At 59.9% G+C, this 56954-nt stretch carries 50 protein-coding genes, 1 tRNA gene and 4 pseudogenes (1 of these 55 running past the window's edge); 24 read left to right on the plus strand and 31 right to left on the minus strand.

What is annotated here, in order from left to right; translation table 11 throughout:
* Positions 1 to 193 precede the first annotated feature (193 nt).
* Together RAE09_RS07420 and RAE09_RS07425 are read right to left on the minus strand one after the other, a co-directional pair.
* Positions 194 to 397 carry a hypothetical protein gene (locus RAE09_RS07420; protein WP_005326240.1) on the minus strand — a complete coding sequence of 68 codons (204 nt, stop codon included), beginning with the start codon at positions 395 to 397 and terminating at the stop codon, positions 194 to 196.
* Between the two features lie 133 nt (positions 398 to 530).
* Positions 531 to 1271, minus strand: a complete 741-nt coding sequence (locus RAE09_RS07425; RefSeq protein ID WP_316981347.1) for a hypothetical protein — start codon at positions 1269 to 1271, stop codon at positions 531 to 533.
* A gap of 283 nt (positions 1272 to 1554) precedes the next feature.
* Here RAE09_RS07425 and RAE09_RS07430 point away from each other — a divergent pair, with 283 nt between their 5' ends.
* Positions 1555 to 2487, plus strand: a complete 933-nt coding sequence (locus RAE09_RS07430; RefSeq protein WP_316981348.1) for a methylenetetrahydrofolate reductase — start codon at positions 1555 to 1557, stop codon at positions 2485 to 2487.
* The gene (gene metE, locus RAE09_RS07435) at positions 2474 to 4744 is read left to right on the plus strand and encodes a 5-methyltetrahydropteroyltriglutamate--homocysteine S-methyltransferase (protein ID WP_316981349.1); all 2271 of its coding nucleotides are present in this window, start codon (positions 2474 to 2476) and stop codon (positions 4742 to 4744) included. The genes RAE09_RS07430 and metE overlap by 14 nt, the downstream gene beginning before the upstream one ends.
* A 48-nt stretch (positions 4745 to 4792) precedes the next feature.
* Here the strand turns inward: metE and RAE09_RS07440 are convergent, their stop codons facing one another.
* The gene (locus RAE09_RS07440) at positions 4793 to 5431 is read right to left on the minus strand and encodes a DedA family protein (protein WP_316981350.1); all 639 of its coding nucleotides are present in this window, start codon (positions 5429 to 5431) and stop codon (positions 4793 to 4795) included.
* A gap of 142 nt (positions 5432 to 5573) precedes the next feature.
* On the opposite strand from RAE09_RS07440, the gene RAE09_RS07445 reads away from it, so the two are divergent.
* Positions 5574 to 7211 carry a dihydroxyacetone kinase family protein gene (locus tag RAE09_RS07445; RefSeq protein ID WP_316981351.1) on the plus strand — a complete coding sequence of 546 codons (1638 nt, stop codon included), beginning with the start codon at positions 5574 to 5576 and terminating at the stop codon, positions 7209 to 7211.
* Here RAE09_RS07445 and RAE09_RS07450 read toward each other — a convergent pair.
* A complete protein-coding gene (locus tag RAE09_RS07450; protein WP_316981352.1) occupies positions 7171 to 7830 on the minus strand; it encodes an HAD family hydrolase in 660 nt (219 codons plus the stop codon). The two genes, RAE09_RS07445 and RAE09_RS07450, sit on opposite strands and share 41 nt — an antisense overlap.
* Positions 7831 to 7899: 69 nt before the next feature.
* Between RAE09_RS07450 and RAE09_RS07455 the strand changes: the two genes are divergently transcribed.
* From RAE09_RS07455 to RAE09_RS07465, 3 genes are all read left to right on the plus strand, one after another.
* Complete coding sequence (locus tag RAE09_RS07455) at positions 7900 to 8430, plus strand: peptidylprolyl isomerase (RefSeq protein ID WP_005326254.1); 531 nt, start codon at positions 7900 to 7902, stop codon at positions 8428 to 8430.
* A gap of 109 nt (positions 8431 to 8539) precedes the next feature.
* The gene (locus tag RAE09_RS07460) at positions 8540 to 9193 is read left to right on the plus strand and encodes a rhomboid family intramembrane serine protease (RefSeq protein ID WP_316981353.1); all 654 of its coding nucleotides are present in this window, start codon (positions 8540 to 8542) and stop codon (positions 9191 to 9193) included.
* A 306-nt stretch (positions 9194 to 9499) separates the two neighbouring features.
* The gene (locus RAE09_RS07465; RefSeq protein WP_316981354.1) at positions 9500 to 10936 is read left to right on the plus strand and encodes a phytoene desaturase family protein; all 1437 of its coding nucleotides are present in this window, start codon (positions 9500 to 9502) and stop codon (positions 10934 to 10936) included.
* Here RAE09_RS07465 and RAE09_RS07470 read toward each other — a convergent pair.
* From RAE09_RS07470 to RAE09_RS07510, 9 genes are all read right to left on the minus strand, one after another.
* Positions 10905 to 11471, minus strand: coding sequence for a hypothetical protein (locus RAE09_RS07470; RefSeq protein WP_316981355.1), 567 nt, complete (start codon positions 11469 to 11471; stop codon positions 10905 to 10907). The two genes, RAE09_RS07465 and RAE09_RS07470, sit on opposite strands and share 32 nt — an antisense overlap.
* 74 nt (positions 11472 to 11545) lie before the next feature.
* Positions 11546 to 11815 (minus strand): cell division protein CrgA, encoded by a 270-nt coding sequence (gene crgA, locus RAE09_RS07475; protein WP_316981356.1) that lies wholly within the window; start codon positions 11813 to 11815, stop codon positions 11546 to 11548.
* Positions 11816 to 11879: 64 nt separating this feature from the next.
* Entirely contained in the window at positions 11880 to 13838 is a 1959-nt protein-coding gene (pknB, locus tag RAE09_RS07480) for a Stk1 family PASTA domain-containing Ser/Thr kinase (RefSeq protein WP_250411858.1), read from the minus strand.
* A 3-nt stretch (positions 13839 to 13841) separates the two neighbouring features.
* Complete coding sequence (locus tag RAE09_RS07485; RefSeq protein ID WP_316981357.1) at positions 13842 to 15287, minus strand: serine/threonine-protein kinase; 1446 nt, start codon at positions 15285 to 15287, stop codon at positions 13842 to 13844.
* Entirely contained in the window at positions 15287 to 16717 is a 1431-nt protein-coding gene (locus RAE09_RS07490; protein ID WP_316981358.1) for a penicillin-binding protein 2, read from the minus strand. The genes RAE09_RS07485 and RAE09_RS07490 overlap by 1 nt, the downstream gene beginning before the upstream one ends.
* Positions 16714 to 18066, minus strand: coding sequence for an FtsW/RodA/SpoVE family cell cycle protein (locus tag RAE09_RS07495; protein WP_316981359.1), 1353 nt, complete (start codon positions 18064 to 18066; stop codon positions 16714 to 16716). Before RAE09_RS07495 ends, RAE09_RS07490 begins: the two co-directional genes overlap by 4 nt.
* A 3-nt stretch (positions 18067 to 18069) precedes the next feature.
* A complete protein-coding gene (locus tag RAE09_RS07500; protein WP_316981360.1) occupies positions 18070 to 19434 on the minus strand; it encodes a PP2C family protein-serine/threonine phosphatase in 1365 nt (454 codons plus the stop codon).
* Positions 19431 to 19883 carry an FHA domain-containing protein FhaB/FipA gene (locus tag RAE09_RS07505; RefSeq protein ID WP_005329668.1) on the minus strand — a complete coding sequence of 151 codons (453 nt, stop codon included), beginning with the start codon at positions 19881 to 19883 and terminating at the stop codon, positions 19431 to 19433. Before RAE09_RS07505 ends, RAE09_RS07500 begins: the two co-directional genes overlap by 4 nt.
* Before the next feature lie 25 nt (positions 19884 to 19908).
* Positions 19909 to 20742, minus strand: a complete 834-nt coding sequence (locus RAE09_RS07510) for a DUF3662 and FHA domain-containing protein (RefSeq protein ID WP_150851627.1) — start codon at positions 20740 to 20742, stop codon at positions 19909 to 19911.
* 199 nt (positions 20743 to 20941) lie between these two features.
* On the opposite strand from RAE09_RS07510, the gene RAE09_RS07515 reads away from it, so the two are divergent.
* Positions 20942 to 21029 (plus strand) — tRNA-Leu (locus tag RAE09_RS07515).
* Between the two features lie 241 nt (positions 21030 to 21270).
* Here the strand turns inward: RAE09_RS07515 and RAE09_RS07520 are convergent.
* The 3 genes and pseudogenes from RAE09_RS07520 to RAE09_RS11945 form a co-directional block, all read right to left on the minus strand.
* Positions 21271 to 21688, minus strand: a pseudogene (locus tag RAE09_RS07520) (transposase family protein); the annotation flags it as partial.
* Positions 21689 to 21852: 164 nt separating this feature from the next.
* The gene (gene erm / locus RAE09_RS07525) at positions 21853 to 22707 is read right to left on the minus strand and encodes a 23S ribosomal RNA methyltransferase Erm (RefSeq protein WP_016459102.1); all 855 of its coding nucleotides are present in this window, start codon (positions 22705 to 22707) and stop codon (positions 21853 to 21855) included.
* 99 nt (positions 22708 to 22806) lie between these two features.
* Positions 22807 to 22872: an erythromycin resistance leader peptide gene (locus tag RAE09_RS11945; protein WP_071569110.1), complete on the minus strand. Its 66-nt coding sequence runs from the start codon at positions 22870 to 22872 to the stop codon at positions 22807 to 22809.
* Positions 22873 to 22940: 68 nt separating this feature from the next.
* On the opposite strand from RAE09_RS11945, the gene RAE09_RS07530 reads away from it, so the two are divergent.
* A complete protein-coding gene (locus RAE09_RS07530; protein WP_316981396.1) occupies positions 22941 to 23276 on the plus strand; it encodes a hypothetical protein in 336 nt (111 codons plus the stop codon).
* A 130-nt stretch (positions 23277 to 23406) separates the two neighbouring features.
* Here the strand turns inward: RAE09_RS07530 and RAE09_RS07535 are convergent, their stop codons facing one another.
* From RAE09_RS07535 to RAE09_RS07560, 6 genes and pseudogenes are all read right to left on the minus strand, one after another.
* Positions 23407 to 23979, minus strand: coding sequence for a recombinase family protein (locus RAE09_RS07535; protein WP_023016435.1), 573 nt, complete (start codon positions 23977 to 23979; stop codon positions 23407 to 23409).
* A 2-nt stretch (positions 23980 to 23981) separates the two neighbouring features.
* Positions 23982 to 27176 (minus strand): type I restriction endonuclease subunit R, encoded by a 3195-nt coding sequence (locus RAE09_RS07540; RefSeq protein ID WP_316981361.1) that lies wholly within the window; start codon positions 27174 to 27176, stop codon positions 23982 to 23984.
* Positions 27177 to 27185: 9 nt separating this feature from the next.
* Positions 27186 to 28343 carry a restriction endonuclease subunit S gene (locus RAE09_RS07545; protein ID WP_034666953.1) on the minus strand — a complete coding sequence of 386 codons (1158 nt, stop codon included), beginning with the start codon at positions 28341 to 28343 and terminating at the stop codon, positions 27186 to 27188.
* Positions 28336 to 30884 (minus strand): annotated as a pseudogene (locus tag RAE09_RS07550) (type I restriction-modification system subunit M). The gene RAE09_RS07545 and the pseudogene RAE09_RS07550 overlap by 8 nt, the downstream one beginning before the upstream one ends.
* Before the next feature lie 642 nt (positions 30885 to 31526).
* A complete protein-coding gene (locus RAE09_RS07555) occupies positions 31527 to 32675 on the minus strand; it encodes a hypothetical protein (protein WP_018121658.1) in 1149 nt (382 codons plus the stop codon).
* Between the two features lie 81 nt (positions 32676 to 32756).
* Positions 32757 to 33089: pseudogene (locus tag RAE09_RS07560) on the minus strand (transposase); the annotation flags it as partial.
* A gap of 933 nt (positions 33090 to 34022) precedes the next feature.
* On the opposite strand from RAE09_RS07560, the gene RAE09_RS07565 reads away from it, so the two are divergent.
* The 3 genes from RAE09_RS07565 to RAE09_RS07575 all read left to right on the plus strand — a co-directional run bounded on the left by RAE09_RS07565 (position 34023) and on the right by RAE09_RS07575 (position 37516).
* A complete protein-coding gene (locus tag RAE09_RS07565; protein ID WP_023028058.1) occupies positions 34023 to 34937 on the plus strand; it encodes a hypothetical protein in 915 nt (304 codons plus the stop codon).
* On the plus strand, positions 34934 to 36700 hold the full coding sequence (locus RAE09_RS07570) for a hypothetical protein (RefSeq protein ID WP_023028059.1): 1767 nt from the start codon (positions 34934 to 34936) through the stop codon (positions 36698 to 36700). Before RAE09_RS07565 ends, RAE09_RS07570 begins: the two co-directional genes overlap by 4 nt.
* 648 nt (positions 36701 to 37348) lie before the next feature.
* Positions 37349 to 37516 (plus strand): exonuclease domain-containing protein, encoded by a 168-nt coding sequence (locus RAE09_RS07575; protein ID WP_316981362.1) that lies wholly within the window; start codon positions 37349 to 37351, stop codon positions 37514 to 37516.
* Positions 37517 to 37604: 88 nt separating this feature from the next.
* Here the strand turns inward: RAE09_RS07575 and RAE09_RS07580 are convergent, their stop codons facing one another.
* Both RAE09_RS07580 and RAE09_RS07585 read right to left on the minus strand, forming a co-directional pair.
* Entirely contained in the window at positions 37605 to 39086 is a 1482-nt protein-coding gene (locus RAE09_RS07580; RefSeq protein ID WP_316981363.1) for a multicopper oxidase family protein, read from the minus strand.
* 71 nt (positions 39087 to 39157) lie between these two features.
* On the minus strand, positions 39158 to 39733 hold the full coding sequence (locus tag RAE09_RS07585) for a CueP family metal-binding protein (RefSeq protein ID WP_316981364.1): 576 nt from the start codon (positions 39731 to 39733) through the stop codon (positions 39158 to 39160).
* Between the two features lie 405 nt (positions 39734 to 40138).
* On the opposite strand from RAE09_RS07585, the gene RAE09_RS07590 reads away from it, so the two are divergent.
* From RAE09_RS07590 to RAE09_RS07610, 5 genes and pseudogenes are all read left to right on the plus strand, one after another.
* On the plus strand, positions 40139 to 40861 hold the full coding sequence (locus tag RAE09_RS07590) for a response regulator transcription factor (protein ID WP_316981365.1): 723 nt from the start codon (positions 40139 to 40141) through the stop codon (positions 40859 to 40861).
* Positions 40858 to 41985: a sensor histidine kinase gene (locus RAE09_RS07595; RefSeq protein WP_316981366.1), complete on the plus strand. Its 1128-nt coding sequence runs from the start codon at positions 40858 to 40860 to the stop codon at positions 41983 to 41985. Before RAE09_RS07590 ends, RAE09_RS07595 begins: the two co-directional genes overlap by 4 nt.
* A 165-nt stretch (positions 41986 to 42150) precedes the next feature.
* Positions 42151 to 42447: a heavy-metal-associated domain-containing protein gene (locus tag RAE09_RS07600; RefSeq protein WP_316981367.1), complete on the plus strand. Its 297-nt coding sequence runs from the start codon at positions 42151 to 42153 to the stop codon at positions 42445 to 42447.
* A 51-nt stretch (positions 42448 to 42498) separates the two neighbouring features.
* Positions 42499 to 44733, plus strand: coding sequence for a copper-translocating P-type ATPase (locus RAE09_RS07605; protein ID WP_316981368.1), 2235 nt, complete (start codon positions 42499 to 42501; stop codon positions 44731 to 44733).
* Positions 44734 to 44826: 93 nt separating this feature from the next.
* A pseudogene (locus RAE09_RS07610) lies at positions 44827 to 45506 on the plus strand (IS6 family transposase).
* Positions 45507 to 45595: 89 nt separating this feature from the next.
* Here RAE09_RS07610 and RAE09_RS07615 read toward each other — a convergent pair.
* From RAE09_RS07615 to RAE09_RS07630, 4 genes are all read right to left on the minus strand, one after another.
* On the minus strand, positions 45596 to 46174 hold the full coding sequence (locus RAE09_RS07615) for an LURP-one-related/scramblase family protein (protein WP_316981369.1): 579 nt from the start codon (positions 46172 to 46174) through the stop codon (positions 45596 to 45598).
* A 28-nt stretch (positions 46175 to 46202) separates the two neighbouring features.
* A complete protein-coding gene (locus RAE09_RS07620) occupies positions 46203 to 47399 on the minus strand; it encodes an HNH endonuclease signature motif containing protein (protein ID WP_316981370.1) in 1197 nt (398 codons plus the stop codon).
* Positions 47400 to 47494: 95 nt separating this feature from the next.
* A complete protein-coding gene (locus RAE09_RS07625; protein ID WP_316981371.1) occupies positions 47495 to 48295 on the minus strand; it encodes a PrsW family intramembrane metalloprotease in 801 nt (266 codons plus the stop codon).
* A complete protein-coding gene (locus RAE09_RS07630; RefSeq protein ID WP_179387217.1) occupies positions 48292 to 48726 on the minus strand; it encodes a hypothetical protein in 435 nt (144 codons plus the stop codon). Before RAE09_RS07630 ends, RAE09_RS07625 begins: the two co-directional genes overlap by 4 nt.
* A gap of 118 nt (positions 48727 to 48844) precedes the next feature.
* Here RAE09_RS07630 and RAE09_RS07635 point away from each other — a divergent pair, with 118 nt between their 5' ends.
* From RAE09_RS07635 to RAE09_RS07645, 3 genes are read left to right on the plus strand one after another with little or no spacing between them, the layout of a single operon-like run.
* Positions 48845 to 49210, plus strand: a complete 366-nt coding sequence (locus RAE09_RS07635; protein ID WP_316981372.1) for a heme transporter — start codon at positions 48845 to 48847, stop codon at positions 49208 to 49210.
* Positions 49210 to 50049, plus strand: a complete 840-nt coding sequence (locus RAE09_RS07640) for a hypothetical protein (RefSeq protein WP_316981373.1) — start codon at positions 49210 to 49212, stop codon at positions 50047 to 50049. The genes RAE09_RS07635 and RAE09_RS07640 overlap by 1 nt, the downstream gene beginning before the upstream one ends.
* Entirely contained in the window at positions 50027 to 50332 is a 306-nt protein-coding gene (locus RAE09_RS07645) for a CHY zinc finger protein (protein WP_005326308.1), read from the plus strand. Before RAE09_RS07640 ends, RAE09_RS07645 begins: the two co-directional genes overlap by 23 nt.
* 22 nt (positions 50333 to 50354) lie before the next feature.
* On the opposite strand, the gene RAE09_RS07650 is transcribed toward RAE09_RS07645, so the two are convergent.
* Positions 50355 to 50927: a hypothetical protein gene (locus tag RAE09_RS07650; RefSeq protein WP_316981374.1), complete on the minus strand. Its 573-nt coding sequence runs from the start codon at positions 50925 to 50927 to the stop codon at positions 50355 to 50357.
* Positions 50928 to 50949: 22 nt separating this feature from the next.
* Positions 50950 to 52260: a M20/M25/M40 family metallo-hydrolase gene (locus RAE09_RS07655; RefSeq protein WP_316981375.1), complete on the minus strand. Its 1311-nt coding sequence runs from the start codon at positions 52258 to 52260 to the stop codon at positions 50950 to 50952.
* 78 nt (positions 52261 to 52338) lie between these two features.
* Here RAE09_RS07655 and bioB point away from each other — a divergent pair, with 78 nt between their 5' ends.
* Genes bioB through RAE09_RS07670 form a run of 3 tightly spaced genes read left to right on the plus strand, consistent with a single transcriptional unit; the run spans position 52339 to position 54525 of the window.
* Positions 52339 to 53319 (plus strand): biotin synthase BioB, encoded by a 981-nt coding sequence (gene bioB / locus RAE09_RS07660; RefSeq protein ID WP_005326317.1) that lies wholly within the window; start codon positions 52339 to 52341, stop codon positions 53317 to 53319.
* Entirely contained in the window at positions 53319 to 53591 is a 273-nt protein-coding gene (bsaP, locus tag RAE09_RS07665; RefSeq protein WP_150850254.1) for a biotin synthase auxiliary protein BsaP, read from the plus strand. The genes bioB and bsaP overlap by 1 nt, the downstream gene beginning before the upstream one ends.
* A 10-nt stretch (positions 53592 to 53601) precedes the next feature.
* Positions 53602 to 54525, plus strand: coding sequence for a Sir2 family NAD-dependent protein deacetylase (locus tag RAE09_RS07670; RefSeq protein ID WP_316981376.1), 924 nt, complete (start codon positions 53602 to 53604; stop codon positions 54523 to 54525).
* On the opposite strand, the gene RAE09_RS07675 is transcribed toward RAE09_RS07670, so the two are convergent.
* On the minus strand, positions 54526 to 55515 hold the full coding sequence (locus RAE09_RS07675) for a lipase family alpha/beta hydrolase (RefSeq protein WP_200436189.1): 990 nt from the start codon (positions 55513 to 55515) through the stop codon (positions 54526 to 54528).
* A 535-nt stretch (positions 55516 to 56050) separates the two neighbouring features.
* Between RAE09_RS07675 and kdpF the strand changes: the two genes are divergently transcribed.
* Together kdpF and kdpA are read left to right on the plus strand one after the other, a co-directional pair.
* On the plus strand, positions 56051 to 56146 hold the full coding sequence (kdpF, locus tag RAE09_RS07680) for a K(+)-transporting ATPase subunit F (RefSeq protein WP_005328272.1): 96 nt from the start codon (positions 56051 to 56053) through the stop codon (positions 56144 to 56146).
* Positions 56143 to 56954 carry the beginning of a potassium-transporting ATPase subunit KdpA gene (gene kdpA, locus RAE09_RS07685; RefSeq protein ID WP_316981377.1) on the plus strand. It continues 904 nt past the right edge of the window, so only the first 812 of its 1716 coding nucleotides appear in the window; the start codon lies at positions 56143 to 56145; the stop codon falls past the right edge of the window. Before kdpF ends, kdpA begins: the two co-directional genes overlap by 4 nt.

Consider the following 56954-nt stretch of genomic DNA (forward strand, 5'->3'; position numbering starts at 1 on the left):
CAAACCACGCAAAGCACTCAACTGGCGCACCCCAGCCGAAGTCATGACCAACGCCCTCACACAAACCGGTAGCATCAAACCAAACTAACCATCATCGTTGCAACGACCCCTAGAATCCGCCGCGTGGGGTGGGCATGCGAAAATCCCCTCCGTACAGGCTGGTGACCTGCGGGGAGAGGATTGTGCTAACGGCCTAGGCTAGGTGGTAATTGCGGACGTCGTGACCGTTGAACTCGCGCTCGATGCCGGCCTCATCCACGGAGTGGAAGGTGGTTCCGTTATCGATGGCGAAGCGCAGGTTATCCACGCGAGAGGAAGGGTCTTTGGACACCGCGCCCGCCGGGAAGTAGTACGTTGAGCCGTCTTTGAGCTTGACGGTGAGGGACTCAAAGCTCATTGTTCATCTCCTTGTAGAAAGATCCCTAATGTGGGAATTCAATCAAGAGATTTTTGTTTAGGCAAAGCAATGAGATCTAGACAACGCTATTCATACCCCCACGGCGGGGTGGTAAGCGTATTTATTCCTCGGTTTACAGGCGGTGCTTGCCCTCGTTTTGGTGGTCATCGGTAACGCGGGTGGTATCAGCCGGCTGAGCTGCTTCTTCCTCGCGGTGCTTGGCCAGCTGCTCATCGATGGAACCGAGCAGCTCCTCATCGCGTACGGCACCTTCTTCAACGAGGTCAGACTGGGTGTCATTCTCGCTGGTGGAGGTGTAGACCAAGGTGGACTCCGGAGCGGTGTGGGAATCGGCCTGGAAGTCATCCACGCGCGGCGGGGTCTGGGACGGCTTGTCGTTGGAGCGCAGCCAGTAGTAGGCACCGCCGGCTGCAGCGGACAGCAGGGCGATGATGCCGGCGAAGATCCAGCCCTTAGAGGACTTCTTATTCTTCTTCTGCTTCTTGGCTACCTTGGCGGACTTCTTCTTGAGGTTCTTCTGGGCCTTCTGAGAATCCTTCTTGGCCTGCTTGCGGGCCTTCTTAGCCTTCTTGGTGGCCTCTTCCTTGGCGTCGTTCAGGCGCTCGGTGGCGTCTTCGCGGTAGTCGTTGAACTCCTCCAGGGCGCGCTCGAGGCGGGAGTGTGCGGCGCGGGTAACGGCGCCTGCTTGGCGGCGCGGCTCGGCGAAGGTGCCGTTATCGCGCTCGTCCATCTTCTGTGCGGCTTCTTCCAGGGCGGTGTAGGCCTCGCGGGACTTTTCCTCGCGGTAGTTATTGAACTGGCTCCACAGGTTCGATGCGGTCTTAAAGGCCACGTTCAGCGTGGTGGGGTTCATGGGGTGGAACACTCCTTAACTCAGATTTATCAATTCGCTTTCACCCAGCATAGTGACGTGTTGGGTGGTGTACCACCGTTGGCGTCATGGCGTGCAGCGGGAACGCGCTAGAAATAGACCGCTTGGTTCAGAATTCACGATTATTATTCACCTGATTTTTCGCCAACCTCGCAGTTTGTAGGCTTGCAAAGGTATTACCATTGCAAAATCGCTTCCGCGCAAACTGAACAGCTTGGTACGTTTTTTCTCAACACACCAACGACGACCAGCAAAGGAGGTGACCATGAGCCCGCGACTTTCGGCTTCTGCGCCCTTGGATTATGAAAGTGAAGAGGAAGCACATGCGCCCGAGCGCCTGGCCCTTTCCTTTGAGGTAATCCCGCCGCGCCACGATGCCGATGCCGCCAAGATCGACCGCTTACTGGAAGTCCTGGAAAGCTATCACCCCGATTACATCGCGGTGACCAGTTCCCAGCGTTCCGGTTGGTTGGAGGGAACCGCGGCCTTCATTGAGAAGATTTCGCAGAACACCTCTATGCGCCCCCTGGCGCACCTAGCCTGCACGGCCGGGACGCGCGACGAGCTCATCGGGTGGATTAATCGCTTGGTGGATGCCGGCGTGCGCGGCCTGCTGGCCCTGCGCGGCGATCTCCCCGAAGGGGGCATGCCCGAGCACTACCTGCAACATGCCGATGAGCTGGTTCGCCTCATCCGTCAGCTGGAAAGCCATCAGGCTGCCCGCTTCGCCGCCGGCCGCCTCGCGGTGAGCGTGGCGTGCTATCCCAGCGGCCATGCCGAATCCAAGAACGAGGACGAAGACTTCGATGTTCTGCTCAATAAGCAGCGCCTCGGCGCGGACTTTGCCATCACCCAGCTCTTCTTTGACGCGGAGGACTTCCTCCGCTTCGCCCAAAGGGCGAAATTGGCCGGGGTAAAAATCCCCCTCATTCCGGGGATTATGCCCATGACCAGCCTGCGCCGGTTGGAGCGAATGGGCCAGCTGTCCGGGCTGACCGTACCCGAAAGGGTGCGTACTCGGCTCGCGGTAGCGACAACCCCAGAAGAGGAATACGAAATCGGCATGGAGCTTACCGCCCAATTGGCCCGCACCATCGTGGCCGGCGGCGCGGACGGCCTCCATATCTATACCCACAACAATCCGGACATTACACAATTCCTGTTATCTCGAATCGGAGTAAACAATGACGAACACTAATTTCCCCAAGGCGACGATTGAGGGCTACCCTCGCGTCGGCGCTAACCGCGAACTCAAGCGCGCGCTGGAATCCTACTGGGCCGGCCGCATCGATGCGGAAACCTTCGAGTCCGCCGCACATTCCCTGCGCCTGGACACCTATAATCGTTTGCGCGACCTGGGCCTGAACGAGGACTACGCCATTCCTGCCGACGTCGCCTACTACGACCAGGTGCTCGAGACCGCACTGACCGTAGGCGCCGTAGCCGGCGAAACCCTGGATGATGAGTTCACCTTGGCCCGCGGCAACAAGGACACCGCGCCGCTGGAGATGACCAAGTGGTTCGATACCAACTACCACTACATCGTCCCAGAAATCTCCGATGACCAGGACTTTAAGGCGCGCCCACAACGCGTTATCAAGCTGGTGGAAGAGGCCCGTGCAGCAGGCCATACCGTGCGCCCGTACCTCGTCGGCCCGGTTACTCTGCTGGCCCTGTCTAAGCAGGCCGAGGGTGCTACCAAGTCTCCGCTCGACCGCCTGGATGATGCCGTCAAGGCATACCAGGAGGTCCTAGCCGAGCTGAATAAATCCGGCGTGAAGTGGGTACAGCTCGCCGAGCCTGCCCTGGTAGCGGACCTGACCGTTGCCACCGATGAGGAGCTTGCCGCCCACACCAAGCGCGCTTATGAGGCCATTTTGGGAGCGGATAACCGCCCGCAGGTATACCTCACTACCCCGTACGGTTCTGCGCGCAAGGGCCTCGACGTTCTGGCGGAGCTCAAGCCAGAGGCCGTCCAGGTGGACCTTTCCGTGGGCACCTTGGCGCTCGATGAGGGCTACCTCGAGCGCGTGAAGAACCTGAATTCCCACGTAGTTGCCGGCCTTATCGACGGCCGCAATGTCTGGGCCGCCAACCTGCGCGACCTGCGCTCCAAGTACGAAGACCTGGAGGGCAGCCTCGACTCCCTTTCCGTATCGACCTCTGTATCCCTGCAGCACGTGCCACACACCGTGGAGGCGGAAACCAAGCTGCCGGCCGACGTCGCTACCTGGTTCTCCTTCGCCAACGAGAAGGTCAAGGAAGTCGTCGCCCTTTCCCAGGGCCCGCTGGAGGCACCGGAGGCTTATAGCATCAGTGACCGCGCGGTGCGCACCCGTGCCGAATCCGAGCGCATCCACAACGCGGCGGTGAAGGCGCGCATCGAAAAGCTGCCGGCCGGCGAGGTTAAGCGCGAGCCTGCCTTTGCCGAGCGCAACGAGGCACAGAAGGAACTCGGCCTGCCGCAGCTGCCAACCACCACCATCGGCTCCTTCCCCCAGACCAAGGAGATCCGCCAGGCGCGTGCGGCGCACCGCAAGGGCGAGCTTTCCGACGCCGACTACAATGCCGCCCTCAAGGACGAGGTCAAGTCCGTCATTGAGCTGCAGGAGCGCCTCGGCCTCGACGTCCTCGTCCACGGCGAGCCGGAGCGCAATGACATGGTGCAGTACTTTGCCGAGCTGCTCGATGGCTTCGTAACCACCGAAAACGGCTGGGTCCAGTCTTATGGCTCCCGCTGCACCCGTCCGCCAATCGTGGTTGGTGACATCTCCCGCCCGGCTGCGATGACCACCGAGTGGTCCAAGTACGCCCAGTCGCTTTCGGAGCACCACGTCAAGGGCATGCTCACCGGTCCGGTGACCATCCTGGCCTGGTCCTTCGTGCGAGATGACGTACACCAGTCCGTCTCCGCGGATCAGCTCGGCGTCGCGCTGGCGGATGAGGTGCACGACCTGGAAGAGGCCGGCATCGACATCATCCAGATCGACGAGCCCGCCCTGCGCGAGCTGCTGCCGCTGCGCGAGGAAGACCGCAAGGCCTACCTGGACTGGGCCGTGCGTTCCTTCCGCTTGGTAGCTCTCGAGGCCAAGCCGACCACTCAGATCCACACCCACCTGTGCTACTCGGAGTTCGGCCAGATCATAGATGCCGTTGCTGGTCTGGATGCCGATGTCACCTCCATCGAGGCGGCCCGCTCCCGCATGGAGCTGCTGGAGGATATCGACGAGACCTTCCACTCCGAAATCGGCCCGGGCATCTACGATATTCACTCCCCGCGCGTGCCTTCCGTCGCGGAGATGGCCGAGCTCATCCGCGCCGCGCTCAAGCACGTGCCGGTCGAGCGCCTGTGGGTCAACCCTGACTGCGGCCTGAAGACTCGCGGCTACGAGGAGACCGAAGCCTCTCTGCGCAATATGGTTCTGGCCCGCGATGAGGTACGTGATTCCCTCTAAGTCCTCTTAACCTCACAGAATCCCGGCTGGGAAATGGGCAAAAAGTCCCTACCTGGCCGGGATTTCGCGCTTTGCCTTGCGGCGCTTATTGATCCAGCCGATGATCATCGGCAGCACGGAAATTGCCACCACGATGAGCATGATGATGTCGATGGAGTGAGCTATGCCCGGGATGCCGCCCAGCAGGACACCGACGAGCAGCATGGAACCTACCCAGCCTATGCCGCCAAGGATATTCCAGCGCAGGAACGAGGAGTAGCCCATCTCTGCGGTACCCGCGGCGAAGGGGACGAAGGTGCGCACAATCGGCACGAAGCGGCCCAATACCAGGGCCACCGGGCCGTGGCGCTGGAAGAAATCCTCCGCGCTATCGAGGTGTTCGGTGCGCAGGACGCGGGCATCGTCCTTGAAGAGCTTGCGGCCAAAGCGGCGGCCTAAATAGAAGCCCACCTGGTCGCCGGCAAAGGCGGCCACCGCGGCCACGACAAAGAGCAGCCAGGCGTTGATGTCGAGCTCGTGGCGCAGGATGGCCGCGGTCACGAGCAGTGAATCACCCGGGAGGAATGGGAAAAGCACGCCGGACTCGATGAAGATGACGACGGCGACGCCGAGCAGGATATAAGGTCCAAAGCTTTGGAGCAGCGAGCCTGCGTCCATGAGGTTGTGGAGGGAGGACAAGAAATCCATGTGCGGATCCTTTCTTAGTGGTTCTTTTAGTATCCTCCGCAAACTGCAAAGTAGCTGCGAATCCACTGGGTGTCCGAATGGAACCGATATGTTTCTTTTCTCCTCCTAGCTTCCGGGTAAGAAACATCACTAGCCTGGGAGTATGAACCACTCCGCATTCCGCAATAGCCAAGACACCTTCCTTTCTGATGCCCTTGCCGGGCTCATCGCCAACCACCCCGATGCCTGCTGGCACGACGTCGGATTCGTCGGCCGCACCACATTGCTGCGCACCGAAGACGGTGATCCAGCAGTGGCGGTGATTTCCGGTGGCGGTTCCGGTCATGAACCGATGCACGCCGGCTTCATAGGCCAAGGCATGCTCGCTGCGGCCTGTCCGGGACTGCTGTTTACCTCCCCCAACGCGGTGCAAGTCAGCGAGGCCACCCAGTGGGCTGACCAAGGCAGGGGAGTAGTCCACGTGGTGAAAAACTACACCGGAGACGTCATGAATTTCACCGTCGCCCGCAATGCTGCCGAGGCGGTAACCACGCGCACGGTGTTGGTAGCCGATGATCTTGCCACTGATGGCCACGAGGATGGCCCCGGCCGTCGCGGCACGGGGGCAACCATCCTGGTGGAAAAGGTCGCAGGCGCTGCTGCCTACCGCGGCGATGACGTGGACACAGTTGCTGAGTTGGGTAAGCGTGCCGCGGAGAATTCCCGCAGCATGTCCGTGGCGCTGGGCGCCGGCTTCATGCCGACCACCGGCCGCGAAACCTTCGATCTGGATGCCGGCCAGATGGAGGTGGGTGTGGGCATTCACGGCGAGCCGGGCACGCACACCGAGCAGGTGGGTAGCGCGAGCGCCATTGTGAACCAGGTCCTGGACAAGCTCCTGCCAGCCCTTGACCTGGGCCACGGCGATGAGGTGGTGTGTCTGGTCAACGGCCTCGGCGGCACCACCCCGCTGGAGCTGAGCCTTCTCTTTGGCGAGGCCTCCGCGCAGCTGGCCCAGCGCGGCGTCACCGTCGCCCGGTCTCTGGTGGGCTCCTACGTCACCGCGGTTAATATGCACGGCGCTTCTTTTACGCTGCTCAAGGCGGATGAGGAGCTGCTCGAGCTTATCGACGCCCCCACGTCCGCCCCCGCCTGGCCCCGTACCCTAGGCGGTGCGAAGGCGGTGGAACCGGCCACCATCACCTTCCAGGATGAGCTGCCCACCGAGGGTGAGGAGAATCAGTGGCTCACCGCCTTTGTTGAACGCCTCCAAGCCTCTTTCGAGGCGCTTACTGAGCTGGACCGCAAGGCCGGCGACGGCGACTTTGGCCAGAACATGGAGGCGGCCTTCGGCGGCATTGAGCTCCCCCTGCGCGGCACGGATACCGAGATCTTCACCGGGCTGGCCAAGCGCCTGCTCGTCCTCGCCGGTGGTACCTCCGGCGCTGTATTCGGCACGCTCTTTAATGAATTGGCTCGGGCGGAGTCGCTGGCGGACGGGCTCAATGCAGCGGCTGAATTAATCCACGAGCTCGGCGGCGCCCAGCGCGGTGATCGCACCATGCTCGATGCCCTCATCCCGGCTGCAGAAAAAGCCCGCGAGCTAGGTGCGAAGGATCCGGACGCGGAGACCTTGCAGGAGCTTTTCGACGCCGCCCATGCCGGCGCCCTCGACACCGAGGACCTTGCTGCAAAGAAGGGCCGCGCCTCCTACCTGGGAGATCGCAGCAAGGGCGTTATCGATCCGGGCGCCATCGTGGTCAGCTGGCTCTTTGGGGGAGAACCTCTCTCAGCGCACTAAGCGAGCGCAGATCTCCATCACCCGCACGGTCGAGGTGGAGCGCATGCAGCCCTGCCTTGCGCGCCCCCTGCACATCGTTGGTGAGGGAATCGCCCACCATGAGCGTGTCTGCAGCATCCACTCCGAGCTGGCGGCAAGCAGCGAGGTAGGCCGCGCGCTGCGGTTTGGGGCAGCCGAGGTCGACGGTGGGGATGAGGAGGACGTCGGCAAGCGCAAGGCCCGTGGCCTCCAGCTTCGCCTGCTGCATTTCGCGCTCGCCGTTGGTGAGTATGCCGACCTGAAAGCCGGATTCGAGGGCCCAGGTGAGGGTGGGCAGGGCGTCGGCAAAAGCGCGCCATTGTTCCTGGTAGGCGGAAAGATAGCCGTCGTAGGCGGCCAGCGCCTCGGCATCGCTCATCTCCCGGCCGAGGAATTCGCGGCAGCGCGCCGCCCGCTGGCCATGGTGGGAGACCTCGCCGCGTTCATAGGCTTGAAACCACTTTCGTTCAATGGCCGCGAACCGCGCATGCTGGCCCTCGGGCAGGCCGAGTTCGCGGCACCACTGATCCACTGCGTCCCGGGCCGCGCCGGTGTGGTCGAGCAAGGTGTCATCCAGATCAAAAAGTAGCGCGCGAATCATGCTTTCAGGCTAGCGCGATCGCTGACAGCGTTATGTCATGCGCGGCAGGCGCGCGTTAAATTCTTTACAATGGCTGGCATGACTCAGAAGACCGCAACTGCAACGATGCATACCAACTACGGTGACATTGTTATCGATCTCTTCGGTAACCACGCACCGGTAACCGTTGAAAACTTCATCGGCCTGGCCAAGGGCGAGAAGGACTACTCCACCCAGAACGCAAAGGGCGAGCAGTCCGGCCCGTTCTATGACGGCGCAATCTTTCACCGCATCATCGATAACTTCATGATCCAGGGCGGCGACCCGACCGGCACCGGCCGCGGTGGCCCGGGATACCAGTTCCAGGACGAGTTCCACCCGGAGCTGCAGTTTGACCGCCCATTCCTGCTGGCCATGGCCAATGCCGGCCCAGGCACCAACGGCTCCCAGTTCTTCATCACCGTGGCGCCGACCCCGCACCTGAACAACCACCACACCATCTTTGGTGAGGTTACCGATGCTGCCTCCCAGGAGGTTGTGTCCAAGATCGCCAAGGTTGATACCGACCGCATGGACCGTCCGCACGAGGACGTTGTTATCGAGTCCATCGATATCGCGTAATCGCCTTTTCCCTCGGGCCCGTCACCGCATTATCCATGCGGCGGCGGGCTCGTCGCAGTTTTACCCCGAGCCATCCACCACTAGACCTGCCTCAAGGACTGACAACTTCATGACCATGGTGAGAAACTATGTCCGCACCACCCCGGCGACCGCGCTCATCGCCGCCGTCTGCATTATTGCCTGGCTCATTACCGCCGTGCAGGCCCGGACGCTGGGCGCTACCTTCTATGAATCCGACCTCGCGGTGGACTGGGGCCTGTGGGGCCCGCAATACCCGATTGCGCCGCAGACGGCGCTGTCCTCCGCGTTCATGCACCTGGATGCGGGCCATTTGGCGGTGAATATGGTCATGCTCTTGCTCATAGGCAGGGAAGTGGAGCGGGCGCTTGGCACTGCGCTGTACCTCGCCGCCTACCTCATTTCTTGCCTCGGCGCGTCCGCCATGATCCTGACATTCGACTTTGAGACCCCCACCGTCGGCGCCTCGGGTGCGCTCTTCGCGCTCATGGCCATGCTGGTGGGTGCTTACCGCCAGCGCGGGCTCGATCTCCGCGCGCCCATCGCCCTCGTTCTGGCGAATGTGGCCTATACCTTTCTAGCCGATGGCGTATCCCTGTGGGGACACCTTGGCGGGTTGTGCACAGGCATCGTGTTGAGCCTTTTCCTCTATCGAAAAAGCCCCACCCTCCGCTGGGGCGGCGTTGCTGCGGTGGCCGCGGTAGTCCTCGCACTATTAGCCCACCAAGCTGGGGTTTGGGGATAACTGTGGAATTTGATCACCGGAAAGCGTGTGCGAAAGAATTCCACAATGGTTATCCACATTGTGGATAACTACATTTTTGTAATTTACCGAACGCCTTTCCGGAGTTTTCCCTGATCACGCTGGTCTGGGCCGTGTGAAAGCGCGAAAATCAGCTTGTGGAAGCCCGTGAAAACAGTTATCCACAGGGTGTTAATAATTGTGTGAAATTCACATTTCACAGGCTTTCTCCACAGCCTGTGGATAACTTTCTACCCATTGTGTTAACAAGACTGATAAATTTGGGCATTGACCTGCATAAGGAGCATTGTGGATTATCAACCTCGCGCTGTGATCGTCGGCGCAGGCCCGAATGGACTCACGGCCGCGGCGCGCTTGGCTATGGCCGGATGGAGTGTGGATATCTACGAGCGCGCCGGCCGGGCCGGTGGTGCGGCGGCATCCTCCGCGGAGATTTTCCCGGGCACGATTGTGGATCTCGGCGCGGCCGGGCACCCCTTTGGCGTAGCAAGCCCGGCCTTTCGCGCCCTCGACTTGGAAGCCCACGGTGTGCGGTGGCGCAATGCTCCTTATCCCATGGCCCATCCGCTCGAAGGCGCACCGGCTGGGGTTCTGCACGGTTCCTTGGCGGATACGGCGGCGGAGTTGGGGACCGATGCCAAGGCGTGGAGGCGGCTGCACGGGCACATTGTCCGCCACATCGATGAGCATGTGGATAACGCGCTTACCCCGCTGGTGCGCTGGCCCAATCGCCCCGTGCGCTTGGCGCAATTTGGTGCGGCCGGAGTCTTGCCCGCCAGCAGCTTGGCGCGGGCGGCCTTCCGCACGCCCCAGGCCCGTGCCCTCTTTGCAGGTAGCGCGGTACACGCGATCACCTCACCGACTACGCCTTTTACCTCGGCGTTCGGGCTGCTCTTTGACGGGCTGGGCATGACCCGCGGCTGGCCCGTGGTGGAGGGTGGCACCGGCGCTCTTATCGACGCCCTCCTTAACCTCCTCCGCTCCCACCATGCCCGCCTCCACACCGGATGCGAGGTCACCGACCTGCGGGAGCTTCCTCAAGCCGATGCGATCATTGTGAACCTCACCCCGCGCCAGATTCTGCGGCTGGGTGGGCTGGAACTGCGGGACGGCACTCGGCGGAGCCTGGCACGCTGGCGCTATGGCAGCGCCGTATTCAAAGTGGACTTTCACCTCAGCGAGCCCGTCCCATGGACCGATCCCCGCGTGGGCCAGGCCGGCACCGTGCATGTGGGAGGAACGCTGGAGGAGATATGTGGGGCTGAGGGGGACGTCGGTAAGCGGCGCATGCCTAAGCGCCCCTTAGTATTGGCATGCCAGCAATACGTGGCAGACCCATCCCGAGGACACACCCTGTGGACCTATGCGCACGTTCCCCGCGGCTATGTGGAGCGCTATCCGGGCGAGGTCACCGAGCTGATTGCCGCCCAGATCGAGCGCTTTGCCCCCGGATTTCGCGATACCATCCTGGACACCCACGCCACGAGCCCGGCTGATCTGGAGCGATGGAATCCTAATTTGGTGGGCGGCGATATCGCCGGCGGTTCCATGACCGGGCTGCAAACCCTCCTGCGACCACGCTTGTCGGCCCATCCGCACCGCCTGGCTCCGGGAGTTTTCATGGCCTCTAGCTCGGCCGCTCCCGGTGCTGGCGTGCACGGTATGCCGGGGTGGTGGGCCGCCGAAGAAGCGCTTAGTGCGTGGAACGGCGGCGCTGCCAAATAAGGAAGCCCGCGCCGATGAGCCAGAGAGTCGCGGCGGCGAAGTACCCAGGGATGGTCGTGGTGCGGGGCAGGTAGGAACTGCCTGGGACGAGCCCGGCAACCACAGGCTCGAGGAGGAAGCCAAGGACGGCGAGGTAGTCGAACCAGCGGAACCGTGCCGAGGCCGCGCCGGCCAGCCCCAGTACCGGTCCAGAGAGGAGCGCCAAGAAGAACCACTGGGCGTTGTACTCGAATGCCTCGCGCCAGTTATATACACCGAAAACCACGAGCAAGGTGTAGTGCACCGTCAGCATCATCACGATGATTCCCGTACCGGCCAGGAGTGCCTTGAGCCACCGGCCCGGAAACTCCTTACCCATGAGGTAGCTAAAGATTCCCCACACCATGCCCGAGCCCAGGACGTTGCCTAGGTAGTTGCGCACGGAAAGGCGGAGGGGAGCGGCGCCGGTGAGTAGGGTGGCGTCGGCAAACGCGATGTGCACGACCGCGTAGGCCACCGAAATGATGAGGCCAGCAGCAAGAATATGGCGAGACATGTGGCTCCTAGATATGAAAAACCCTCGCCACCTACAGGAGGTAGGGAGCGAGGGAAAAGGCTGTGGCGTTTAGCTTAGCGCCAACCCATGGTCATTAGCAGGCCGATGATGGCCAGGCTGAAGCCGATGCCGTAATTCCATGCGCCGAGATCCGCCATGAACGGGATGTCCTGGCCAGCGAGGTAATTGACCACAAGCCACAGCAGGCCGATGACCATCAGGCTCAGCATGATAGCGACGTACCACTTCGGGGTGCCCTCAGAATTGATCTTGACGGGCGTGCGGTTGGTAGCAGAGCTCGAGGTAGGGACGGAGGAGCTCTGGGAAATCTTTGACTTCGGCATAAGATACCTTTTCTAGATTTAAGTTCTTATCTAAGTTCGTACTGAGGCCTTAGGATACCAGCAGTTATGGTTGCGGCAGAAGTGCAGCGGGATCAAAGTTCCACAGGCGGATATCAATGTTTTGATCCTTGCGCATGGTATCGCCTGGATTCACAGCGGCCCAGCCAATCTTATTGTTATCCACCAGTGCGCCGGTAGGCACGGGCTCGCCCGGCACTAATTGGCCAGTCCAGCCAGCCTCCCGCAGCGCAGCCTCGGCCTGGCCTTCATTCTTGCGTACCAGGTCAGGGGCCTTAAAGAGCATGCCATTGGATACCTCAACGGTAACCGGCTTGCCCTTTTCCAGCTCCGCGCCCTGGTTGGAGACGCTGAGCACCGTGCCCTTCGGCTCCAAGGAATCCACCTCGCGGACGTCTACATCAAAGTCATTCGACTCGAGGCGGCTCTGGGCATCCTCGACGTCCATGCCGGCGACATTGGGCACGCGCCTCTTTTCGACGCCCTTAGAAACCGTCACCCGTACCTTCGATCCCTTGGACAGCTGCGTGCCGCCGGCCGGGTCCTGCTTGATGATCTGGCCGGCCGGGGACTCATTGTTTTCTTCCGAGACATCGGAATTGAGCACCAAGCCTGCCCCTTCGAGCGCCTGGGCGGCCTCATCCAAGGTCATGCCGGTGATATCCGGGACGTCCGTAATCTCCTTGCCGGAGGAAACGGTCAGGGTCACCGAGGCATTCTTCTGCAGCTCGGAGCCTGGGGCCGGATTAATGCGGATGGCATTATTGCGTGGAATATCCGGGTTGGCCTCCTCATTGACGGTGACCTGCAGACCCATGTCTTCTAGTTCCTTGACAACTTCGTTGCGCGGGCGGTTTTCCACCTCGGGCACGGTGATTTTGTCCTCGCGGGCCGATTGGGTCTGGCGTGGCTTATCCTCAGAGTCTTTATCGTTGGAGAAGAAATCCCAGGCGAAGTAGCCCACGATGGCCACCAAGAGGGCGGCCAGGAAGGCTGCCAGCCACTTCATCCAGCCGCCACCCTGATTGTCATCGTCCTCGGTGGGGCGGGTGGACTGGATTGGCGCGCGGTGCGCGGCCGCAGCTGGTGCGGCGGCGCCGACCATTTCGGTAGGCTGCTCGTCTTCTTCCTCGTTGACGTGCATGCGCGCTGCAGCGGTGACCTGCCCGTTGCGCAGGCGCTCCAGATCGCCGGCCATCTCCCAAGCGGACTGATAACGATCCGCCGGGTGCTTGGCCATAGCGGTAAGTACTACCGCATCGATATTGACGCGTTGGGTAGGAGTCAGCGAGGGATCCGCGATGAGCTCCGACGGCGGGGTCGGCTCTTCCTGTACATGTTGATATGCAACTGCAAAGGGGGTTTCGCCTTCAAATGGGGTCTGACCGGTAAGGGCCTCATAGAGCACGCAGCCCAGTGCATAGACATCGGAGCGGGCATCCGCGTTCTTACCGCGGGCCTGCTCCGGAGAAAGGTACTGGGCGGTGCCGATAACGGCGGAGGTTTGCGTCATCGCCGAGGTGGAGTCATCCAAGGCACGGGCGATGCCGAAGTCCATCACCTTCACCTGGCCGGTGTTGGTGAGCATAATATTTGCCGGCTTGATATCGCGGTGGATAATACCGGCCTCGTGCGAGGCTTGTAGTGCATCCGCTACCGGTTTGAGGATATCTGCGGCCTCTTGGGCGGACAGAGCGCCATCCTCGCGAATGATATCGCGCAAGGTGCGGCCGTTGACCCGCTCCATGACGATATATGGGATGGTCATGCCATCCAGCTCGGTTTCACCGGTGTCATAAACCGCCACGATATTGGGGTGATTCAGCTTGCCCGAGTTCTGGGCCTCGCGGTAAAAACGCTCGCGGAAGTTGACGTCGCGCGCCATTTCCGGTCGGAGCATCTTCACCGCCACTTGGCGGCCTAGGACGGTGTCTTCGGCAGCATAGACCTCAGACATGCCACCGGCGCCGATGATCTCGCCTCTCCGATAGCGGTCATTGACCATCGCTTAGTCACCCTCCTGTGTAAGTAGATCGGCCAAGTCTCCGGGGAGCTCATTAGCCTGCGAGTTTACTGGAGTATCCAGCTCAGGTGTAGTTTCAACGTGCGTATCCTGCGGATTCTGTTGCGTTGTTACGGCCGGGGGCTGTTCCTGGCGAGTAGGCGAGTGGCGCGTGGGTGCCTCGCGGTGAGTCGTGCGGGGGGCTTCTTCCAGATTGGATTCCTGCGGCTCCGTCTCTGTCACCGTCACCGGCTCCGGGGCCTCTTCCGTATCTTCGTCCGGGGTGTCCTGCGGGGTGGTGGTGGGATCGCGATACTCCGTAACCACCGAGGTCTCCGGTGTGCTGGAGGGTTCGCTTTCTCCCTCGTTATCGCTTAGCTGCTGGTATGCGAGGTAACCACCACCGGCCACGGCTGCGAGGAGCAGGGTGATACCTAAACCCTTCAGGAAAGAGGAACCGCCCTTGGATTCCTTAGCCGGAGCGGTGCCCGCGGCCGGATAGATGGTGGTGGGCTGGGCAACGTTGCCCAACATCTCCGTCGATGCGGACGGAGAGGGCTCGGGTGCGCGTTGCGTTAGCGGGGCGGACTTAGGCTGCGGCGGGCGCTTGCCCAAGCGAACTGCGGAGATGGCCAGAGTGAACTCATTGCCATCGGCGTAGCGGGTCGCCGGGTCCTTGCGCAACGCAATGCGGATGAGCTCGCGAGCCGGGGCGCTGATATTCGTCGATAGTGGCTCCGGCTCCTGGTTGATGTGGGCCAGGGCGATGGACACGGAGGAATCTCCGGTAAAAGGGCGCTTGCCGGCGAGCATTTCATAGCCGACGACGCCGAGCGAATAGACGTCGGAAGCCGGCGTGACGTCCTTGCCCTGTGCCTGCTCGGGCGATACATATTGCGCGGTACCCACCACCATGCCGGTGCGGGTCAGCGGCACGGCCGCAGCCGCCTTGGCAATGCCAAAGTCCGTGATCTTGACCTGGCCATTTTGCGTAATGAGGAGGTTGCCGGGCTTAATATCGCGGTGGACCAGCTCCATGCGGTGAATGATGGAGAGGCCATGCGCCGCCTGCTCGAGGACGTCGAGAGCGAGCTCTTCTTGCAGCGTATTTTCGCGCGCCAAAAGGTCTGCGAGGGATTCACCGCGCACATACTCCAAGGCCATGAAGCAGAACTTGCGGCCGTTATCCTCTAGCTCGCGGTAGTCATAAGTGGCCACCACGTTCTCGGACTGAATGGATTCGGCCGATTTTGCCTCGTTGCGAAAGCGCGAGAGGAACTCCTGGTTATCGGAAAATTCCGGGCGCAGAACCTTGAGCGCTACCTCACGATCATTGCGGGTATCATCGGCCAACCACACGGTGGACATTCCGCCGTGACCGATGATCCACTGCAGCTCGTAATCGCTGCCAATCAGTGCCTGGAGATGTTCCTTATTCTCGGCGCTATTCATTACTGCTCCCCCTGGTATGCGCGCAGGATAGCGCGGCCAATTGGGCCGGAAACCTTGCCGCCCGTCGCGGACTCACCCAAGTTACCACCATTTTTCACCACGACGCCTACCGCGATATCGCGTTCCGGATCGAAGGCAACGTACCACACATGCGGGGCCAGCCCCTCGCCGTGCTCGGCGGTGCCGGTCTTGGAGGCAAAGCCGTTACCGTCATAGCCCCAGGACGAACGCTCGGAGGCATACATCAAGTCAGTAAGCGTCGCCGCAGTTTCCTCATTAACCGCCTGGTCTGCCTTCTTCGGCTTGGTGGTGCGGACGTCCTTCATCTGGGCGTCGGTAATGCGATTGACCAGGTAGGGCTGCATGCGGGTGCCCTTATTGGCGACGGTGCCCGCCATGACGGCTGCCTGCAGCGCGGTCATGGTGACGTCGCGCTGGCCAATGGCGGACTGCGCCGTGGCCGCCCCATCCGGCAAATCACCCAAGGTGCCGGCGGAGGTAGACACGCCGAGGTCGTAATTCTCGCCCACGCCAAAGGCCTTGGCGTACTTGCGCAGCTCATCAGCGCCGAGCTGCTCCGACATTTCTACAAAGGCGGTATTGCACGACAGCGCAAAGGCGGTCTGCAGGGTTACCGCATCCTGACCATTGCACTTTTGGTTGGCGTAGTTAGTCAGCTCCGTCACCGTATCCGGCAAGGTAATGACATTGGAACCGGTCAGGGTGGAGGAAGGATCAAAGCCATTGTTAAGGCCCGCCGCGGTGGTGATGATCTTGAAAATGGAGCCAGGAGGCAAGGTCTCTGCACCGGCGTGGTTGACCAGCGGCTGCCCCTCCTGCTCCTGCAGGTTGGCCCAGGTCTCCTCGGCAGAATCACCCATTAGATCATTGGGGTTATAGCCAGGGTTGGAGGCCATGGCAAGGATCTTGCCGGTCGAAGGCTGAATGGCAACCGCAGAGCCCTCGTAGCCAGGACCCACGAGCTGATCGTAGGCCGCCTGCTGGAGCGCAGGATCGATGGTGACCTCTACATTGGCGCCCTGCTTCGGTTTATCGGCCAGTGCGTCGAGCCAATTCTGCTTCATCAGGGAGTCGTCGGTGCCATTGAGGATGTCATTTTGGGATGACTCCAATTCGGAGGCGCCAAACTGGCTCGACAGGTAACCGGTCAGGTTGCCAAAGGCCGGTGAATCAATGGGGTAGGAGCGCGAGTAGGTCTCGTCTGGGTTCTGCGTCGACTGTGCCAATACGGTATTACCCGCAAAGATTTGGCCGCGCGGGGTGGTCTGCATTTCCATGAAGCCGCGCATATTCCGCGGATTATGGGCATATTTATCTTCAGAAAAAGCCTGAATCACCGTCAAGTTGACCAGCAAGATGGCCGTCAAAATGATGGCGAACAGTGACACTAGGCGGATGGATCGATTCATCGGTGAGCCTCCTGGACCGACGGGAACATGGAGGTATCGCTCGGAGCATTGCCCGAGGTCTCCTGCATGGGGCGACGAGCCGCGTTAGAGATCCGCAGCAGAATCGCCAACAACACGTAGTTAGCCATGAGAGAGGAACCACCGGCAGACATGAATGGCGTGGTCAGGCCGGTCATCGGCAGCAGGGCAGAAATGCCACCGGTGACCACGAAAACCTGCACGGCCAAGGTAAGAGAAAGACCAGATGCCACCAGCTTGCCGTAGGTATCGCGGGTGCGCAGCGCGGTACCGAAACCGCGGGTGGCCAGCATACCGAAAAGCACCAGTACGGCGGCGAGGCCAATGAGACCGAACTCCTCACCGATTGCGGCAAGGATGTAATCCGAGTGTGCCACCGGAACTAGTTCTGGATGCCCCTCGCCCAAGCCGCTGCCAGAGATTCCGCCTGAAGACAAGCCGAACAACGACTGGGAGAGCTGGAAACCCGTGACGTCATAGTTTCCCAGAGGGTCGAGGAAGTTAGAAAAGCGTTGCTGGATCTTGGAGGAAATCTGGTAGATGCCAAAACCTCCGACGCCGACGAGAACGACACCGATAAGCAGCCAGCTCACCCGGCCGGTGGCCATGAATAGCATGCCGAGGACGGTGCTAAACAGCAGAAGTGCCGGGCCGAAGTCATTGGAAATGCCCATGATGACGATCGCGATGGCCCACACGATCAGGATGGGTGCGAGGTCGCGAAGGCGCGGCAGGGAGATACCCAGTACTCGGTATCCCGCTACGGTAAACAGGGAGCGCTTTTGCGTCAGTAGCATGGCAAAGAACAAGATCAACAAGATCTTGGAGAACTCACCCGGCTGGATGGAGAAGGGACCCAAGTTTATCCAGATGCGTGCCTCCACGTCCGCAGGCTGCGGCCATACCAGCGGCAGGGCCAGCAGGACAAGGCCTGCGGCACCCAAGATATAGGAGTAGCGCGTCAGCGAGCGGTGATCCTTCAAAATGGCCAAGACCAGCACGAAGAGTACGAGTCCGACGACGGTCCACATGACCTGACGCACCGCGAGCCCGCTTTCTTTAACCAGATCTAGGCGGGCCAACATGATGAGCCCGATGCCATTGAGGATCGCCACGATGGGCAGCACGATCTGATCGGCATAAGGTGCCAAGAAGCACATCACCAAGTGGGCGACGGTAAAGACGCCAATGAACCCGCCAATGAGATAAACCAGGTCCATGGTCAGGGCGTTGTCCTGGGAAAGTTCCAGGCTGACCAGGGTAATAGCGAAGACAATGGCGGCTAGGATGAGCAGGCCGAGCTCGGTTCCTCGGCTAAAAAACTTTTTCACAACCTACACCTCCCGGCAGGTGACGCCAGGCTTGTTTTTCTTGGCATCCTTCTTATCTTTTTGGCTCGGCGCAGTGATACATGGCTTGAGCGCCTTATCGCCCAAATCATTGATCTGCTGCTGCACTTCACCGAGATCACCAGTGGAGAGATGGTCGACGGCGCTGCGCTCAGATTCCGGCAAGTCCGTGACCTTCAGCGGTGCGAAGTCGCCCTCGCAGGGCTGGCCGGAAAAGAGCAGCGAGTTGCTGTCATTGATGCACACGTTTTGGTGCGTGGAGTGTAGTTCCTTGCCGAAGACGGAGTAGTCAGCACCCTGTTGGATGGTAATTTCCTGCGTCTCGTTGGTGGCCACGTAGTAATTATTGGACAAGAAGTTCTTCGCCCACAGTCCGGCACCGATGACCAACGCGAGGACGATGAGCAAGGCAAGGAGGACCTTCCAGCCGATCTTTCGGCCGGAAGTTTCCTCCTCCGCTTCGTCATCAGCTGGCTCGGGGCGCTCCTCCTCACCATCGGCCTTGACGGCCGGTGGAATTACTTGAGGCTTGCGGGAGAGCTGTGCCGCCCGCGAGGCGGAAGAATCCGGATGGGTTGGTTCTTCCGTAGGACCCGCGAGGGCGCCTACGCGGAATGGTTCATGCTCCTGGGGGCTTTCCTCGGTTACTTCACCGATAACCACGGTGACATTATCCGGACCTCCGGAGCGGATGGCCAGGTCTACCAGCGCGGATCCCGCCTGTTCGATGCTGCCTTGCCCCAGTGCGGTTTCAATAGTGGAGGCTGTTACCGGATCAGAAAGCCCATCGGAGCACAACAGGATACGGTCGCCGGGCTTCGCGTCGAGGGTAAATAGCGTTGCCTCGACCGGGCGGCCCGTATAGGCCTTTAGAATGAGGGACTTTTGCGGGTGCGACGAGACATCGCCCGGGTCCAGCTCGCCCTTATCCACCAAGGATTGCACGTAGGTGTCGTCCTTGGTGATCTGCTTGAGCTCGCCGTCGCGCAGCAGGTAGCCGCGGGAATCCCCCACGTGGCAGACGCCGAAATCCGTGCCGTTAAAGAGCATGGTGGACAGCGTGGTGCCCATGCCTTCGGTTTCTGGATGCGCCTTGACGTGGTCACTGATGGCCTCATTGGCCTGCTCGGCGGCCGCTTCCAGCAGGGCCTTGGTGTCTTCCTGGCCCGGATCTTGGTCCAAGATTTCTAGGTGGTTGACCATCAGTTCGGAGGCAACCTCGCCTGCCGCGTGGCCACCCATGCCATCGGCCAAGATCAAAAGGTGAGGACCGGCGTAGCCCGAGTCCTCGTTGTTATCGCGAATGAGGCCGCGATCGGACTTAGCAAAGAAGTTCAGCTTCAGTGTCATGCGTTCAACCTCACGGTGGTGCGGCCCAGCTTAATTTCGGAGTCCGCGCCGACTACCTCGGGTTGGTCGATGCGCACGCCATTGACAAAGGTGCCATTGCGAGATTCCAAATCCTCCACAACCCATTCGCTGCCGCGGCGGAAAAGCCGGGCATGGTGGCCAGAAGAATAATCGTCGCCCGTGACAAAATCGCAGTCAGAGGCGCGGCCCAGCGTGCAATCCTCCAACGTGCCCAACTCCATATGGGAGCCCTGCAGGGGACCCTCCACGATGGACAGCTGCTTAATCGCTTCCCGACGCCGCGGTGCGCCAACCTTCTTCGACTGCTGGCGGATAGCACCGGCAGATTTATTAGTATCGCGGCGCATGGCGTTCAAGGCCACCAGGATAAAAATCCAGAGCAGAGCCAACAAGCCGATGCGAAGCGCCAGCATGATGACTGCATCCATGGCGACCTCCCTTCCTTAACTGAACTTAGTAGCTGTGCGAATCAAGGCCCGTAATGCGGACCTCGATGTGGGAATGGCCCATGGTGATCACGTCGCCATCGGCAAGCAGCCAATTATCAATCGGCGTTTCATTCACCGTGGTGCCATTGGTGGACTGCAAATCCACCAGCACTGCGTCTTGGCCGTTCCAGGTGATCTCCGCGTGCTGGCGGGAAACACCCGTATCCGGCAAGCGCAGGTCCGCGTCATTGCTGCGGCCAATAATATTGGAGCCTTCCTGGACGTGGTACACGCGGGACGAGCCGTCCTGCAGCATCAGGTTGACTGCTGGGCCCTGCGGCTGCGGGGCGGGTTGACTATCTGGAGCAATGAAAGCGGTAGTTACTGCATCATCGGCAGTATTGTCGTGCTGCTCGGTCATCTGGTCCTCCTGACCATCAAAGTCGTGGAAAATAGCCTCAAAACCGGTCTCTTCCGTGGGCTCGTGATCAATGAACGAGGACACGCGAAGCTGACCCGTACGCAAACCAGATTCCTCCGCCACCCGCACGATCACGGGGCCCGCAAGGGACCATCCGCTATTGCGAATAAAGCGCGTCAACTGGTCTGCACAATCGGCCGGCAGGTTGCGATCCTGGGACAAGTTCTCCAAATCCTTGGAGGAGACACCTACAGTCATCACGTTTGGACTATAAAGATTGTCATCGTCGCCGCGCGCAAGATTGTCTTGAGCCTCTTGCTTCAAAAGCTCATCAATTTCCGCGGGGACGACCTTGCCGCCAAAGACAAGGGCCATGCCGTTATCAAGGCCGCGTTGCATGGCGGAGTCCAGCTTCGCCAGCTTTTCCAAAAACGCCACGAGCCATTCTCCTTTCCACCATGCAGCGATCAGTAGCGATCAGTATAGTTTGTTCACTCCCTCGAAACGTAGATGGCGACGCGAAAGTTCCCAGAATTTTCGCCGCTGCCTCCCCGGAATAGTCTAGTTTTCCTGCAGATTTGTGGTTTGGTGCGATCTTCGTGGTATCTTTATCTAGTCGCTAAGACAACCACACCCTGCCCGGGTGGCGGAATTGGCAGACGCGCTGGCTTCAGGTGCCAGTGTTCGATAAGAACGTGCGGGTTCAAGTCCCGCCCCGGGCACCATGAGCAGTTGAACAAACTGCACCACCGGAAGTAACAAACTCGAAAGGGTATGTTACCTCCGGTTTCTTTCATTTTTCAATCTTTGAGGTGCGAAGATTGCACGCGTGGGGATTGAGGGTGTGAATCCCACTGTCGTGGGTTTGATGAGGTAGTCGATGTTGCGGAAGCTTTGGCATCGGCGTGCGTTGTGCTCCGTACGTTGTTTCAAAAACGGGTTTCATCAAACGGAACAAAACCTGGGACACTTCATATCCCACCCCAGGCCTAATGACTTGGGTGCAGCGGCAACGCTCATCCGATTTAGGCAGAGTCGTTGCAGGATCCAGTGGGTCACCTGGTCCGTGGTCTTTGAATTGTCGGGCGTGCAGGCAAGGCCAGCACGGAAGATCTTCTGCAAGCAACGCTTGTTGGTGCACCGGTAGCGTGGAAGGCGCACATGAAGTTGTTGGGTGGCCGACGATGGGCAGATCGACCAGGCTGCGGATGACGTGGTCGCGGAATACTCCAGGCTGCCCGCAGGTAGGGCATTCATTGATCGGCTCGACGGGTTCGGCTTCAATAACAGTGACGTCACCGTTTTCTGTGGCACCGGTGATAGTAGTTCCTAGTTTTGCGGTGCGGCAGATGGTATCGACGATGACATTTCCGTTAGGCTGCACAGTAGGTCCTTAGTTTTGTACGGATGGATTAGATACCTTTTTCCTACAAAGCCAAGGACCCCAATATCTTGTGCCACGCCCGAACCCCCGGCGAACTAATCAATGCACTCTAAAACCGGAAGAGCCCTTTTAGTACTACTGGTGGATTTCGGTTTTGGTGGGGATTAACGCCGCCGGCTTCGGTTTTTCCGTTGAGGAGGTCGTTGACTACTTCCCGATGGTGAAATGGGTCGATGGTGAGGTAGAGAGGAACCAGTCACCTGGAAGAGATCGATCCAGTCGTTGGTGTGCAATCTGGGAGGTAGGGTCGCGGGGTCGATTCCTCGCGAGCGCAACCATGATTGTGTTTCTGAACGTGATGAAAACAACCCTGCCCTTCGGAGAATTTCCCCTATCCCGCGTCCCCGGGCAGTGAAAACGGTGTGCACCATCGCCTGAAAGGCTTTGCGCTGCTCTATCGGAATCTTCGGGTCACCCACCCGGCGGATCACTAAGATCCCCCCGTCAACGTTTGGCTGTGGCCGGAAAGCAGGCCTTGGTACCCGAGAACCCAGGTGAAATGTGAACCATGGGGACCACTGAGCCGTCATCATCGTGCTTGCGCCTACCCCGGCCCGGCGGCGAGCGACTTCCCACTGCATGAGGAGTACAGCGTCAGTCCATGCTGGCGCATGCAGCAACTTTCGAAGAATGGCAGTGGTGAGGTGAAAGGGAATGTTTCCCACAATGACGCAGGGAGTGGCGGGTAACCGGAAGTTAAGGAAATCATCATGGACCACTTCGACCGCCGCCGAGGAGGTTTCTTGTGTGATTTTGGCAGCTAGTTTTGCGTCCACTTCAACTGCCGTTATCGCCCTCCCCAAGTGGGCCATCGGGTGAGTGAGGGCACCGCTTCCTGGTCCGATCTCAATGATGGGGCCGGAGGTTTGTTTCACAAGGTCGATGATGGAGTTGATGATCTTGTGGTTGGTGAGAAAATTTTGGCCATGCTCGTGACGGCCGTGTCCGTATGCAGACATCAGGTGTGCTCCTTGGATTTGAAAGGGAGCCGGGCATGACAAATAGCCGCCCGGCTAAAGGACCGGAGCGGTTTTTAACCTACGGGGTAGGAAACCGCCTTAGCGGTTGGTGCGCAACCGCAAGAAAGCGGTACCTGAAATCAACATGGGTCTAATTATATCCATTTAAATTCGCGGGTGATATGAAGGGCCCAGGTTTTGTTCCGTTTGAGTAGATGTGAAAATCTTCGAACATGCCGAAGAAGTTTGATCAGGAGGCGAAGGACCGTGTGGTCCGCCTCGTGGAAGCTCGCATTCTGGCGGAGAATATTTCGATGCAGAAAGCCTGCAAGATCGTGGCACCAAAGCTGGGCTTTCGTGGCACACAGCGAGGCAATGGACGCAGGCCGATCGACGTGAAGGACGCGTTAGTGAACGGTTGTCTGAGGGAACCAGGGGGAGTCGCCTGCGGAGCGCACGACGCGGTTTTCGACGAGGTCTGCGACGTGGTGGAGGAATTGGGTGACGGATTCGGTGGTGAAGTGCGCCAGCGTGATGTTGTTGACTTCCATGCCAAGGCGAACGGCTGACAGCGGCTTGGTGGCCATGTTTTCACTCCTAGAGGTGGTGTTCGGGTCGTTTCTGCCCAACACCTTACGGGCCGGGTGTGCACTTTCTGACCGTGTTTCCACCTGGGGGTTTCGTTTCGCGCAGACTCGTTTACTTAGTATCGTCCACCTCACGGATAGCCCTGTAGATGGTTTGCCGGGAGACGTTGAAGGACCTGGCGACTGACTTCACTGACTGGCCGTTCTCGACCAATAGCGCAGCCTGTTGCTTCTGCTCTTTACTGAGCTTCGGCTTCGGGCCCGCAACTCGTCCCTGTGCTCGGGCATGGGCGACACCCTCGCGAGTGCGCTGAATAAGGAGGTCACGCTCCCACTCAGCTAGAGAAGCCATGATGTTGACCACGACCTTATCTGCAGGACGGGATGTGTCCAGAGCAGGATCAAGGACCCGGACATTGATGTCCCGGTCAGCTAGGTCGGAGATGGTAGTGACGGTTTCGACCATGTTGCGGCCCAGCCGGTCTAGCCGGGTCACGACCAAGGTATCGGCCGGCCTCATGTAGGCGAGGGCATCATCGAGGCCGGGGCGAGACCACTTGGCACCACTAATGGTGTCGCTGTAGATATGCTTAGGGTCGCAACCAGCGTCGATGAGGGCCTTGCTTTGCGTGTCCAGCGACTGCCCCTGTCGCGAGGTCGAGACGCGCGCATATCCAATCAACATACCTACTCACCTGTCAGTTCTTCCTCGGTCACGCTGAGGTCAGCAGGCAACGCGCCGTCGATGACGTAGGTGCGTAGCAGCTTGTCCAGCAGAGCACGGACCTTGAACTTCGACACCCTTGCTCCGGTGTCTTCCGTGAAGTACGCCGCCGCCAGGCCAAGGTCAATTGATGCCTTTAAGTCATCGAAACGCCCATACTCGTTGATGGTTGCCGCCGTGACCCGGGCGTCGAGTATCCGTCGCAGCTGCGCCATGTCCAGCCCTAGACATTCATGCAGTCGTACCAGCTGTCGGTCGCGCTCGGTGATGCGGTACTCGTTGATGTAGTCGTGCACTGTCTTGCCTGGTTGCAGGGTCACGTCACCTGCTTGGAGGTCGTGCAGCCAACGGTTAGCGTAGCGCTGGTCATCCTGACTCAGGCGGGCGAAGCTGGCATGCAGCTGTTCCAGCAGGTCATCGAGCACATCCTGCGGCACGCCGTCCTGGAGGGCCTTGAGGTACTTCTTGAACTTGCTGTTGAGGTACTCGGCATCAATGCGGTCGGTGTCGATGTGCTTGATGTGCACGTCAATGTCGAAGGGTGCATCCTCAGGCGACTGCTCTGAGTCGTCGCCTGCCTTGCCGAGCTCCTTGTAACGGGTCACCAGCGTGGTGTAGGTGTCCTCGGTAAGTTCCACCACGATAGGCTCCGTCAGGGCATCGAAGTAGTAGGTGTCCTTGTCCGAGGTGAAGCCCTGCACCTGCGCGGCCTGAAGTTCCCGGTACATGCGGTTGAAGGTCTTGGCGAACTCGCCTTGGTCTGCCTCAAGGTCGGGTAGCTGCGAGAAGTCCGGCTGGCCGGTCTTCGGGTCGGTAAACAGCGCCTCGATGGTAGCGAAGCACTCGTTGATGGATGTGAGGTGGTCATCGAGGTGGTCCACGAACAGGCCGAGGGGTCGGTCGCCGGAGTAGAGCTTTACCGCCCGGTCGATGTTGTCCCGCATAGTGTGCGGCCTGCGGTAGTAACGGATGGACCCGAAGGGCTTTTCCGGGCCGAAGATGCGGTTGGTGCGCGAAAAAGCCTGGATGATGGACTCGTACTCGATCACCTTATCCAGATAGAGGGTGTTGAGCCACTTGGAGTCGAAGCCGGTGAGCATCTGGTCCACCACGATGAGCAGGTCGATGTGTTGGCTGCGGTCGTCGAGGAAGGCCTTGGTGTTGTAAGGCTTCTTGTGGGCTAGGCGCTTGGAGACGTCCTTTTTGAACTCATCATGGGTCGGCATGGTGAAGTGCTGGCCGTAGGTGTTGTTGTAGTCGCGGAGAATCTCCAGCAGGCCGTCTTCCTTGAGCAGTTGATTGTCCCCGGTGTTGTCGATGTTGGGGTCAAACAGTGCTGTGACCTTGATGTGAGGGTACTGCTTCTTGAAGATGCGGTAGTACTCCACGGCCTCGGGAATGCTGGAAGTCGCTAGGATGGCATGGAACATGCTGTTGCGGCTGAGCTGCATCCAATGCTCGTTGATGTCGCTGGCGACAGCCTCGCGGTGGTTTGCCTTCTCATACTGGGTCGTTGGCAGGTAGTCCTCGATGCCCTTGGTCACACGCTTATAGGTGCTGTTGCCCTTATCGTCTTTTTCCAGCTCATAGATAGAGGCCATAGGGATCTGCTTCTTGTCCATGAACTTGCTGTAGACTGCCGCCTTCTGCGGGTCTGTCAGCGCTTCCTCTACGGTCTTGGCCTTGGCCGCCTGGAGGGCGACCACGGTGCGCACGTCATGCGTCCTGAAAGTCTCCACCATTTCAGGGTCGAAGCTCAACACGTTTTTATCGCGGATGCCGTCGGCAATTGAGTAGCGGTGTAGCTCATTGCCGAACAGTGTGGCCGTGGTGGAATGCTTCTTCTGGTTTTCGTCATGGATGGGCGTGCCGGTAAAGCCGAAGAACAGCGCGTTCGGCAGGGTGTGCTTGACGGAGGCGAGCATGTCACCGAAGGTGGTGCGGTGCGCCTCATCGACGATGAAGACCACGCGCTTGGAACGGATGAGGTCCAGGTCAGCTGTCTTCATCGTCTCAGGATTGACGCGGCTCATCTTGTGCAGTGAGGTCACGATGAGAGTGGAGCGCTTGTCCTTGAGCAGCGTTGCCAGGTTGGCAGCACTGGAGGTGTCCTCCACCGCGATGCTGTCGCCACCGTAGCTGACGTAGTTCTCCAGCGACTGCGTGCCCAGCTCAACACGGTCAAGCAGGAACACCACCTTGTCGGCGTTGTGGGAGTCAGCGATGAGCTGAGCGGTCTTGAAGCTGGTAATCGTCTTGCCGGAGCCGGTGGTGTGCCAGATGTAGCCGCCCAACTGGTCGCCACTGTCCCAGTCGTGACGGTCCACACGGTCAGCGATACGCGAGGCCGCATAGTACTGGTAGGAACGCATCGCCAGCAAGTTGCCAGAGGCACGGTCTGCGACGGTGTAGAAGCCGATGAGCTGGTGCGCCATCGGAATGGACAGCAGCGCACGTGCCACGTCGTCCCATTGGTTGATCGGCTCGTTGTTGAAGTCTGCCCAGTGGAAGAAGTAGTCCGGGTTGAATTTGCCTGCCCCCGGGTTGGCGAAGTAAATCGTCTCTTCTGGGGTCATGGCGACGAAGATTTGCACCAGGGAGAAGATTCCCTGGTAGACGCCCTCATGGGCGTATTTGGTTATCTGGTTCGCACCTTGGGAGACCGGCGCACCGGAGCGCTTCAGCTCGATGTGGAAGACCGGCATACCGTTGATGAGCAGCATCAAGTCGCCACGTCGGGTGGGCAGCAGCTCATTGGCGGTCTGGAAGCGCGGCTGGACGGCAATCTGGTAGCGCGACTGGCCACCGGCAATCTCTAGGCGGTCGTAGATTTTCAGGCTGATCTCAGAGCCGAAGTTTGCCGCCTGTGGTGCATCTCGGGTAATGGTCACGGTGCGACCGTTGATGAACTCGTTGAGCGCCAGCGGGGTGCGCAGGTTGTTGACCTGCTCGATGATTTGCGCCATCTCGCCTTCGGTGAGCGGCACGTCGCCTAGCAGGTCACGGCCCCGGTTGTTGGCGTAAAGAATGTCCGCCCAGTTGTCGATGAGCTGCTGCTCTGTCGGGAAACGCAGCAGTTCCTTGCTCCAGCCGTGGCGGGTGAGCAGGTCGATGAGCGCAGCCTCGAATTCAGCCTCAGAACGAAATGGTGTGGTCATAACTGCTCCTTAGATGAACATCCGTTGCAGCAGCGCCGCCTTGGCCTGCTTAAGGGACTCGATGTACTTGGCCTCGGTAGCAATGAGCGTGTCCAGCCGTGTAAACACCGCACCGATGGCCTGCTGTTCTTCGAGGGTTGGTGGGAACAAAAAATGCATCTTCGCAAACATCCCGCCCGTAATTTGGTTGATGGTGGCACCCATTGATTTCGCAACTTGAGACTCGAAGAGTTCAGTATCGAATAGGGCGCTCATGAAATGAGGCTGTTTGCTTCGAATACCAGTCATGAATGCACCGATGACCGTCGGCGGAAGTTCCCTCCTCACCAACGCATGCTTTCCGATAAGAGCGCGGGAGCCGTTTCGGACGACCATAATAATGTCGTTTGGCTTGACATTTTGTACGTTCACGACGCCGGAGCGGACATACACACAATCATCAAAGGCAAGCGTAGCGTCTTTCACATTGCTTGACCGAAGTACCAGAGTGCCCCCATTCTTCACAACATCGCCTGGTGAATAGGTCAGCCCACTGAAATATTCAACGTGATCATTCAACGAGCTTTCTTTCCACTCACCGTCGAAGCCATCCAGCCGCAGCTCCGGCACCGTCTGGCCCTCCTGCGGGAACATCCGCTGCATGAGCGCAGTCTTGGCCTGCTGCAGAGCTTGGTGCTTCTTGGTGTGCTGGTTGATGGCATCGTCGAGGTTGGTGAAGATAGCGCCGATGGCCTGCTGTTCTTCGAGAGTGTGCGGAATGGAGATATCTGCGCTGTTGATGGTCTGGCTAGTCAGACTAGGTAACCCGGTTGCAGTATTCTTCGCCATCCAATCGACTTGCAATACTGATGCGTAGAAGAACGCTAGGTCAGTCTCTTGGTTCGGAACAACGTAGAACAACGTGTCAACAGTCCAGAAGGGAGCTTTCAGGATGTATGGCTTGCTGATGGTGCCCTTTCGACCGATGCCTACGGCGTCCTCATCGTGAGAAAGAGCTTGGTCCACTGACACCATGTAGCCACCGGTCCCGTAGACGGGAATACAACCTTCCCCCAGATGCTTGTAGTCACGACCGTTGTGGAGAGCTGAGACTGCACCAATACTGGTCGTCTTCCACGCACCGTCGAACCCCTCCAGGCGCAGTGCGGGCACGTTGCGGCTACGCATTGCGACCACCGCCCAGCAGCTCCTGGAGTGCAGCCAGGGCCTGCATGTCGGCGGCGTTGCCGGTAAGCCCGCTCAGTAGGCCTGCCAGCTCTTGCTCCGTCTCGCGAACCTGCACGTCGAGGTCGGTCAGCGCGACGGCGTACTTGTCGTGCAGCGCCTGTACGCGGGCTGAAAGACCAGCGAGCACATGACCAGGGATTTCGCGCAGGTCACCCATAAGTGCAGTAATCCACTTGGCGGTGAGCACCTCATCCACCTGCACGTCGGTAAGCGCTTCGATGGTCGCGTAGGTGTCTTTCTCCAGCTGCTCTTGCGCAGTCTTGAGGTTCTTCTTGAGTTGGTCCCGCTGGGCGATGAGCGCCTTGGCGCTGAGCATGGCAGCCTCGGTGCTGCCCTCCGGCCAGGTCTCGCCCTTGGCCAGCTTCGGCAGGTCCTTGATGGCCTTGTTTAGCTCGGTCTTCTTGAAGGCATCCTGTTTGTCGTTAAGTACCTCGGCCAGATCGGTCTTGTCGTCTTCGCTTAAGTCCTCGACGAGCTGCGTCAGCTCAGATACAGCTGTGTCCACGTCGCGACTTAGCTGCGTTACCTGGTCCTTCTGCTGCGGCAGGTAGAAGGTCTGCACCAACTCGTTGGGAGCAACGCGCCCGTCCCATCCGACCTGGACATAGACCTTCTTCTTTTCTTTGGTCTTCCACTCCATCACGGGGTCATTGACCCGCACGGCATCGAGGCCTTCGGTCTGGATGATCTCCAGGTCACCGGCGGTTTTGACCCAGCTGTCATGTAGTACCTGGTAGCCCTCGTAGGCATCGACCAATGGCACGCGATCGAGGCGGTCGAACAGGTTGGCCTTGAGCTGGTCCTCGGTGGTAGTAATAGGCACGGTAGCTGCGCCATCCACCAGCAGCGCGTGCAGTTTCTCCGGCAGGTCGGATAGTACAGCGCCAACCTGGTCACGAAGTGCCTGGGCTGCAGGGTGCTGGTCGATCGTCTCGCGTAGGTTGGTCGTTTTCAGCTCCGCGTAGCCTTCTGTCTTCTCGGTGAACAGTGCCTCCCGCAGCCCCGGCAGGGCGGTCCAGTAGTGCTCCAGGGTGTCAATTTCGCTGGTGGGAATGCCGCCGTGCATAGTGGCGTACAGGTCTACAGACTCAGGCGGCAGGGTGGCAGAGACGTAGCGTGGGATGTTCAGGTTGTGGTCGTTGGCGCGAATCTCGTCGCGGGTCACTACCCTAGCGAAGTGCGGCACGTCCACGCGGTTGTGAACGGCATCGACGATGCGTTGGATGTCACGGGCGCGCAGGTGGTTGTACTTGCCCTGCTTGATGAAGCCCTGGGAGGCATCGATGAACAGCACGTCATCGCGGTCACGTTCTTGCTTGAGCACCATGATGACGGTCGCGATACCGGTGCCGTAGAAGATGTTGAAGGCAGGCCGATAATGGCATCGATGTGGTTGGCTTCGATGAGATTGCGACGGATGTCGGCCTCCGAGCCACCACGGAACAGTACGCCGTGCGGCAGGACGACGGTGAGGATGCCATCAGGCTTAACGTGGAACAGCTCATGCAACATGAAGGCGTAGTCGGCCTTGGTCTTGGGCGCTAGACCAAACCGTGCGAAGCGCGGGTCAGCCTCGTTGCCTTCGGGTTCCCACTTTTGGGAGTAGGGCGGGTTGGAGACTACTGCGTCCACATAGAGCGGCTTGTAGGTCTGCACCGGGTCGGCCTCGTCGAACATCGGCCAGTCATGGGCCAAGCTGTCACCGTTGCGGGCGACGATGTTGTCCGCCTTCACGCCGCGCATGACCAGGTTCATACGAGTGAGGTTGTAGGTGTTCTCGCGCAGCTCCTGGGCGAAGTACTTAATACGGTCTGGGTCACCCATGCGCTTGGCGACGGCATGGCCGATGTTAAGCAGCAGGGAGCCAGAGCCGGAGGTCGGGTCGTAAATCTGAATCTCGTCGCGGCCCTTGAGGTGGTCAGCGACGATGTTGCTCATGATGAGAGAGACCTCATGCGGGGTGTAGAACTCGCCTGCCTTTTTGCCCGCGTTGGCCGCGAACTTCTCGATGAGGTACTCGTAGATGTAGCCCAGCACGTCATAGCCCTGCTTGCCATCAGTGGGGATGTCATCGATAAGGTCCAGTAGCTTCTTGATGGCAGAGGTACGGGCAGCGTCGGTTGTACCCAACTTCGACAGGCTGGTGTCCAGGGTGTTAAGGATGCCGTCGAAGACGTGCTTGCGCTCCGGGGCGATGTTGCGCTTGAAGGTAGCCAGACCCTCACGCACGTGAGCGATGGAGAAGTCGTTATCCAAGTCTCGCCACGTCGAGTACAGGTTCTCGTAGGTGAGGAAGTAGCCCAAGTTGTTACGCACCAGGGCCACGGTGTCAGTGTCGGTCTCAACAAGCGTATCTGGCAGGTCTTCCGGTTCAGCGTCGTTATTGAGCATGAACTGCTCTACTTGGTCGGACAAGAACTTATAGAAGATGAAGCCGAGGATGTAGTCCTTGTACTCATTGGCCTCAATCTTGGAGCGCATATTGTTGGCCGACTCCCAGATGAGGGAGGCAAGTTCTTGTTTGTTCACGGGGTAACTTTCTTCACTAAGGCATTAACTACATGGCTCGATTGTGTACACTGAGTGCTTCGGCAGGTCTTTTGGCTCTGAAATTACAGCCACGGGATGTCCGAAATAGTGTGCCATTATTGTGACTGTTTCACAATTAGCGAATTGACGATTGTGGACAGCGGGGGTTAGTTTTTCCAGACGATTTTGACTCGCGTGGGGTCGAATCGTTTGTTTCCGGCCGTTCCGGGAAGGATGTGGATCTCCATCATCAGCTGCGCAAGCCGTCACTTATCCTCCACCGAGGCTTTATTCCACCCCTGGCGGAAGTCCACATCCTCGTTGGGTAACGAGCACATCGCCTACTGCTGGCGGGAGATTAAAAAGGCGCGGTCAGCGGGCATGGAGGTGCGGGTCCATTGGGTTCGCAGCCACAGCGACCATGTTCTCAACGCGTTTGCGGACCACGCGGCGGTTAATGCTCGACGCTGCAAGCAGTGGGGGATACGAAAAAGCGTCTAAGCAAGTTCCGGTGGCGGATTCAAAAGGACCTGCGCGCGGCGCCCGAAGACATGGACGTGTGAAGTTTTGGTATGCCCTGACTGCCAAAGTGCTTTAAGAACGCCACTTATCAGCTGGACGATCTAGGAGTTGCGTGGCTTTTAGTCGTTTCACTCGGTCTGGGTTGATAGCGAGAAAATTTCCGGCCATCTTGAGATTTGGGCTGTATCCCTTGAATGAAAGTTTGCTCGAGGACTCCAGCTCTGGCCACATTCCGGCGGATTGAACGATAAGTTCGGGGTTCGCGCGTCGTTTACTCCAAAGCTCATTGGCATAGCGGAGAACTGAATGACAATACTGTGCGGTAGATTCAGTCAATCCGCTCAGGATCGTGTGAGCTGGTTGCATAAGGAGGAGGTCTTGGATTCCTTTTCGGGCAGTTCGGTACATCGATTCGCTTTCTGCCCACCCTGGTTGTAGATAAAAGGGTCGAATGACTGATTCACCCGGATTTTGATGGGGACCTTTCGTATGAGCGGTCCAGTTGACGAATGGGGCGCGGTGAACAATTGTGCTGCGATATTGCCTAAGCCAGGGGAGCCAATCTTCTGGACCATGCCTTTGCCAGTCTAGGAATAGTCCTAAGAGGTTGTTTTGTTCTTGTCTCCCGGCAGTTCCGACGTCGGCAAAAATTCCTGGGCGAAGTGTGTTGCCGGATTTCCCGTTTTTGTGAGCTTTGGCTGCGATATCTAAGATTCTGCCGCAGTCGGTATGGAGGAGTTTTTCTTTGAACCCGCCGACTGCGACTGTGACTGCTGCGAGCCGGTCTAGTGCTTGTGCGAGTGAGATGAGTGAATGGTCTTTAAATACGTGGAGCAGCTCGTTGTTTGGTGAATGAAAGACCGTGCTCAACTCTGGCGGAATTGGATCCCTCGCGCTACGGTCAGAGTTCTGGACATGGGCAATTTTCATATTCTGAGAGAGTTCGAGTTCTCTGAATTTTTCATTGCACAATGCGCTGGTGGACAGTGCTGTTTCGACACCGCTGATTGATGATAGGAGATACTCGCCGATTAGCGCGGAGTGCTTCCAATTGATTTGATCGGTCATCCATCCGATACCTGCCTTGTCCTCGTCGAGGTCGTTGAGGACGCTGTTGTACAACACTTGAGAGGCTCTTTTGGCGGCTTCGATGTGTGGTTTAGTCATGTTTCTATCAAACATCATTAGTTGAAGACGCGTCGCAGAAACGATGTCCTGCATAGACCTTAGGTCAAGTCCTGGGAAGTGGTGTATCTGGCTTTCGAGTATGTGGTTAGTTTCGGGGGCGGGGTTGGGTAAGCATTAGGCGGCGATCTCCTTGTCGTCGGTGGGAGTGTCGTCGACGAGGTTGGCAGCGATGATCTTCTTGGTCTGGGTCAGGCTTGTTAGCGATATGTAGCGTTTTTGCTGGATCCACTCATCGTGTTGTTTCGCAAGGACGGCCCCGACCGGCCGGATGACGGCTTCACGGTGTGGGAAGATCCCGACGACGTCGGTGCGACGTCGGATTTCTCGGTTGAGCCGTTCGGTGGGGTTATTGGACCAGGTCTTGGTCCATACCGGTTTCGGTGCGGTAGTAAAAGCTAACAGCTCATCGAGTGATTCCTCTAGGTAGTCGGCCACGTGAGGAAGCTTCTGCCCACAGAACTCTACATGCGGTATGGCAAACCTGCCTCAAGATGACGCGGGTGAAGTTGATCGGTGGTGGAAACTCAGACAAATGCGCAGGTAATTGAATGATTTGTTTTGTACCGGTTGGAGCCGGTAATCTATAAAAGCCCATGACGGGCCACGCTTTGACGTGAAGGTACACAACCCACACAGGGTTACTGATTTGAAGTGACTTTAATGTCACTACTGACCAGGATTTTTTCTGGCTGGCGCAGGCGTTTGTCTGTGTTCTCGTGGCACACCCGTGTCGCGAGTCGGTAGCTGTGTGAAGGAGGGTTGATGGAAATTCCGTCAGCGCATTTTGGCCGTAAGGCCCATCGGGTAGTGCCCGACGACGCGATTGTGCGCGTCGAATTACGCTTGCCTGCGCCATTCGTGGCGAAGCTTTCTACTGAGTCAGCGAAGCGCGGGTGCTCCATGTCGCATGTGATGACGCAGTGGCTTTCCGAAGCAGGTCGCTTCCGTGGTGATGATAGTCAGGGTGCAGGGGGTGCATCTGTGACCTAAGACTGCTTATCGGACAAATCCGAAAACAAATTCAGGGCCCGATCCTGCAAGATCGTGCCCTGCGGTCACGAAAATTCTTGTCGAAATTTTCGTGAGTATATCCATTCAACACGTTCTACCTATGTGAAGGAGATGGCTCAATCTTGTCATGCCTAAATGCGTTTTGCAATCGCGAATTTTCCAGTGCTCCCGTCGTCGTGGAATCGGGGTGCGATCATGGGGCGTTTTAAGGCCTTAGCAGCAGCACCAAGCTCCGAACCAACCAAGAGTGGTCGAGCTGGTGGTACGGCGACGTTGACGGTGGTGGCCGGAGATATAGCACCTGAGCGTGTGCGACGCTTGACCCGCCGGACCGTCCCTGATGCAGATCGGTATGCCCGACTTCGGGATGTGGGGATCCGGCGTCCTGTAGGCCCGTTGCGTTCGCAGGCAATCGAGAGGGCCGCGCTGGTCCAGGCCCATACGCGCGAGCTTGATGAGGTCGCCGATGCGAAAGCGTGCCGCGTGTTAGCGCGGTATCTGTACGACGAGGGGCTGGTATATGGTGTGGTCGATGAGGAGCGAGCCTTGGTCAGGGAGGCTGTCGATCGATGGCTTTTTAGAGATGACGTTTTCAATCGTCGAGCACAGCGCACCTATCGCACTATACTGTACGCCGCAGGTAGGGCACTGTATCCGAACCAATTTCCAGAGCCGCACCGCTCACGCGGTCCGCGTCGGAAGGCTGTCGCGCCAGCTTCCGAGCCACTGGCAGATGAGCTGTACGCCATCGTGCCCTCGCTGAGCGGCTCTTTGCGCCAGCAGCTGCTCGTGATTTTGGATCTCACCACCGGAGCGGGTTTGTCGGCAGGAGAAATCCGACGTCTCCGCGGAACCGATATCACTGCGCTAGAACTTCAGGAAAGAACCGTCGTCGTTGTTGCGGTACGCAAAAAGGGCGTGGTTAGTCGGGTGGTGCCGGTCGTGTGCCCTATTCGTGGGCACCGTCTGCTCACCCGCGCCCAAGAGGCTGGCGGTGGGTTCGTCTTTCCCTGTGTGGGGCAGACCATGCCACGCAACGCAATTTGTCATGTTGCAGATAGGTTGGATGAGCAGGGTTTTCCGCGTTTTAATGCGGCCGCATTGCGAAATCGTTGGGTGGTCGATTTGGCCACAGATCCGGCTATACCCGCAGCAATGCTGCTTAAGCTCGCTGGCATCGCGGATTTACGGATTCTGCACGACCTGGATGAATCGCTGCCGGACTATTCGTCCGCGGATATCGCGCATGCGCTGCTGCGGACCAAGGAGGCTGCAGAGGTATGACGATCGCACTACAGGAACAAAAGTTGACCTTTTCGCGCACCTACCTGGAGGAATGCGCACAAGTGATCGACAAATCTGGAGCACATACGTTCATCGATTTTTATCGACGGCAGGCAAAAGGAATCGGTGGGCGCACGGCAACTGGCCCACGCTACTCCATCTTTGCCGTCTTAACGATAGGACTAGCGCTGATTGGTACTCAACGTGCGCCGTCCATGGCAGAGATCTGGCGTACCCTCTGGGATCTGGATAGCGACACTCAGCAGCGACTGGGTCTTGACCTGCACGGATATAGTGGGGAAGGAACCTACCGCGCATTCGCCATGTGGCTGACCAGATATCTGGAACCGCTGGATTCTCTACCGGATATCCGTGCCCGCCGAGACAAAAACGGAGCTCATCGTCAAACGATGGCTGCGCGGACCGAGGAGCAGCAGCAGGCCTCAGTGGTCGCCAGTGAGCGCCTCCACCAAGTTGTTAATGCCATCGTAGCTGGGTCTATCGATGACCCGTCCCCGTCGGGATACAAGGGCGACGTGGTTGCGGATGAGACGATCATCGATTTGGCTGGTCAATCCCAAGGGCTGGGCAGCCGCGACGATAAGCAACGCGGTGCAGCATACTCCGGCGCCTTCTACATCCGCGATCGCGAGGACCACTCCCTGCATGCCGAGGCCGGAAGCCGACGCATCACCAAAGGCGGTGTAGGCCTCGGTGTGACTGCAGTCAGTCGGGTCGGGCCACCCCAGGCGGTCTATGGCATACCGTCGGTGATCACCGCCATATCAATCGACAAACCAAGCTCCGGGTCGGTGATGAGCTTGGAGCGTGCTCTTCGCTTCCACCAAGAAAATGGCTTTGACCAGCGCACGAAACGCGGTCGGATCCCTTTTCTCACCGTGGACATGGGCTACAACGTCAAACGTCAGTTTTCTGATGTTGTACTCGATGCGGGGTACGCGCCTATTGTGCGGTATCCAATCTCGTGGCGCACCATCATGGCCTCAGATGCGCCAGGAACGACTGACATGTCGAGCGGCCCAGTCCAGATCGCAGGCGATTTCTACTGCCCCATGGCCCGTCACCTGGCAGGTGACGGGAAAATCACCCGCCGTACTGTGGATCTTCTCGACGAACCGGACGGTTTCGAACAGCATGATGCACAGATGGAAGCCCTATTTCCACTGCTGATGGGCACGAATTCGCGTCCGTATCGTAAACGGGCGACCCGCGGTAGACCCAGTAAACAAGAAGTTGAAGGTGATCTTCCGGTGAAAATCGATCTGGTTTGTCCCGCCGTCCAAGGCAGGGTGAAATGCCCGCTTAAGCCGGCTTCCATGGTTTCTGCCGAAAATGGAGCCCCTACTGTTGCACCGTCCTGGGATGCCACACGGTACCGGTGCTGCTCAAGCTCGAGTATTACTCAAACCTACACGCCTGAGCAGTGGAAACGGGCCCAGTGGGGGCTAGTGCCAGGCTCGTGGGAGCACACCGCCTACTACGAATCCGCACGTGCCATTACTGAACAACGGTTTTCCATTATGAAATCCCACTACGTCACAGGTATGGATAACCTGAGGCGCGGCGTTCGGCGAGAGCCAATGCTCTATATCACCATTGCTCTGTGGATAGCTGCAACAAATCGGGCTATTCAGGATTCATACGCTAGGCGGCGGCCATCGGAGGATTCGATGAAAAAGCGCCTGCGCATGATTGAAGAAGACCTTGGTCGTACCCCGGTAAAGGCTCCACCTCGAACCTAAAAGGTCTGGAAACTATTTAGCACGCATGTACTAACACTCGTCCTGCTTCGGCAGGGCGAGTTTCTTCTGCCGTCAACGGGAGGGCAAAAGTAAAAAAGTTTGCTTGCTGAGGCCACTTATAGCACGGTCTTTCATCGACTTTTTGGCCTAGTTGAGGCGGAATTTATTCTCGGGAGATTACATAAGTGCTGCTCGGGAGCTGTACACAAGAATTACCGTGTGACCATGGGATGTGAACAGTACACCATCGAAATCCGGAGATGGAAACCACAGTAGTTTCCACTCCGGTTCTTTTTATTTTCCTAGTCGCTGTTCTTCTGCTTAGTGCGCAGCATATCCATGCTCATCAATCATGTACTGGGGAACAGTATTTAATTCCTGCTGGGAAATATCCCGCAAACTCGGCCCCCGCCCCTGACCCTCCCCAGTGGTCGTAGTAGCGGGGGTTGGGGTGGAGTTCGGATAGTCCTGCGAAGTGCTCATAGCACTAAGGCAACCACACCCACGCCCGCTACGAAAGGCCAACCACATTAACCTTGTGGACAACCCGCACACGGCTAGTGTGGTTATCCACAGAAATCCACGTTGGTTGCAGTGTTCGATAGCGTTTAGGCGGGCATGTCGGTATGGGCCTCTAGGCTTGGGGCCATGGGCTTTTTAGAAAACCTCCTCAACCGCTACACCCCACGCATGCTGTGCGAGCCGGTCTTTGCGGTCATTGATACCGAAACCACCGGCTTTAACAAGCGCTACGACCGCATCATTGAACTTACTGCCGTGCGCGCCGACGCATACTTCAATCCCGTCGACTCCTAGCACACACTGCTCAACCCTGACGCCAACGTCGTGTCCACTACTCGGGGGGACGCTCCGCCCACCTCGGCACTCAACCCTGCTGTGGGGGTTACTCGTAGCGAAGCGAGCTGAGCATCCCGGCTTCCATGTGATAGGCGTTATGGCAGTGAAATGCCCACTCACCGGGGTTGTCAGCGATCAGGTCGGCGATCATGGTTTCACCGTGGCGGAGAAGGACGGTGTCCTTGCGTAGCCCGCCGCTGCCGGGCAGCGCCCACGTGTGGCCGTGGATGTGCATGGGATGGGGCATCATGGTCCTGTTGCGCATGACCATCCGCAGGCGCTGGCCCTCCTGCACGGTCGCGGAGGAGGATTGGCCGTCGGTGAGAATGCTCCATTCATACGGCATCATCTGCCCGCCCAGGTCGATGCTGACTTCTCGGTCTGGTGTGTCCTCGGGCAGGAGTGCACGGTCTGCTGGCTTCAGGGAGGACAGAAGCAGTCCGGTGGACGACAACTCGGGGAAGTCGACATCGGGGGTGGGGGCCTGGCCGCCGGCGGTGCGGATGACGGCGAAGGCGCGGTCGTCCTTACCCACCGCCAAAGCCGTGAGCGGGAAGATGCCGTCGCCGAGGATGACCTCGACGTCGACACGCTCGCCCATCGATAGGTAGATCGATTCGGTCTCCCGGGGCTGGACAGGGAAGCCGTCGGTGTGGGTGACGGTCATGCGGTGACCACCGAGGGCCACCTTGAAGATGGTGTCACCGCCGGAGTTGATAAACCGCAGGCGGGCCTTGTCGCCCGGGCGAGCCTCGAAGGTCCGGTGAGCACGGGGGATACGTCCGTTGATGAGGTAGTGCGGATACATCACATCGCCGGCATCCCCGCCCAGTACCCGGTCCGGGGTGCCGTGCATCATATGGCCGTGACCTCCCATCCCCTTCTTCCCGTTATGGTCGCCCGAACCCATTCCGGTGAGCTTGTCGAGCTCATCGTCGGGAGTGCCCTGAATGCCGTCGACCCAGTCGTCGAGCACGATGGTCCACTCGACGTCCTGGTCCTCAGCGTCTTGCGGGTCACGGATGATCAGTGGGGCGTGGAGGCCGCGATCAAGCTGCAGGCCGGAGTGGGAATGGTAGAAGTAGGTGCCACCGTGGGGGACTTCAAAAACATAGGAGAAAGACTCGCCAGGTTCAATGGGGTCCTGGGTCATGCCGGGCACACCGTCGGCTGCGTTGTGGAGTGCGATGCCATGCCAGTGGATGGAGGTGCTCTCAGGCAGTTCATTGGTGATATCGACTTGGAGGACGTCGCCGGCGGTGGCCTCAATGGCCGCATCCCCAGTGTCAGAGACGTATCCCCACGTCTTGGCTTCGATGCCGCCGATATCCAGAGAGAGGGGCCGGGCGGTCAGTGTCCGGCGTACCGTCGGCTCACCGAGCGCAGTGGGGGTGGGAGTGGGGCGAAGAGAGGAACCTGGTGCCGAGGCAACAGGTCCAGGGTCGCTGGTGCAGGCGGCCACGGCCCCAGTGCCGGCGAGAACGAGCCCGCCGAGCAGAAACTGTCGTCGGGAAAACGCGTTCATCATGATTTAACCTTCCTTGGTGCTAGATTTCAGTGACACGGGAGACAGGCGCAGGTGAGGACCCTGCTGAGCCATCACGTCAGGCGCAGGTCTGTGACACAGGTGGCACCGTCGTCGGCGGTGGAAAACTCCGCGGTGCCGGTACGCCCCTGGTAGCTGACCTCAATCAGGCCGGTGGCATCATCGGGAAGCCAGAAGCCAATAAACCCGTTGTCGAAGGTGGTTGTCGCCTCGTCCACCAGCACCTCACCGGTCGCCTCATCGGTGATCGTGACCTGGATATCCTCATTGTCGAGTTCCCCCTGGCAGGTCGTGAGGCTGTGGTAGAAGCAGTCGTGGGTGGAGGTGAGATAGGGTGCGATCGAGACATACGTCTGATTGTCGGGAAGATCGAGCACAACTTCCTGGTCATCGCTCGAGAGCAGCAGTTCATCGGCACGTACTGAGGCGGTCAGATCCGTGGGACGCTCAGTGACCTTCTGCCGGTCGAGGTGATCAATGATCTCCACCGCGTCCATGTCGGCCAGGCCATGGGCGGTCAGGAATGTGTCCTGGGACACCGTCCCATCGGCGGTGGGTTCCGGGTCGGCGGCCGAACACCCCGTGAGGGCGAGGGCAAGGGCGGCGGCTGCGATCGCTGCTCGTTTCACGTCAATCTCCTTGGATCGTGGTAAGGCCATAAGAAGACACCGCCTCAAGGTCGATGCCATACCTTTATCTAGCACGGGTGCCTGACGGACTAGAATTCAAAACCCTGCTCGCAGCCTTATAACAGGGCGAAAAAGGGAGTGAATTCGGTGGGTTGGGTCACCACCGGAACACCACCCCACAGCCGTGGGCGATGTCCTTCTACCCGCCCTGGGTATGCGGTGCAGGCAGTGAAATCCCTGGTGGCGCCTGCTGAACCGACCAGGGGAGGCGATGCCGCCGGCCCGGGGTGGGGCACAGGGGGTGACAGCGGTCGAAGGGTGATGTTTGAAGATTTGATGAAGATTTTCCCGCCGGGTACTGAGCGAGGGTGGTATTCCCCCCTAGCCGGAGCGATACTGGGGTCTATGGCTGACCGCACACCGACCACCGCCACGCCCCCGGGGCGGGTGCTGGTCGTCGATGATGAACAACCCCTGGCTCAGATGGTGGCTTCCTACCTCATCCGGGCCGGCTTCGATACTCGCCAGGCGCACACCGGCACTCAGGCCGTGGACGAGACCCGTCGCTTTTCTCCTGATGTTGTGGTGCTGGATCTGGGGCTGCCCGAACTCGACGGCCTGGAGGTGTGCCGACGGATCCGCACCTTCTCGGACTGCTACATCCTCATGCTCACCGCGCGTGGCAGCGAGGACGACAAGATCAGCGGTTTGACCCTGGGGGCGGATGACTACATCACCAAACCTTTTAGCATCCGGGAACTGGTGACCCGGGTGCATGCGGTGCTGCGCCGTCCACGCACCAGCACCACCTCACCGCAGGTGACCACCCCCTTGATCGTTGGTGACCTCATCCTTGACCCCGTCGCCCATGAGGTACGGGTGGGGGAGAGGACCGTGGAGCTCACCCGCACGGAGTTCGAGCTGCTGGTTGCCCTGGCCCTGCGCCCCGGCCAGGTGCTGACCCGCCACGACCTGGTCACCGAGGTCTGGGACACCACCTGGGTCGGTGATGAACGCATCGTCGATGTCCACATCGGCAACTTGCGTCGCAAGCTCGGCACCGACACCCAGGGCCGGGGGTTTATCGACACCGTGCGTGGCGTGGGCTACCGGGTGGGGCAGCCATGAATCACGGACCCGGCCTGACCTTCCGCTTCCTGGCCGCCCAGGTGTTGGTCGTGGTGATTAGCCTGCTGGTGGCCGCGGCCGTGGCCACGATGGTGGGCCCGACCCTGTTCCACGATCATATGTTGATGACCGGCCGGGAGGACCCTTCGCTGGAGCTGTTCCATGCCGAGCAGGCCTACCGGGGCGCCAACCTGATCACCCTGGCCGTCGCCCTACCCACCGCCTTGATCAGTGCCCTGCTGGCCAGCCTGTGGTTATCGCGTCGTCTGCGCACCCCCCTGCAGGATCTCACCCGCGCCGCTACCAGCCTAACGGCCGGCAACTCCCGTATCCGCGTGCCCGCCGGAAAAGCAGGCCCCGAGGTCACCACCCTGGCGCATGCCTTCAACACCATGGCCGACCGGCTGGAACACACCGAACAGGTCCGCCGCCAGATGCTCTCTGATCTGGCCCACGAAATGGGCACCCCCTTATCGGTGCTCACGGTCTACCTCGATGGTCTCCAGGACGGGGTCGTGGACTGGAATAATGCCACCCACACGATCATGGCTGACCAACTCACCCGCCTGACCCGGTTGATGGAAGACATTGACGATGTTTCCCGGGCCCAGGAACGCCGGATCGATTTGGACCTGGCGGAGGAAGGGCTCGGGGATCTGCTCCATACCGCCGCTGCTGCCGCGGGGGAAGCTTATGCTGACAAAGGCGTCGATTTACAGGTCGAGAGCATTGCAGACACCGCCCGGGTGCTCGTGGACCGGCAACGCTTCGGCCAGGTGATGAGCAATCTCCTGTCGAACGCGCTACGGCACACCCCGGCCGGCGGGCAGGTCCGGATCAGCGTCCACCGACAGAGGGCGTCCACCGCGCTCATCCAGGTCGCCGATGACGGCGAGGGCATCCCACCTGACCAGCTCGGACACATCTTCGAACGCTTCTACCGGGGGGATGTCGCCCGCAGCCGGGACAACGGCGGGGCCGGTATCGGTCTGACCATTTCCAAGGCATTGATCGAGGCTCACGGCGGCACTCTCACCGCCACCTCCCCCGGACCTGGTCGCGGAGCGGTGTTTGCCCTCCGCCTCCCGCTGTCCCCTCCCGACAGTGAGGAGGCTGCTCGGTGACCACACCCTGCCCCGCGTGAGGGACGTGCCCTCCACCCCTTGAAAACATACCCCCAGGGGGTATGCTGAAACTATACCCCCTGGGGGTATACGCTAGAGAGCGGCATCGCCGCACCCCACCGAACCGAAGGAGCTTTCCTATGATCACCTCCCCGCCTCTTGCCGATGGCCTCCCACGGCTGCAGCTGTTGCGGACCTGCCTCACGTGTCGACATCGCCTCCACCCCTGCCACCAGCGACTCGTCAGCAGGAGGGTCCTCCCCTAGCTACCAGGTCACCGGCCTGACCTGCGGGCACTGCGCGAAAAGCGTGACCCAGGCCCTTCAGGCCCTCCCCCAGGTCGACGACGTCCAGATTGATCTCGCTGCTGGTGGAGTTTCCACCGTCACGGTCACCGGTGCCGTACCTCCGGAGATGGTTCGCCGGGCCATCGAGGAGGTCGGCTACACCGTCTTATCCTGATCAGTTTTACCCATCATCTCGACCCCGACCGGGTTGAGCGAAAGGAACGTCATGAGCACTCCCCACCATTCGGGTGATCACCATGGTGATCACCCCGCTCCGGAAACAGACCACACCCACCACCCGGATCATGCCAGCCACGAACACCACGCACATGCCGACACCCACGGCCAGGCGATGCCCCACGATCACCCGCACTCCGCCCTGGACGAAGACCACCACGTTCATGGTCACGGCGAACACGCCGGACACAGCACCGCAATGTTTCGGGACCGCTTCTGGTGGTCGCTGATTCTGTCCATTCCCGTCGTTATTTTCAGCCCCATGGTCGCCCAGCTGCTCGGCTACCAACTCCCGGCATTCCCCGGATCCACCTGGATCCCCCCGGTGCTGGGCACGATCATCTTCGTCTACGGCGGAACGCCTTTCCTCAAGGGCGGATGGAGAGAACTGAAATCCCGCCAACCCGGGATGATGCTCCTGATCGCCATGGCCATCACCGTGGCGTTTGTCGCCTCCTGGGTCACCACTCTGGGGCTGGGCGGTTTTGAGCTGGACTTCTGGTGGGAGCTGGCCCTGCTGGTGACCATCATGCTGCTGGGGCACTGGTTGGAGATGTCCGCTCTCGGGGCCGCGTCCTCCGCGCTTGACGCGCTGGCTGCCCTGCTGCCGGATGAGGCCGAGAAAGTCATCGACGGGACCACCCGCACCGTGGCCATCTCCGACCTGGTCGTCGACGACGTCGTGCTGGTGAGGGCCGGTGCCCGGGTGCCGGCCGACGGAACCATCCTCGACGGAGCCGCCGAATTCGATGAGGCGATGATCACCGGCGAATCCCGTCCCGTCTTCCGCGACACCGGTGACAAGGTGGTCGCCGGTACCGTGGCCACCGACAACACCGTCCGCATCCGGGTGGAGGCTACCGGCGGGGACACCGCCTTGGCCGGGATCCAACGCATGGTTGCCGACGCCCAGGAGTCCTCCTCCCGGGCCCAGGCCCTGGCGGATCGGGCGGCGGCGTTGTTGTTCTGGTTCGCGCTGATCTCCGCTCTGATCACCGCGGTGGTGTGGACCATTATCGGCAGCCCGGACGATGCCGTCGTGCGCACGGTCACAGTGCTGGTCATCGCCTGCCCGCATGCCCTGGGCCTGGCGATTCCGCTGGTCATTGCGATCTCCAGCGAGCGGGCCGCGAAATCCGGGGTGCTCATCAAGGACCGTATGGCGCTCGAGCGGATGCGCACCATCGACGTGGTGCTCTTCGACAAAACCGGCACCCTGACCGAGGGTGCGCACGCGGTCACCGGTGTCGCGGCAGCTGTCGGCGTCACCGAGGGAGAGCTGCTGGCCCTGGCCGCCGCCGCGGAGGCCGACAGTGAGCACCCCGTGGCCCGCGCCATCGTGGCGGCCGCGGCCGCCCATCCCGAGGCCTCCCGTCGGCAAATCCGTGCAACTGGTTTCAGCGCCGCCTCCGGCCGGGGGGTCCGGGCCACTGTCGATGGCGTTGAGATCCTCGTGGGCGGGCCGAACATGCTGCGCGAGTTCAACCTCACGACCCCGGCCGAGCTCACCGACACCACCAGCGCCTGGACCGGGCGTGGGGCCGGTGTGCTCCATATTGTCCGCGACGGTCAGATCATCGGTGCGGTGGCCGTTGAGGACAAGATCCGCCCCGAATCCCGCGCCGCCGTGAAAGCCCTGCAGGACCGCGGGGTGAAGGTCGCGATGATCACCGGCGACGCGCAGCAGGTGGCCCAGGCGGTTGGTCAGGACCTAGGCATTGATGAGGTCTTCGCCGAGGTCCTGCCCCAGGACAAAGACACCAAGGTCACGCAGCTGCAGGACCGGGGTTTGAGCGTGGCCATGGTCGGTGACGGTGTCAATGACGCCCCCGCTCTGACCCGCGCGGACGTCGGTATCGCCATCGGTGCCGGCACGGATGTGGCCATGGAATCTGCCGGGGTGGTCCTAGCCAGTGATGACCCGCGGGCAGTGCTGTCGATGATTGAGCTGTCCCAGGCCAGCTACCGCAAGATGATCCAGAACCTGATCTGGGCCTCTGGCTACAACATCCTCGCTGTGCCGCTGGCCGCCGGAGTGCTCGCCTCGATCGGGTTCGTGCTGTCCCCGGCCGTGGGCGCGATCTTGATGTCTGCCTCGACCATCGTGGTGGCCCTGAACGCCCAGCTGCTGCGCCGCATTGATCTGGATCCGGCTCACCTGGCTCCGGCCGAGTCGAAGGAGGAACACGCCACGCCTACTCCGGCATCCACCGCCGTCCACTGATCCACCACTTCTCTCCACTGCCCCCATATGACCCTGAAAGGTGCTGTTGCAAAGTTGGGGCAGTAGGAAGAGTGACGTGAAATAGTCACAGCCTTGGGTATTTTCTCTGGTCGTCATTTCCCCGTGGCATCATTCTGTGGGCAGTGCGGTGGTACTGCCGCTACGGGGTGAGCTACCGCGATCTGGAGGAAATGATGACTTCAGCGGGGCGTGCCGGTCGATCACACCACGATCTACCGCTGGGTCCAGAAATACGCCCGTGAGCTGGACAAGCAAATACGGTGGTCCCGGCAGGTACCTGACTGGCAGGCTAGTTCCTGGCGGGTGGATGAGACCTCTATCGGGCGATCACCGCCGGTGGCCAGACCCTGGACTTTTACCTCTCTTCGAAGCGGAACGTGGCCGCAGCGAAGCGCTTCCTGGCCAAGGCCGTCAGATCCAATGCGTCAGCCGGGTATCCCAGAGTGATCAACGCCGATAAAGCACCCTCACTAGCCAGGGCAATCGCCGAGTTGAAGTCAGAGGGAATCTGCCCGCCAACAGTGGAACACCGGCAGGTGAAATACCTCAACAACATCCTGGAAGGCGACCATGGTCGGCTGAAGCGGATCCTCGGGCCGAAAGGCGCGTTTAAGAACCGGACATCTGCATATCGGATGTTGAAAGGGATGGAGGCGATGCACTCATTGCGGAAAGGGCAAGGCGCGATGTTTGCCTACGGGCACCCGAACCCGGACGCGGTGATCGTCAACCGGATCTTCGAGACGGCCTAACAACGCCCACACGCAGCGGCCATCAGGGAATGAGAAACTGAGTCTGCGCTGCTCTCCGCCCAACATTGAAACAGCACCTTTTTATTTTCCTAGTCGCTGTTCTTTTGCTTAGTACGCAACATATCCATGCTCATCACAGCACCGAGGATGGCGGCGTGCTGCTGCTCGTTGAGTCCCGGCGTGATGCGCAGGCGGTACGTGTTTTTGCCCATGAAGAAATTACCCATGCCAGTCCATTCGTTAGAGACGTCAGCCAGTAGGCGATCTTCTGAAGTGATAGAAAGGTTCCAATCCCAGAAATCGCCGCGAATTTCGACGTCAGGAAAGCCCTCCATGGTCAAGTCCAATTTTGTCTTGAGCATGGAAAAGCGCTTGGTGATAACAGCCATGGGTTGCTCGATTCCCGGCAAGTGCACCTCGTAGGTATCCCGCAGAAAATTCGGCGGGTCCGAAATCGTCATGACCGTCTGTAGCGGGTTGCCTTCAGCATCCGTGATGGCAACCTCCAAGCTGCGGGAGGATTTCAGCACCATGTCTTTCAGGCTGGTGGACTGCAGGATGGTGCCCACAGGGGTGCCGTCTAGATCAGTGATCATGAACTGATCGTTGAGGAAGGACTTGGTCTGGGTAATTACGAGCTCATCTAGCGTGAACAAATTTTGCGTCATGCCAGCCACTTTAAGGCAGAGTGCGGATTTATTCTTCCTCCCTAGGGGTGGTTTTCTGCTGGCGCATGAGCTCTTGGGCCTCTTCATATGCTCGGGCGCGGTGGGCAGTCATGGTTTGGGCGAAGGTCTGCACCCAGTTCTTGTTCTTTTGCGCCAGCGGGCCGGAAGGCTCAGTGGTGGTCCAGGTGCCGTCCTCAAAAAGCCAGATGATGTCGCGCGTGTGTGGATCCATGACATAAAAGACGCGTCCATCGGTCTTTATGTTGTGGTGGTGCTGGCACAGGCAGGCGAGGTTTGAAGACGTGGTCGGCCCGCCGTCCGCGTGGTTGATGCGGTGATCCTTCTGGCAGGCAGATGCCGGGCGGTTGCAGCCGGGGTAGCGGCAGGTGCCATCGACGCCTTCCAGGTACGCAGTCATGGCGGCGGGAGTAACATAACCCTTGACCTCGTGGTTAGGGTCCATCTCCCGGATTTTGGTGTAGGGCAGCGCGTTGGAGCGCGCCGGGTCGAGCCAGCCCACGGACTCGATAAAGGCCGGGGAATTGGGTACGTCGGTGGCCTTGTAGGCGTTGAGGATGATCTCGGGGGCTTGGGTGCGGCCGGTGAGGAGCGCAACGGCGGCGTCGGCAAGCGAGCAATCTAGCTCCAGCGCGGTCTGCCGGATGCACTTATCGACGCTCGCGATAACCGCCGGGTCCGCACTTAAAGTCACCGCCGAGGTGTTATCGCCCCAGTTTTCCATGGTGTAGCGCGGCTGGGTAGGCCCCTGGGTGACGGCCAAGGTGTCATCGGCGAGGTTGATGAGCTCGTTGAGTTTGCGCTTGATCTGTGCCTGCGTGCGCATGGCCTGGTTCGGCCGGGTAGGGGTGAGGTAGGCGGTGAGCTGCTCATCGATGCGCGCCACTACCTCCGGTGTGGGGTTTCCCAAGCGGTTGAGGGATTTATTGATGGCAATAATGCGGTCGAGGTCTAAGTGATAGAGGCGGTGCTGCAGCGCCTGGAGCTCGGGCAGCTCCTCCAGGCGGTGCAGCGCCATGAGGATATGGCCGATCCGGCCTTCATTAACGCCGGTGGTGCGGTAGAGGGACTGGGTGACTAATTCGAAATCAGAGTCGAGATCCGGGACTTGGCTCACCCAGAACTCGTATTCCGCCTTTCGCATCTCAAAGGCTAAGCGTGTGGTGGGGTCGGTGGTGTTGGTCGTGGAAAAGTAGGGTTCTTCCATGGCGCATCGTACCTAAATTATCGTGTGAACTTGTGTACGATTCACACCTTATAACACCCCTCGGACACGAGCCTTTTTCTCCGCATTGAACCAGCTCAGGAGCTATATTCCGGATCCTTAGCGGGTAGGGAATTTTCGCTGCTTTGTGCCGCGTGTTTCTTGTTCTGCTTGCGCATGAATCGCAGGCCCCAGATAATAAGCGCCCACGTGATGAGGGCGATAACGAGGATGGTCGCCGGCCATTCACCCGCAATCATGGTCGCGCCATTGAACAAGGTATGCAGGGCGATAGCGGCCAGCCAGAATCCGGCCACCTGCCAGTAGCCGTGGCGCGCACCCGCATAGAGCTTGCCGACGCCCCACGCCGCAACCCCCGTATACAGCGCATGGCCAAAGGCGCCGGTGAAGATTCGCCCGGTACCGGTAATGAGTACGCCCCAGAGATCGCCATCCAGGTCATCGATGGCCGCGTTGAGGATGAACGGCACGTTTTCCATGGCATCGAAGCCCAGGCCTACCGCCATGCCGATCGCGGCGGCCTGGTACGGATGCCGCACGTTCCCAAAGGCCGCAATAATAATGACGACGCCAAGGAGCTTGATGGTTTCCTCCGGAAGCGGCGAGTAAAAGGCCCCGTCCAGGTAGGTGAGCCCCAGCTTGTCTGAAATCCCCACCATCTGGTCGTTGAGGCTTACCACTACCGGCTGGGCGAGCGCGCCCCATAGGATGCCCTGCCACATTGGCCGCGGCCTAAACCACCAGAATCCCAGTCCAAGCGTCAGGCCCGCACAGATGAGCGCGCCGAGGAGTCCGACCTCGGTAAAACGGCGATCAACAAAGAAAAAGCCGGAAACTACCAGGCCGAAAGCGATAGATAGCCAGTACAGATTCTTCATGCTTTTTCTACCTCCTGGGCAAGTTCTTCAGCCCGCGGTCCGTGCAAGGAGAGGAACGTGGTGAGGCCATCGCCCTCAATGCTGATGGCTACGAGGTCGCCATCGCTAAGCGTGCGCTTATCCCCGTCGCGGTCGATGTCTCCTTCCGGTATGGCCGTACCTTCCCCCATTGCCCGGAGGTAGCGTCGGGTGGCTTGGTCTTTGTCCTGTACGCCGACTTCTTTAGCGCGGATCTGGGTGCCGTCACAGTCCCAGCGTGGTTCACTGCTGGTGGAGCCATCTTCTTCCGTGCAGGATAATCCGGGGATGCGGGCCGAGCCGACCTGCACTTCAGACGTAGGGTTGTCATAAAAGTCTGGCAGGAGTGCATTGGTGCCATAGATGGCGCCAAATACCACGCCCGCCGCGAGGATGAGTGGTGTGCTTTTCATACACTCAACGCTAGGTATGCCCTGCTCATCGCGGTATCCTCCCCGGGGAGGATTAGGCCGACCACGGGGAGGATTTCTCCCCCATAAGTTCTGCCAAGCCCTGTGATAGGTTGGGTGCGTGTTTGAGGAGCTAGCGGAAGAAGCGGAAACAAAGGACGAGCCCGCCCGCGTGTGGTGGCAGTGGTGGGCGCCCATCGCCATGGCCGCGGTCTTTGTTGGCCTTCCGCCCGCGGTCTATCACCTAGTCTCCGGCGTAGTTCTGCTCATCCTCATGGCCGTGCTGACGGTGGTCATTGCTCTTGCCGACGGCGCCACTTTCCGCGCCTCCTGGACCAGCTTCTGTGTGGCAGGGTTGGCCTATTTTGCCGCCATGTCCCTGTACTTCAACGAGGGCACCTGGATATACCTCCCAGTATTCGTGTTCCTAGCGTGGGCCGCGAGCAGGCTGGGTGCCGTGGTGGGCTCTAAGGCAGGGAAGAGCTAATGGAGACGTGGCGCCTAGAGCACCCCGAAGTGGGCACCATCGAGGTGCAGCGTGGGTACGATGCCGAGTTCGCGGAGATGGGCGAGTGGCCGAAGAAGGCCAAGGATTTCACCCCGGTTCCAGGCGATGCTTCGCTGCCGGCGCGCGTCCAACTCTGGCGGAAAAATCCCAGCCCACGCCTGCAGATTGTGGTGAACGGTCAGGTACGCAGCCGCCATGAGCGGCCCCGCGCGGGCCGCTATTCGCTCAAGAAGAAGATTGAAAAAGACCTCACCCTTCTTGAGAATTCCGCCCCGCGCAGCAAACCTTATCTGGACATTCAGGCATCACCCTTTGGCGAGCTCCTGGACGTGTACTACCGCAATGGCGAGGAGGCAGTCGCCCTCGACCCGCCGGCCGGCTCCTTGGGGGAGAAGCGCCGCCACGCCATGGAGGAAAGTTCTTTCAAACGGGTGCTGTATCCGCTTCTAGGCGGGCTGGGAAAGTCCGGCTGGGCCATTGGCGTGATCGTGCTCGGCCCGATTATCAGCCGCATTTTGTCCCGGTTGCTTCCGGATTGGGAGCTGCCGGAGATTAACCTGCCGGATATCGCGCTCCCCGTACCGGAGTTTCCGCAGATAGAGCTGCCGGTGCCGAATTTCGACTTCAACATCGACATCGATCCGCCCGACTGGCTCGTATTCCTCATGGATTACAGCAAGGTGTGGGTACCGCTCATCATTGCCATCGTGGTGGGCATTCAGGCCGTGCGCAATGCCAAGAAATCAGAGGAAAAGAAACAGCAGTGGCAACAGGATGGCGCGTATGCTGACGGCCATGAAGATTCACGGCGCGATTGATACGGAGGGCCGGTGCAAGCATTGGCATTCGCCGCTGGATGTGGTGGCCAATAAGTGCGCCACCTGCGGGAAGTATTTTGCCTGCGCGCTGTGCCACGCCGAGCTCACTGAGCATGAGTTTGGGCCCATGCTTGTCGACGCCCCCTCGGTACTCTGCGGCGCCTGCCGCACCGAAATGAACTACCATGCCTACTCCGCTGCGCCTGCGTGTCCCCACTGTGGGCATAAATTTAATCCCGGCTGCAGTGCGCATGCCGGGATCTATTTTCAGCTAGACCGCTAAGCGGTCCGGCCAAGTGAGAATATTAGAAGGAAGACAGCTGCTGCAGCTGCTGGATCTGCGGGATCTGTGGCAGCTGGAACTGGGATACAGCGTTCTGGGCAATCTTGGCCGCGTCCGGGATGCGGAAGGTCTGGCCCAGGAAGGGGACATCGACAGTCGGCTGGCCAGGGATGGTGCCCAGCTCGATGACCTTGGCGTTCTTGGCTGGCGCCGGGGCAGGGGCCGGTGCCGGGGCCGGGGCCGGCGTTGGTGCGGGGGCATTGCCGCGCTGGCCGCCGGTGTTGACCGGCTTGCCCTGACCAGTGGTGCCGTTCAGGCCGCAGCGAGCAATGGCCTCATCCATGCGGCCGATGGCGCCGCGGACTTCGTTGCCGCGTGGGTGCACGGTGGCAACGGCCAGGGCCTGGGACTTCTTCTGGTTGTAGTCAGCGGAGTTGGTCCAGTACTGCTGTGCCTGGGAGCAGGAAATCTGGCCGGCAGGCATCTTGTCGAGGAGGTTATCAACGGCGTCGGCATGGGCAGCGGCAGGGGCGGCGAGGGTTACGGTCAGGGCGGTAGCTGCAGATAGCAGCGCGGACTTACGTGCAAAGCTCATGCCAGACATCTTGCCATAAATGTTACTCCTGTGACAGGCCTAGGAAGCGATTGACCAGGCTGCGGTAAGCGCGCACGGTGAGTTCGAGGTCTTCTAGGTAGAGGTGCTCGTCGTGGCTGTGCAGCTGCGAATTGGCACTGGCCATATCGCGGCCCTCGGCGTGCATGGCAAAGCCATAGGCATTGCCACCCTTGCGGCGGGCGAAGCGCAGGTCCGAGCCGCCGGTGGCGTGAACAGGGACAACGGCTTTGTCGGGGAAGAATTCCTTGGAGGTGGCCTCAATCGCCCGCCATAGCTCGGTATCGGTGGAGGATTGCGTGGCATCTTCAGTAATGAGGTGTTCGATTTCTACCTCATCGGCCATGTCCCCGAGCGCGCTGCGCAGGAAGTCATCCAGATCCTCCTGGGTCTGGCCGGGGAAGGGGCGCACGTCCATTTCCAGGTAAGCGTGCGAAGGCAGCACGTTGATGGCACCGCCAGCGCGCAGGACGGTCTCGGCGATGGTGGTATGGCTAAAGGCGTGGGCGTAGGCGTCGAGGTTGCCGAACTTGGAGTAGTCACCGGTGCCGTCGATAAGCTCTTGCTCGGTCTGGGGATCAAACTTGAAGGTGCGCACGAAGCCTTCCCAGATCTCATTGGAGGCCGTGGGCGGCTCAGCGGCGGCGATGCGGCGGGCCACCTCGCCGATCTTCACGATGGCAAAGTCCTTGCCATAAGGAGTGGAGCCATGGCCGGCATCGCCATGCACGTGCAGGCGGCGCTGGCCGGCGCCCTTTTCGCCCACGTTGAAGCCCACCGCGCCGGGCAGGTGGCTACCGCCGGTTTCAGACAAGCAGTTCTTCCACGAAAAGGCATCGGGGTGGTTCTCGGACATAAAGCGCACGCCGAGGCCGCCGCGGGCCTCTTCATCGGCCATGCCGACGAAGGCGAGGGTACCGCCCGTGTTACCGGCGCGGGCTACCTCGCGCGTGACGGCGGCCATGGTGGCGGTAATAAACAGCATGTCTACGGAACCGCGGCCGTAGAGCTTGCCGTCCTCGATAAGCGCCTCGAAAGGCGGCTTGGTCCACTTCGGCTCGTCCACGGGCACGACGTCCGTGTGGCCCATGAGGGTGAGCGGTTCCTGGTCCGGATCGCCGGGGACGGTCACCAGGATGGAGACGCGGCCCGGGTGGGACTCGAAGCGCTCAATCTGCACGTCTTCGCCCGCAAAGAATTTTTCCAGGCTATCCGCATTGCGCACCTCGTGGCCGGAGTCTGGCGTGAGGTCATTAACGCAGGCATTGCGGATAAGTTCTTGGAGGAGGGAGAGGGTGTCATCATAAAGCGTCATGCCCCCGAGGGTAGTTCCGTACAGATTTATATGTGGTTTTAACCAAAGTTGAACGCCGTTCAAGTAGGGTTTACCACCATGAGCATCGTTGACATCGCCCGTGAGAAAGCCCTAGAGCAAGGCAAAGGCCTCAACCAGGAAGAGTTGCTGCAGGTACTGCAGGTTCCGGATTCCCAGCTGGAGGAAATTGCCGATATTGCCCACCAGACCCGCCTGAAGTGGTGTGGCCCGGACGTATCGGTGGAAGGCATTATCTCCATTAAGACCGGCGGCTGCCCAGAAGATTGCCACTTCTGTTCCCAGTCCGGCCTTTTTGAGTCCCCGGTGCGCGCCGTGCGCCTGAACATTCCGGAACTGGTGGAGGCGGCACAGAAGACCGCCAAGTCCGGCGCCACCGAGTTCTGCATCGTCGCTGCGGTCAAGTCCCCGGACGATCGCTTGCTGGACCAGGTGGGCGAGGCGATTGCCGCGATTAATGACGCCGTCGACATCGAGATTTCTTGCTCGCTGGGCACCCTGACCCGCGAGCAGGCGCAGCGCCTGAAGGATATGGGCGCGCAGCGCTATAACCACAACCTGGAGACCTCCCGCTCCTTCTTCCCCAATGTGGTCACCACCCACACCTGGGAGGAGCGCAAGCAGACCCTCGACTACGTGCGCGAGGTGGGCATGGAGGTTTGCTGCGGCGGCATCATCGGCATGGGCGAGTCCCTGGAGCAGCGCGCCGAGTTTGCAGCGCAGCTGGCAGAGATTGACCCGTGCGAGGTACCGATGAACTTCCTTGACCCGCGCCCGGGCACCCCCTTCGCGGACCGCCCGCTGGTTCCCTTGGGAGAGGGCCTGCGCGCCGTGGCGGCATTCCGCCTGGCCATGCCGTCTACCACCTTGCGCTTTGCTGGTGGCCGCGAGCTTTCGCTTGGCGACGACGGCACTGAGCGCGGCCTGCTTGGCGGCATCAACGCCATTATCGCCGGCAACTACCTGACCACCCTGGGCCAGCAGATTGAAAAGGATGTGGACATGTTGCACCGCATCGACCTGCCGATTAAGGCCCTGTAGTGCCTGGTTTATCCGAGCCAACATCCGAATTGGCTGCCGCCGTGCTGGCTGGGGATGAGCCGATTTTCCATCCGAATACCGGCAAGCCGATCGAAGAGGTATTCACGCTGCACCCCGCGGCTGCAGCCGGCCTCGACGTGCCGCGCTACTGCCAGATCTGTGGCCGCCGCATGGTGGCCCAGGTGCGCCCCGATGGCTGGCACACTAAGTGCTCGCGCCACGGGGAGCTGGATTCGGAGTGGCTATACGTAGAGCACTTGCCCGAAAGCTAGCATCGGGGGCATGGATCCCGCCGTCTCCCTTGCCCACCAGTCTGCGCTGCGTTCGATCGCCCGAGTGGTCGAAGAATCGGCGCCGCATACGGAGGAAGGGAAGGCCTTAGGGGACGTCGTCAAGCAGCTGCGCGAGGGCCCCGTAATGGTGCTGACCGGGGCTGGGGTGTCCACGGACTCAGGCGTGCCGGACTATCGGGGACCGCGCGGCTCGCTCAGTAGGCACCGGCCGATGACCTATCAGGAATTTCGCCACGACCCGGCCGCGAGCCATAGGTATTGGGCCCGCAGCTTTGTGGGGTGGCGGGTCATGGATTCCGCGGTGCCGAATCGCACGCACTACGCGCTCGTGGAATTAGAGCGCGCCGGGCTGGTCAATGGTGTGGTCACGCAAAACGTGGATGGCCTGCATAAACAGGCGGGAACCGCGAACTTGGTGGCGCTGCATGGCGATATGGAAACCGTGGTGTGCTTGATGTGCGGGCACCGGGAGGCGCGGCCGCACTTCGACGCGCGCCTAGCTGCAGCGAACCCGGGGTACCTGGAACGCCTCGTGGTGGAAGCGGATCAGGTGAACCCGGACGGTGACGTGACGCTCGCTGAAGCAGACGTGGCAGCCTTCCGCATGGCAGGGTGCGAGCGCTGTGGTTCTGCATTGTTGAAGCCGGACGTCGTTTACTTTGGTGAGCCCGTGCCGGCGGAGCGCCGCGATGCTGCCTTTGCACTGCTGGGCCAGGCGCGTTCGCTCGTGGTGGCCGGCTCTTCGCTGGCGGTTATGAGTGGGTATCGCTTTGTGTTGGAGGCAAAGAAGCAGGGCAAGCGCGTGGCCGTTATCAATGGCGGGCCCGGCCGGGGTGATCAGAAAGTGGATACGCTGTGGCGCACGCAGGTAGGTCCCGCCTTCGATGCGCTGCTCGATGAGCTGGGGCTATAACTAGCGCGGGATGCTCTCCACCAGTTCCAAAATGGTGCGCACGATGGCGCGGACGCGCTTATCCATCGGCATATCCTCATGCATGACCATCGCGAGGCGGTCGAAGTCTTGGACATAAATATTGCGGACCGTGCCCTCTGTGACGCCGCGGGGGTCGAGGAAGCAGGTCTCGGGCGGGACAACGACGGCGTCGGACCGCGTGGCAATGCAGGTATAGCTCACGCCGGATTCCAGATCGCCGTCCCGGTTGGTTTCGCGCAGAGCCTCACTGCCGACGACCTGGTCCATGCCCGCCGGCCCAAACCAACCATCGATGACGGAGCGCATAACCGCCTCTTGGCGCGGGGTGCGAATGAGGCGGCTGACGATGCCGCCGTAGGTAGTTCCGTGATTCGGCGCGCTGATGCACATCAGATGGAGGACATGCTCGGCGCCGCCAATCATGCGCATCCAATAGCGGGCGAGGAGCCCGCCCTGCGAGTGGCCGATGAGGATGACCTTGTCCGCACCGGTGGCCATGCGCACGGTGCGGATATAGGCGTCGAGTTGCTCGGCGGATTCGGCCAGGGGTTGGGTGGCGCGGTGTCCGTAGTCAGGGGCGAAGACGGCCCAGCCGTCCTGGCGCAGTTCATTGCCGAGGATTTGCCATACGCCCTTGGTATCGCAGGTGCCGTGGATGAGGATGACCGGCCAGGGTCGCTCCGCAGTAGGACGCGCGCCCCAGTCATCTTCGAAGACGCCGCGCGGTTTGATGCGCGCGCCAAGGGGCAGGGTGGCGGCGGCATCAGCATCGAGCGCGGTATCGCCTGGGCTGGTCTTGCCCTTCTGGGCTTTGATGAGGTCCGCGATTTCGGCCGCGACCTCCTCGCGCAGTGCCGTGGCCTCGGCAGGGGAGGCGACGCCGCGACGCGGGGAATCGGTCAATTCCTTCTCGTTGGCACGCCAGAATTTGCGGAGTTGTTCGGAAATAGTGGATTTCAACTCAGCCATGGTTCCGGATTGTACTCGTTATTGCAGGTTAACTGCGCTTTTGCCAGGGGTGAAGAAATTTATGGGCAAACCCTTGACCATCCTACGAAAGGTTTATAAACTTAGGCTTGCCTAATCACGGGCGGTGCTTGCAGGAGGGTGCGCTCCATTCCCTCCTTGGGTACCGAGAGATTAGTCATGGGGAGAAGGCCCGCCGATGTGCTGTCGGCGGGCCTTCGTTGTGGATAAAGGGCGGTTCCCGGCCTGAAGAAAAGGTGGCGCAAAAGGGGTGTAAAGGAAATATAAAAATTGCGAGCGAGAGGCGTAAAGATAGCGCAAAGATTGCCTAGGGCAGCGGGGGTGTGGTCCTAACGTTTGTGCGTAGCAGGTGCTGCCTTGGTACCGGCACCTGGCAGGCATATCTGTCAGGCACAGGAAAGTTTCACTCGCACAAGGGGGTTTCCCACATGTTAGACATCGTGGCAATCCTGATAGCCATCCTGACGGTTGGCTGTCCCTCCGTCCTCAACGAGCTTCTGGACGGTGATGCATAACCATGAACACCATTACAGCGGTCATTGGCCTCGTCATTGTTGTGGCCTTGGTGACCTACCTCATCATTTCCTTAGTTGATCCGGAGCGTTTCGCATGATCGCCGGCATTGGGGCGGTGTTACCGCAGTTCCTCGCCCTCGTCGTCTTGCTCGCGGCGGCATATGTTCCTTTGGGCAATTGGATCGCACGCAGCTACACCTCTGACAAGGACTGGGCGATAGAGCGTGCGGTGTATAAGGTCCTGCGCGTTGACCCAAACCGCGGGCATAACAGCAAGAATTACAGCCGTGCATTGCTTGGTTTCAGCTTGGCATCCGTACTCGTTCTTTACGCGGTGCAGCGCCTACAAACCGTTGTGCCTAGCTTTGGCAATTCCCGCTCCGCAGCGGTGGAACCGTGGATGGCGTTTAATACCGCGGCGTCATTCGTGTCCAATACCAACTGGCAGTCCTATTCGGGCGAAGAAACCCTGAGCAATGGTGCGCAGATGCTTGGCCTGACCGTCCAGAACTTCGCCTCCGCGGCTGTCGGCATGTGTGTGGCGGTTGCGCTCATTCGCGGTATCGGTCACTTGGGATATAGCCGAGACAAGCTGGGCTCTGAGAGTGGGCAGCACCTCATCGGAAATTTCTGGGTTGACCTCACCCGCGGTTTGGTGCGCATTCTTTTGCCGCTTTCTCTATTGATTTCCTTCGTCCTCATCTTGGGCGGAACCATGCAAACCTTCGGGTCCAACCTGGTGAGCTCCGCGGGCGTGGATATTCCGCGCGCTCCGGTGGCTAGCCAGGAAGCAATTAAATTGCTGGGAACCAATGGTGGTGGCATCTTCGGTGCCAACTCGGCGCACCCTTTTGAGAACCCCACTGGTTTTACCAACCTGGTAGAAATCTTTTCTTTGCTGGTTAT

The sequence above is a fragment of the Corynebacterium tuberculostearicum genome (assembly GCF_032821615.1).
GTDB classification, from domain to species: Bacteria; Actinomycetota; Actinomycetes; order Mycobacteriales; family Mycobacteriaceae; genus Corynebacterium; species Corynebacterium tuberculostearicum_H.

Excerpts from the sequence above, each read along its gene's own strand:
- RAE09_RS07420 (WP_005326240.1), bottom strand. The coding sequence starts at position 397 with ATGAGCTTTGAGTCCCTCACCGTCAAGCTCAAAGACGGCTCAACGTAC.
- RAE09_RS07425 (WP_316981347.1), bottom strand. The coding sequence starts at position 1,271 with ATGAACCCCACCACGCTGAACGTGGCCTTTAAGACCGCATCGAACCTG.
- RAE09_RS07430 (WP_316981348.1), top strand. The coding sequence starts at position 1,555 with ATGAGCCCGCGACTTTCGGCTTCTGCGCCCTTGGATTATGAAAGTGAA.
- metE (WP_316981349.1), top strand. The coding sequence starts at position 2,474 with ATGACGAACACTAATTTCCCCAAGGCGACGATTGAGGGCTACCCTCGC.
- RAE09_RS07440 (WP_316981350.1), bottom strand. The coding sequence starts at position 5,431 with ATGGATTTCTTGTCCTCCCTCCACAACCTCATGGACGCAGGCTCGCTG.
- RAE09_RS07445 (WP_316981351.1), top strand. The coding sequence starts at position 5,574 with ATGAACCACTCCGCATTCCGCAATAGCCAAGACACCTTCCTTTCTGAT.
- RAE09_RS07450 (WP_316981352.1), bottom strand. The coding sequence starts at position 7,830 with ATGATTCGCGCGCTACTTTTTGATCTGGATGACACCTTGCTCGACCAC.
- RAE09_RS07455 (WP_005326254.1), top strand. The coding sequence starts at position 7,900 with ATGGCTGGCATGACTCAGAAGACCGCAACTGCAACGATGCATACCAAC.
- RAE09_RS07460 (WP_316981353.1), top strand. The coding sequence starts at position 8,540 with ATGACCATGGTGAGAAACTATGTCCGCACCACCCCGGCGACCGCGCTC.
- RAE09_RS07470 (WP_316981355.1), bottom strand. The coding sequence starts at position 11,471 with ATGTCTCGCCATATTCTTGCTGCTGGCCTCATCATTTCGGTGGCCTAC.
- crgA (WP_316981356.1), bottom strand. The coding sequence starts at position 11,815 with ATGCCGAAGTCAAAGATTTCCCAGAGCTCCTCCGTCCCTACCTCGAGC.
- pknB (WP_250411858.1), bottom strand. The coding sequence starts at position 13,838 with ATGGTCAATGACCGCTATCGGAGAGGCGAGATCATCGGCGCCGGTGGC.
- RAE09_RS07485 (WP_316981357.1), bottom strand. The coding sequence starts at position 15,287 with ATGAATAGCGCCGAGAATAAGGAACATCTCCAGGCACTGATTGGCAGC.
- RAE09_RS07490 (WP_316981358.1), bottom strand. The coding sequence starts at position 16,717 with ATGAATCGATCCATCCGCCTAGTGTCACTGTTCGCCATCATTTTGACG.
- RAE09_RS07500 (WP_316981360.1), bottom strand. The coding sequence starts at position 19,434 with ATGACACTGAAGCTGAACTTCTTTGCTAAGTCCGATCGCGGCCTCATT.
- RAE09_RS07505 (WP_005329668.1), bottom strand. The coding sequence starts at position 19,883 with ATGGATGCAGTCATCATGCTGGCGCTTCGCATCGGCTTGTTGGCTCTG.
- erm (WP_016459102.1), bottom strand. The coding sequence starts at position 22,707 with ATGTCTGCATACGGACACGGCCGTCACGAGCATGGCCAAAATTTTCTC.
- RAE09_RS07530 (WP_316981396.1), top strand. The coding sequence starts at position 22,941 with ATGCCGAAGAAGTTTGATCAGGAGGCGAAGGACCGTGTGGTCCGCCTC.
- RAE09_RS07535 (WP_023016435.1), bottom strand. The coding sequence starts at position 23,979 with ATGTTGATTGGATATGCGCGCGTCTCGACCTCGCGACAGGGGCAGTCG.
- RAE09_RS07540 (WP_316981361.1), bottom strand. The coding sequence starts at position 27,176 with ATGACCACACCATTTCGTTCTGAGGCTGAATTCGAGGCTGCGCTCATC.
- RAE09_RS07545 (WP_034666953.1), bottom strand. The coding sequence starts at position 28,343 with ATGCGTAGCCGCAACGTGCCCGCACTGCGCCTGGAGGGGTTCGACGGT.
- RAE09_RS07555 (WP_018121658.1), bottom strand. The coding sequence starts at position 32,675 with ATGCAGGACATCGTTTCTGCGACGCGTCTTCAACTAATGATGTTTGAT.
- RAE09_RS07570 (WP_023028059.1), top strand. The coding sequence starts at position 34,934 with ATGACGATCGCACTACAGGAACAAAAGTTGACCTTTTCGCGCACCTAC.
- RAE09_RS07575 (WP_316981362.1), top strand. The coding sequence starts at position 37,349 with ATGGGCTTTTTAGAAAACCTCCTCAACCGCTACACCCCACGCATGCTG.
- RAE09_RS07580 (WP_316981363.1), bottom strand. The coding sequence starts at position 39,086 with ATGATGAACGCGTTTTCCCGACGACAGTTTCTGCTCGGCGGGCTCGTT.
- RAE09_RS07590 (WP_316981365.1), top strand. The coding sequence starts at position 40,139 with ATGGCTGACCGCACACCGACCACCGCCACGCCCCCGGGGCGGGTGCTG.
- RAE09_RS07595 (WP_316981366.1), top strand. The coding sequence starts at position 40,858 with ATGAATCACGGACCCGGCCTGACCTTCCGCTTCCTGGCCGCCCAGGTG.
- RAE09_RS07600 (WP_316981367.1), top strand. The coding sequence starts at position 42,151 with ATGGCCTCCCACGGCTGCAGCTGTTGCGGACCTGCCTCACGTGTCGAC.
- RAE09_RS07605 (WP_316981368.1), top strand. The coding sequence starts at position 42,499 with ATGAGCACTCCCCACCATTCGGGTGATCACCATGGTGATCACCCCGCT.
- RAE09_RS07615 (WP_316981369.1), bottom strand. The coding sequence starts at position 46,174 with ATGACGCAAAATTTGTTCACGCTAGATGAGCTCGTAATTACCCAGACC.
- RAE09_RS07620 (WP_316981370.1), bottom strand. The coding sequence starts at position 47,399 with ATGGAAGAACCCTACTTTTCCACGACCAACACCACCGACCCCACCACA.
- RAE09_RS07625 (WP_316981371.1), bottom strand. The coding sequence starts at position 48,295 with ATGAAGAATCTGTACTGGCTATCTATCGCTTTCGGCCTGGTAGTTTCC.
- RAE09_RS07630 (WP_179387217.1), bottom strand. The coding sequence starts at position 48,726 with ATGAAAAGCACACCACTCATCCTCGCGGCGGGCGTGGTATTTGGCGCC.
- RAE09_RS07640 (WP_316981373.1), top strand. The coding sequence starts at position 49,210 with ATGGAGACGTGGCGCCTAGAGCACCCCGAAGTGGGCACCATCGAGGTG.
- RAE09_RS07645 (WP_005326308.1), top strand. The coding sequence starts at position 50,027 with ATGAAGATTCACGGCGCGATTGATACGGAGGGCCGGTGCAAGCATTGG.
- RAE09_RS07650 (WP_316981374.1), bottom strand. The coding sequence starts at position 50,927 with ATGAGCTTTGCACGTAAGTCCGCGCTGCTATCTGCAGCTACCGCCCTG.
- RAE09_RS07655 (WP_316981375.1), bottom strand. The coding sequence starts at position 52,260 with ATGACGCTTTATGATGACACCCTCTCCCTCCTCCAAGAACTTATCCGC.
- bioB (WP_005326317.1), top strand. The coding sequence starts at position 52,339 with ATGAGCATCGTTGACATCGCCCGTGAGAAAGCCCTAGAGCAAGGCAAA.
- RAE09_RS07670 (WP_316981376.1), top strand. The coding sequence starts at position 53,602 with ATGGATCCCGCCGTCTCCCTTGCCCACCAGTCTGCGCTGCGTTCGATC.
- RAE09_RS07675 (WP_200436189.1), bottom strand. The coding sequence starts at position 55,515 with ATGGCTGAGTTGAAATCCACTATTTCCGAACAACTCCGCAAATTCTGG.
- kdpF (WP_005328272.1), top strand. The coding sequence starts at position 56,051 with ATGAACACCATTACAGCGGTCATTGGCCTCGTCATTGTTGTGGCCTTG.